The following is a 56,025-nucleotide window of genomic DNA, read 5'->3' as shown; positions in this document are numbered from 1 at the left end:
GCGGTAGTGCTCGAAGACCGACCGCTCGGCCGCCCGGTCGGTCTCGACGTTGACCTCGACGTGGTTCGGGTTGACCGGGATCCAGGGCTCGCCGGTCGTGAAGCCCGCCTGCGGCCCCGAGTCCCACTGCACCGGGGTGCGGGCGTTGTCGCGGCTCTGCGCCCGGAGACCGGCGAGCACCGCCTCCGGAGCCTCGCCGCGGTCCTCGACCGCCTCCGCGTAGTAGTTCAGCGACTCGACGTCGCGGAAGTCGTCGATCCCCGAGAACGGCACGTTGGTCATGCCGATCTCCTCGCCCTGGTAGATGTACGGCGTGCCGCGCTGCAGGTGCAGGAGCGTCGCCCAGAGCGTCGCCGACTCGTAGCGCCACTCGCCGTCGTCGCCGAAGCGCGACACGAGCCGGGGCTGGTCGTGGTTGTTCAGGTAGAGGCTGTTCCAGCCCTTCTCGGCGAGGCCGTCCTGCCAGCGCGCGAGGTTGGCCTTCAGCGCGACCAGGTCGAGCGGGACCGGGTGGAACTTGTCGACGCCGTGGTCGATGCCGACGTGCTCGAACTGGAAGACCATGTCGAGCTCGCGGCGCGCGGGATCGGTGACGAGCGCCGCCTCCTCGAGGGTGACGCCCGGCATCTCGCCGACGGTCAGGACGGCGCCCTCGCGGCCGGCGAACACCTCCCGGTGCATCTCCTGGAGGAACTCGTGCAGCCGGGGCCCGACCCCGCCGACGATCCCGGAGCCGCCGGCGTCGCCGTCGACCTGCTCGAGGTCCTTCGAGACGAGGTTGATGACGTCCATCCGGAAGCCGTCGACCCCGCGGTCGAGCCACCAGGTCATCATCGCGTGCACCGCGCGGCGCACCTCGGGGTTCTCCCAGTTGAGGTCGGGCTGCTGCACCGCGAAGAGGTGCAGGAAGTACTCGTCGGTCTCCGGGTCGAGGGTCCAGGCGGGGCCGGAGAAGTACGAGCGCCAGCCGTTGGGCTCCGCGACGTCGAGCCGGGCCTCGGCCGCGGCGTCGAGCTCGCGGCCCTCCTCGACGGCGACGCGCCCGCGCCGCCACCAGTACCAGTCGCGCTTCGCATCCTCCTGCGAGGAGCGCGACTCGACGAACCACGCGTGCTCGTCGCTCGTGTGGTTGACGACGAGGTCCATCATGATCCGGATGCCGCGCCCGTGCGCCTCGGCCAGCAGCAGGTCGAACTCGGCGAGCGAGCCGAACAGCGGATCGATGTCCTGGTAGTCGGAGATGTCGTAGCCGTTGTCGTGCTGCGGCGAGGGGTAGATCGGCGACAGCCAGACCACGTCCACGCCGAGATCGGCGAGGTGCCCGAGCCGCGCGCGGATGCCGCCGAGGTCGCCGATGCCGTCGCCGTTCGAGTCGGCGAACGAGCGGGGGTAGATCTGGTAGACGACGGCGCTGGTCCACCAGGGCGGGGTCGGGGTGAGGGGCTCCATGAGGGCGAATCTAGCCGTGACGACCGACACTGCGGGGGCCGCCGCTCCGACGTCGACGGACGAGGAGGCGAGCGTGTAACGATCGGGTTAATCGTCTCCGGCGACGCCGGGGCAGGACCGTCGCGCTCCACTACTCTCGATCGTGGCGGGCACCCGAGCTCCGCGGGAAGAGTGGTGTCGTGCCGAGGGTCAGGGCCGGCGCAGAGCGCACCGCGATCGACCGACCGGTCGTCGCGCACACCCACCGCCGCCCGCTCGGCGAGACCACCCAGGCCCTCTTCCCCCTCGTCCTCGACGCGGCCGCGGTCGGGCGCGCGAGCGTCGACGGCGGTGCCCCGGCCCTTCTCGAGCGCTACGCGGCCTGGGGCGGCAACGCCCTCGTGGCGACCGACGCCGCCGGCTCGACCGAGGGCGAGTCGGCCGTCGGAGCCTGGCTCTCCGGCCGCCGCGACCGCGACCGGCTCCTGCTGATCGGGCGCTTCGGCGCCCCCGCCGGCTCCGTCGCCTCGCCGCGCGCCCTGGTGAGCCGGGTCGAGGAGTCCCTCCGCCGCCTCCGCACCGACCGTCTCGACGTCCTCGCCGTGCGTCCGGACGGCGCCGGCAGACTCGACGAGCTGCTCGCCGCTTTAGAGGTCCTGCTGGCGCGCGGCATGGCGCGCTCGGTCATCGCCTCCGGCTTCGCCGCCGAGGAGCTCTTCGAGGCCCGCGTGCTGGCCGGTCACGGCCTGCCCCGCTTCGCCGCCGTCGAGGTCGGCTACAGCCTGCTCGAGCGCGACGAGGCGGAGGGCGACGTCGGCCTGGTCGCGGCCGGCCAGGGTCTGTCGCTCGTCTCGACCGCGCCGCTCGCGCACGGGTTCCTCCGCGGGGTCGCCCGTACCCGCCGGGAGCTCAGCCGGCTCCCCGACGGCCACCGCGCCGCGGCGCACGCCGGCCGTCGAGGCCGCCGCGTGCTGGCCACGCTCGACGCGATCGGCGTCGAGCTGTCCGCGGCACCGGCCGCCGTCGCCCTCGCCTGGCTCCTCGCGCGTCCCCGCCTCGTCGCGGCGACCGTCGATCCCCGGAGTGCCACCGAGGTGGACGCATTCGTCCGGGCGGTCTCGCTCGACCTCGACGACGGCCACCTCGCCGCCCTCGAGCGCGCGGGCCGCTGACGCGACCGCTTCTCCCGCGACACCGCCCGGCACCCTCCCGGCGTGGCCTACGCTGGGTCGGATGAGCAACGGCGTGGCACTCCCTCTCGAACAGCCGGAGACGACCATCGGAGCAGCCGGCGGCTCCCTGGTCCGCCGGTCGGTCCTCCCGAGCGGCGTCCGCATCCTCAGCGAGGCGATGCCCGGTGCCCGCAGCGCGACCGTCGGCTTCTGGGTGGCAGCGGGCTCCCGCGATGAGGCCCCCGCCCGGCCGGGCGTCGACGGCTCACCCGCCACGCCGTCGAACTTCGGCTCGACCCACTTCCTCGAGCACCTGCTTTTCAAGGGCACGAAGACGCGCACGGCGCTCGACATCGCCGTCGCGTTCGACTCCGTCGGCGGGGAGCACAACGCGCTCACAGCCAAGGAGTACACCTGCTACTACGCCAAGATCCAGGACCGCGACCTCCCGATGGCCGTCGAGGTCATCGCCGACATGGTGACGTCCAGCCTCCTCGATCCCGTCGAGTTCGAGACAGAGCGCGGCGTCATCCTCGAAGAGCTCGCCATGGCCGACGACGATCCCGCGGATGCGGCGAGCGAGCGCCTGTTCGAGGCCGTCTTCGGCGACCACCCGCTCGGTCGCCCGATCGGCGGCAGCGCCGAGACCATCGGCGGGGCGACCCGCGATGCGGTCTGGGCGCACTACCGCGCGGCCTACCGCCCGAACGACCTGGTCGTGACGGTCGCGGGAGCGGTCGACCACGACGTGCTCGTCGCGTTGCTGACCCGCGTGCTCGCCTCCGACGGCTGGGACCTCGAGACGCCCGCGTCCCCGGTCGCCCGCCGGGTCGGAGGGTCCGCCGCCTTCACGCGCGGCACGCCGCTCTCCCTCGTGCACCGGCCGACCGAGCAGGCGAACCTGCTGATCGGCTTCCCGGGCCTCGCCGCGGCCGACGAGCGCCGGATGACGATGGGGGTCCTCAACTCGATCCTCGGCGGCGGGATGTCGTCCCGCCTGTTCCAGGAGGTGCGCGAGAAGCGCGGGCTCGCCTACTCGGTCTACTCCTTCGCCCCGTCCTACTCCGACGCCGGGATCTTCGGCCTCTACGCGGCCTGCACGCCGGCGAAGGCCGGCACGGTCGCCGAGCTCCTGCTCACCGAGTTCTCGCGTCTGGCCGAGCACGGCGTCACCGCCGACGAGCTGCGCCGGGCGCGGGGCCAGCTCTCGGGAGCCGCCGCCCTCGCCCTCGAGGACTCGGACACGCGCATGTCCCGCCTCGGCCGCGCCGAGCTCACGTTCGGCGAGTTCGTCGACCTCGACGAGAGCCTGCGCCGCCTCGCCCTCGTCGGTGCGGACGACGTCCAGGCACTCGCGGCAGACTTGGCGAGGGGGCCGTCGTCGATCTCGGCCGTCGGCGCGGTCGACGACTCGACGTTCGCCGGCATCGCCGAGGTCGAGAGCGCTTCCGCGGTCTGACCGGATCGCACGACCGCTGACCGCGCACCGTCGCGCCGCATCAAGGAGGACCTCGTGTCCCACTACATCTACCTCGTCCGCCACGGTGAGCAGCAGGACGCCGAGCACGGGCTGCCCGACGGCCCCCTCTCGGCGAGGGGTGAGCGTCAGGCCCGGCTGATCGCCGAGCGCCTCGGCGGCGTGCCGTTCACCGGCGCCTGGCACTCGCCGCTGCGCCGGGCGGAGGAGACCGCCGCGCGCTTCCGTGCCGTCCTCCCCGGGCTCGCGATCGAGCCCTCGTCGCTCCTGTTCGACTGCATCCCGTCCGGCCCGACCCCCGACATGCCGCGCTCGTTCGAGCCGTTCTTCGGGAGCGTCACCGCGGCCGAGATCGAGGCGGGGCACGCGCAGATGCAGGACGCGGTGGCCGAGTTCCTCGCGCCGTCCCGCGAGGACCGCCACGACCTCCTGATCACGCACAACTTCGTCATCGGCTGGTTCGTCCGCCACGTCTTCGACGCTCCCGACTGGCGCTGGCTGGGCGTCAACCAGGCGAACTGCGGCCTGACGATCATCCGCGTCCGCTCGCGGAAGCCCCCGGTGCTCGTCGTGCACAACGACCTGGCGCACCTCCCCGTCGAGCTGCGCACCGGTCTGCCGGAGGCGCAGCCGTACTAGGGCCTGTCGAACACGAGACGCCGCAGATCGTGCGATCAGGCCGAGCGGAGCACGCGGGATCGTGTTCGACAGGCCCTAGCGTGGACCGATGACCACGCTGCTCCGCACCGGTGACGATCACGACGTCGATGCCTGCGTGCGCGTGTGGCTCGAGTCGCTCGAGGCCCGCGACGGAAGCGTCCCCGCCTCCGGGATCGAGCAGCGCGCCCGCGCGAAGCTCGCCGCCCCTCGGGTCTCGTTCGTCGTCGCCGAGGGCGAGGGCTCGGTCGACGGCTTCGTCCTGGTGTCGGTGCCCGGGAGCGGCTTCGCCGACGATCCGCCGCACGCCGCCTACCTCTCGCTGCTCGCGGTCCGGCCGTCGGCCCAGGGCAGAGGTCTCGCACGGAGGCTGCTCGCCGCGGCCGAGCGCGACGCGGCGGAGGTCGCGGACGAGGCCGTCCTCCACGTCCTCCTCGACAACACGGGCGCCCGCGCTCTCTACGCCTCGGCGGGCTGGAGCGAGGCGGGGGAGCCCTTCCCCCATCCGCTCTCCGGTGCCCCCGTGGTCTCGCTCCGCCGACTCCTCGACCGCTGATCGTTAGGCTGGAGGAGTGATGACCTCCGTCGCCGTGGTCGGCGCGTCCGGCAAGCTCGGCTCCCTCACCTGCTCCCTCATCGAGGCCTCCGACGAGTTCGAGCTCGTCGCGCGCCTGGGCTCCCGGAGCGACCCGCGCGAGATGCTCGCGGCCGATGTCGTCGTCGACATGACCGTGCCGGCCGTCAGCCAGGGCATCGTCGATCTCGCGGTGGCGAACGGCCGCAAGGTGCTCGTGGGGACCTCGGGCTGGACGGGCGACCGGATCGCGACCCTCCGCCGCACCGTCGAGGCGCAGCCGGACGCCGGGGTCGTCATCATCCCCAACTTCTCGCTCGGCTCGGTCGTCGCGACGGCGCTGGCGACCGTGGCCGCGCAGTTCTTCGACGCGACCGAGATCATCGAGACCCACGGCGCGCGCAAGGTCGACTCGCCCTCCGGCACGGCCGTGCGCACAGCCGAGCTCATCCTCCGGGCCCGTGGCGAGCGCGGCCCGGTCGAGGCGCCGCACACCGACCAGCGCGCCAGAGGGCAGCAGGTCGCGAGCATCCCGGTGCACAGCCTCCGCCTGCCCGGCGTCGAGGCGCGTCAGGAGGTCGTCTTCGGCGGCACGGGCGAGACTCTCACCATCCGTCACGACACCTCGTCGCAGGCGTCCTACGAGGCCGGGATCCTGCGTGCCCTCCACGCCACCGCGACCGCCTCCGGAGTCGTGGTGGGGCTCGACGCGCTGCTGGACCTCCGCGCGGCGTTCGATGCCGCGCCGCTGGCGGAGCGCGTTCCCGACGAGCCGCCGGTGGTCGACGACGTCCCGTCCGGCCAGGCCGCCGCCGTGACGAGCACCCCGTGAGGACCCGCATCGGCGTCGGCCTGATGGCCGTGCTGCTGGCGCTCTACCTCTTCGTCTGCCTGCAGTACTCGGTCGTCGCGTTCGCGGCCGGCACGGTGCCGGGCATCGTGATGGGCGTGGGTCTGCTGATCCTCGGCGGGATCGGGGTGTGGGGCCTCGTCCGCGAGCTGCTCTTCGGCATCCGCGCCGAGCGCCTCGCGCGGCGACTCGAGCAGGAGGACGCGCTGCCGAAGGAGGTCGTCGACTCCCGGGAGAGCGGGCGCCCGGTGCGCGAGGAGGCCGACGCGCTCTTCCCGCGCTACGCCCAGGAGGTCGACGCCGATCCCGAGAGCTGGCGCGCCTGGTACCGCCTCGGTCTCGCCTACGACGCGAGCGGCGACCGCAAGCGCGCTCGAGGCGCGATCCGCCGCTCGATCGCCCTCGAGCACGACGCACCCAACTGATCGAGGGTCAGTTCAGCACCCAGCCCAGCGCCTCGGCGACGGTCCGGTGGCGGAAGACGAAGCCGTCGTCGAGCAGTCGCTGGGGGACCAGCTGCTGGCTCGAGAGCAGCAGCTCGTGCCCGGCGTCGCGCAGGGCGAGCTCGATGATCTTCTCGGGCACCGCCAGCTTGAACGGGCGGTGCAGCTGCTCGGCGAGGGTGCGCATGACGTCGTTCGCCGTCGCCGGCGTCGGGCCCGCGAGGTTGACCGGGCCCGAGAGCGACGAGGTCAGGAGGTGGCGGATCGCCGCGGCCTCGTCGTACAGGCTGATCCACGGCCACGCCTGGTCGCCGCTGCCGAGCGGGCCGGCCAGACCGAAGCGGGTGAGCGGCAGGAGCGGCTTGAGCGCCCCTCCCATCCCGAGGACCAGACCCGTGCGGAAGGTGACCACGCGGGTGCTCTCCGGCGCGAGATGAGCCGCCTGCTCCCAGCGCTCGACGACATCGGCGAGGAATCCGTCGCCGCGGGACGACTCCTCGGTGAGCTGCTCGCCCGGCCGGTCGCCGTAGTAGCCGACCGCGGAGGCGTTGAGCAGGATCGTCGGGGGAGTGGTCGCCATCCGCATCGCGTCGGTGATGGTCTGCGTCGCCTGCACGCGCGAGTCGAGGATCTCGCGCTTGTACGACGAGGTCCACGGCAGCCGGCTGATCGAGGCGCCCGAGAGGTTGATCACCGCGTCGACCCGGTCGAGGACGCTGAAGTCGAGCATGTGCGAGGTGGGCGCCCAGTGGAACTCGTCCGGGCTCGTCGGCGCGTGCCGCACCAGACGGAAGATCTCGTGCCCGTCCGCGCGGAGCTGCCCGGTGAGCTCGGAGCCGATCATGCCGCTCGCCCCCGAGATCAGGACGCGGAGCCGGCGGGGAGGCGTCACGGGCTCGACGCGCGCCTCGGCGTCCGGCAGCACCGGGTGGCGCTGGTCGGTCGAGCGGGCGGACCGCCGAGCGGATCCGGCGGTCGCACCGGCTCCGTCGTGGTCGGAGTGCCGTGCGGATGAGTCGCTCATGATGCCTCCTGAGGCTCGTCGCGGGCGGCCCGCGAGGCGGGTCCAGCCTAGGACGTCACGCCCGGGAGCCGGCCGAGCGCCCGATCACTCGCGCGCGCACCAGGAGGAGGTACAGCTCGCAGCCGAGGCAGAGCCCGAACGCGGCGTTGAGGAACGCGGCGACGAAGGCGACGGCGGCCGCGATCGGCACGGCACCGGGCACTCCGGCGAGGTGCAGCACCACTCCGGCGCCCGTGACGAGCAGCCCGATGAGCTGAGCGAAGCGCGGCGGCCGGGCGTCCTCCCACTCCTCGGGAGGCGCGAGCCGAGGCCGCACGAGACGACGGAAGACGACGGCCCACGGTCCGGAGCCGACGCCCCGTGCCACCGACCAGGCGAACAGCGCGGCGAGCACGAGCAGCAGGAGGAAGCCCGGCTGCGCGAGTCGCGCTGCGATGTCGCCGGTGGCCGGGGCACCGAGGCCGAGCCCGACCGTCACGAGGAGCAGGAGAGCGGTGACGGAGGCGGCGAAGCGCGGGCCGCGCGGATCGACGTGGCCCCGAGGCGGGGTGCTGCTGCTCATCGTGCGGTCTCCAGTCGGTCGAGTTCGTCGAGGACGACGCCACGGGTGGGCGCGCCGCCGATGCGGGTGCGGGGGACTCCGTCGGCGTCGAGCACCAGGAGGGTGGGGGTCTGCCGCACGTGGAAGCGGTCGGCCAGGTCGGCGCGGTGCGTGAGGTCGACGTCGAGGTGCACGACCCCTGGTCGCTGCCTGCTGATGTCGGCGAGCATCCGGTGCACGGCGGGGCAGCGGGTGCAGAACTCGGTCGAGAACTGCACGACGGTCGCGACGCCTCCGAGCATCGCACCGTCGACGAGGCCGGAGGGATCGATCCGCTCGACGCCCGTCGTCGATCGGGCCCGCCCCGACGCGCGCCGATGGGCGAGGCCGAGGGCCGTCGCGAGGGCGACGAGCGCCGCGAGGGCAGCGGCGACGACGAGAGGATCCACGACTCGACGCTAGGCCGTGCCGCGGCCGCACACCCGTTCATGACGCCGCGAGACGTCGAGGGGTGCTCTAGGGTCGAAGCCGTGACCGAGCAGAACGCCCCCGACGGCGAGTTCACCTTCCGCTCCGATGTCGTCGTCGAGCTCATCAGATCGAGCGCGCACGACTCCGACGTCCTCTTCGCGGCCCGTGTCTCGACGCAGGGCGAGCAGACCCTCGCCGCCGCCCTCGACGACGAGGACGCCGACGCCGAGAAGCAGCGCAAGCGCGACCGCGGCCTCATCAACTACCTGATGCGCGACCGCCACGGCTCCCCGTTCGAGCACAACTCGATGACCTTCTACGTGCAGGCGCCGATCTTCGTGTTCCGCGAGTTCATGCGGCACCGCATCGCCTCCTACAACGAGGAGTCGGGCCGCTACCGCGAGCTCCGCCCCGTCTTCTACGTGCCCGGCCCCGAGCGCAACCTCGTCCAGGTCGGCAAGCCCGGCGCCTACTCCTTCGAGCCCGGCACCCCGGAGCAGACCGAGCTCGTCGTCGCCGAGGCGCGCCGTGCCAGCATCCAGGCCTTCGAGGCCTACCAGCGGATGCTCGACGCCGGCGTCGCCCGCGAGGTCGCCCGCATCGTGCTGCCGCTCAACATCTACTCGTCGATGTACGTGACGCTGAACGCCCGCTCGCTGATGAACTTCCTGTCGCTGCGCACCAAGCGCGAGGACTCGACCTTCCCCTCCTTCCCGCAGCGCGAGATCGAGATGGCCGCCGAGCAGATGGAGCGGCACTTCGAGGAGCTGATGCCCCTGACGGCCGCGGCCTTCACCGCGAACGGCCGCGTCGCCCCGTAGCCTCCGCCCCTCCACCGGATCGACTCCGGCCACGACCGCCCGACCCGATACCCTGATGCTCGTGTCAACTCCGGAGAATCCTTTCGGCCAGGTCCTGGTCGCCCTGGTCACCCCGTTCACCGCCGACGGCGAGGTCGACTGGCCCGGCGTCGAGAAGCACATCGACGACTGCATAAAGGCCGGCGCCGACGGCATCGTCGTCACCGGGACCACGGGCGAGACCAGCACGCTCACCGACCCCGAGAAGATCCGTCTCGTCGAGGTCGGCAAGGCGGTCGCGGGTGGTCGCGCGAAGATCATCACCGGAGGCGGCTCGAACGAGACCGCGCACGCCATGCAGCTCGCGCGCCAGAGCGAGAAGGCCGGCGCCGACGGCAACATGATCGTCACGCCGTACTACAACAAGCCCACGCAGGCCGGCATCCTCACGCACTTCCGGATGATCGCCGACGCGACCGACCTGCCCGTGATCCTCTACGACATCCCTGGTCGCACCGGTGTCCCGATCCGCTACGAGACGATCCTCCGTGCGGCGAAGCACCCCAACATCCTCGCCGTGAAGGATGCCAAGGGCGACCTCGCGGAGGTGAGCCGCGTCCTCAACCAGACCGACCTGATGTACTTCTGCGGAGACGACGCCAACGTCCTGCCCGAGCTCGCCATCGGCGCCACCGGGCTCATCGGCGTCACGGCGAACATCGCCGCCTCTCCGTACCGCACGATCGTCGACGCCGTGAACGCGGGCGACCTGCACGCCGCGACCCTCGCGCACCAGCAGCTCGAGCCGCTCGTGCGCGCCGTGATGACCCACGTCCCCGGAACGGTCGCGGCGAAGTACATCCTGCACGGCCTCGGCCGCATCTCCTCGCCCCGCGTCCGGCTCCCGCTCGTCGGCCCCGAGGAGTCGGAGGCGGCGCTCATCGAGGACGAGCTCGGCCTCGTCCGCGACATCCCCGGCGTCGACTTCCGCAACTTCCGGCCCGACCGGAACGCTGCGGCCGGCGGCGCCCTCCCGAAGGTCGCCGGCACCACGCGCTGACGCCGCTCGCGCGGCACCCCCGTCGAACAGGAGAAGCACGCATGCCCGGTCCCGTGATCATCCCCCCGGCGCTCGCGGCCGGCACCCTGCGCATCATCCCGCTCGGCGGTCTCGGCGAGATCGGCCGCAACATGACGGTCTTCGAGATCGACGGCAAGATCCTCGTGGTCGACTGCGGAGTGCTCTTCCCCGAGGAGAACCAGCCGGGGGTCGACCTGATCCTCCCCGACTTCGGCCCTATCGAGGACCGCCTCGACGACATCGTCGGAGTGGTGCTGACGCACGGGCACGAGGACCACATCGGAGCCGTCCCCTACCTCCTCCGGCTCAAGCGCGACATCCCGCTGATCGGCTCGACGCTGACCCTCGCCCTGGTCGAGGCGAAGCTCAAGGAGCACCGGATCACGCCGTACACGCTCACCGTGAAGGAGGGGGACATCGAGAACCTCGGGCCCTTCGAGCTCGAGTTCGTGGCCGTCAACCACTCCATCCCCGATGCGCTCGCCGTCGCGATCATCACCGACGCCGGCTCGGTGCTGCACACCGGCGACTTCAAGATGGACCAGCTCCCGCTGGACGGCCGGATCACCGACCTCCGCGCCTTCGCCCGCCTGGGCGAGGAGGGCATCGACCTCTTCATTGTCGACTCGACCAACGCCGACGTGCCCGGATTCACACCGAACGAGCGCGACATCGGCCCCGTCATCGAGGCGGTCATCGCCAAGGCGACGAGGCGCGTGATCGTCGCGAGCTTCTCGAGCCACGTGCACCGCGTGCAGCAGGTCCTCGACGCCGCCCACGCCAACGGCCGACGCGTCGCCCTCCTCGGGCGCTCGATGGTCCGCAACATGAGGATCGCGGCCGACCTGGGCTACCTGAAGGTGCCGCAGGGCGTGCTGATCGACGTCAAGAGGGCCGGCGACATCCCCGAGGACAGGATCGTCTACATGTCGACGGGGTCGCAGGGCGAGCCGATGGCGGTCCTCAGCCGGATGGCCAACCGCGACCACCAGATCGAGCCGGGGGAGGGCGACACCGTCATCCTCGCCTCGAGCCTCATCCCGGGCAACGAGAACGCCGTCTACCGCGTGATCAACGGCCTGACGAAGCTCGGCGCGACCGTCGTGCACAAGGGCAACGCGAAGGTGCACGTCTCGGGACACGCCGCCGCGGGCGAGCTGATCTACTGCTACAACATCCTCAAGCCCCGCCATGTGATGCCCGTGCACGGCGAGTACCGCCACCTCGTCGCGAACGCGAGGCTCGCGTGGGACACCGGCATCCCCGAGGAGAACACGATCATCGCCGAGGACGGCACCGTGATCGACCTGGTCGACGGGACGGTGCAGGTCGTCGGCCGGCTCGATCTGGGCTTCGTCTACGTCGACGGCTCCTCGGTCGGCGAGATCACCGACGCCGACCTCAAGGACCGCCGGATCCTCGGCGAGGAGGGCTTCATCTCGATCATCGTGGTGGTCGAGGCCGGCACCGGTCGCATCGTCGTCGGGCCCGAGATCCACGCGAAGGGTTTCGCCGAGGACGACCGGGTCTTCGACGAGGTCAAGCCGCGCATCGCGAAGGCCCTCGAGGAGGCGGTCCAGAGCGGCGTGAGCGACCCGCACGCCCTCTCGCAGAGCGTGCGCCGCGTCGTCGGCCGCTGGGTCAACACCAGCTATCGACGCCGGCCGATGATCGTCCCGCTGGTCATCGAAGCCTGACTCCGCCGCGCTCGTCTGGCCGATCGCGGCGCGACCGGGCACACTGAACGCGGGGGACCGTCGTCCGACCCCTGTCTCCGGAGGCCCGCGTGGACTACTCGATCCGGCCGGCCCGCCCGGACGACGCCCCGTTCCTCGCCGACATGCTCGTCGAGGCGGCGAACTGGACCGGCGGCTCCTCGCGCACCAGGGTCGACGTCCTGGCCGAGGAGGCGACCCGTCGCTACATCGCCGGCTGGCCCCGCGCGGGCGACCTCGGCTCCGTGGCGGCGACGGCCGACGGCGAGCGGATCGGCGCCTGCTGGACGCGGCTGTTCACCTCGGCGGTGCCGGGCAAGGGGTTCATCGCGGCGGGCGTGCCCGAGCTGACGCTGGGCGTCCGGCCGGTGTACCGGGCCCAGGGGATCGGTCGCGCACTCGTCCGAGCGGCGATGTCCGACGCCCGTGCCGCCGGATACGCGCGAATCTCGCTGAACGTCTCGCGGGACAACTTCGCCCGCCGCCTCTACATCAGCGAGGGCTTCACCGTGGTCGCCGATCGCGGCGACGCCGAGACCATGGTCGCCCTGCTCCGCTGACGCGGGCCACGGCGCGGGTCCGCGGCGTTGTCGGGGCCGACGGGTACGGTGGCCTCATGGCGACGAGCACCAAGACGACCTCCCGTGGGCGGGGGAGTGCGCCCGCGCGCTCCGGCGCTCCGCGTTCCGGCCGGGGCTCGGGACGGGGTGCCGCCGAGAAGGCCACCGTCGCGTTCGACACGGCGCCGCGCACCAACATCCTCGTCCGCCTCTGGATGACCCTGGCGCACGTGGTCGGCGGCGCCGCCCGCGCCCTCGGCCCCGAGCGGCTCGCGAAGGAGGAGCGCCGTGACGGCGTCCCCTTCCTGCTCGTCCTGCTCGCCCTCGCGGGCGCGGTCGTCGAGTGGTTCCTGGCCACCGATCCCGTGGCCACGATCCTCGACGCCTGGACCTTCGGCGCCCTCTTCGGCCGGGTGGCCTACGTCCTCCCCGTCGTGCTGCTGCTCTTCGCCCTCTGGCTCTTCCGGCACCCCAGCTCCGTCGACGACAACGGCCGCATCGGAGTGGGGCTCACGTTCCTCCTCGTCGCCTCGGCCGGAATCTGCCACGCGCACCTCGGCGCTCCCGCCCCGGGCGTCGGCATCGAGCAGATGGCCGCCGCCGGCGGCGTGCTCGGCTGGCTGGTCGGCGCGCCGCTCGTCGCCATCGCGACGGTGACCGGAGCGACGATCCTGCTCTCCGCCGTGATCCTGCTCTCGCTGTTCATCATCACCAAGACCCCGCCGAACCGCGTCGGAGCCCGCTTCCGCGAGCTCTACTCCTACCTCTTCGGCACGCCCGTCCTCGACGACGAGGAGCGCGCCCGGCTGAAGGCCGAGAAGGCCGAGGCGAAGGCGAAGGCCAAGGCCGAGGCGGAGGAGTCCGACGAGCAGGAGGACGGCGGTGAGCTGCCCTGGTGGCGTCGCACCGACTCCGGTCGCGAGGACGAGCCGACGGTGCAGACCGAGCTGCCGATCGACTCCCTCACCGAGGTCATCGACACGCCGAAGGGCCCCCGGGGTCGCGCCAAGGGCTTCGACACCGCGCTCGAGGAGCGCGACGAGCCGGCCGACCCGCCGACGCGCTCCTACGCGACCGAGGTCCTCTCCGAGGCGGAGAGCGCCGAGGCCGCGCTCGCCCGGTTCGAGAAGGACGGCGGAACCCGGCCCCTGTCCGGAGTCGTCGACGACGACGCGACGAGCGTCATAGACCTCGACGGCCTCGACGTCGCCCCGGCCGTTCCCGTGCCGCCCGTCATCGAGACCGGGCCGATCGCCCCGCTGCCGGCCGACGCCGACCCCACCGCCGAGTTCGACTCCTCCTTCGAGGACGACGCGCCCTACCGCCTGCCGTCCGCGGCGGCGCTGTCCACCGGCACGCCCTCGAAGGCGCGTTCCGCTGCCAACGACGAGATGGTCCGCGCGATCACCGAGGTCCTCCAGCAGTTCAACGTCGACGCGACCGTCACCGGCTTCTCCCGGGGGCCGACGGTCACGCGCTACGAGATCGAGCTCGGCCCGGGCGTGAAGGTCGAGCGGGTCACCGCGCTCAGCAAGAACCTCTCCTACGCGGTCGCGAGCAACGAGGTCCGCATCCTCTCGCCCATCCCGGGCAAGAGCGCGATCGGCGTCGAGATACCCAACACCGATCGCGAGATCGTCTCGCTCGGCGACGTGCTGCGCTCCGCCGCGTCGACGTCGTCCACGCACCCGATGACGATCGGCGTCGGCAAGGACGTCGAGGGCGGCTACGTCGTCGCGAACCTCGCCAAGATGCCGCACCTCCTCGTCGCCGGCTCCACGGGCTCGGGCAAGTCGAGCTTCGTGAACTCGATGATCACGAGCCTGCTGATGCGGGCGCGGCCGCAGGACGTCCGGATGGTCCTGATCGACCCCAAGCGGGTCGAGCTGACGATCTACGCCGGCGTCCCGCACCTGATCACGCCCATCATCACGAACCCCAAGAAGGCGGCCGAGGCGCTGCAGTGGGTCGTGAAGGAGATGGACATGCGCTACGACGACCTCGCGTCGTTCGGCTTCCGTCACATCGACGACTTCAACGCCGCCGTCCGCGGCGGAGACCTGAAGCTCCCCGCGGGCAGCAGCCGCGTACTGAAGCCCTACCCCTACCTCCTGGTCGTGGTCGACGAGCTGGCCGACCTGATGATGGTCGCCCCGCGCGACGTCGAGGACTCGATCGTCCGCATCACGCAGCTGGCGCGCGCCTCGGGGATCCACCTCGTCCTCGCGACCCAGCGCCCGAGCGTCGACGTCGTCACCGGACTGATCAAGGCGAACGTGCCGAGCCGTCTCGCGTTCGCCGTCACGAGCGTCACCGACTCGCGGGTCATCCTCGACCAGCCGGGAGCCGACAAGCTCATCGGCCAGGGCGACGGCCTCTTCCTCCCCATGGGCACGAACAAGCCGATGCGCGTGCAGGGGGCGTGGGTCCGCGAGGACGAGATCGCGAAGGTGGTCGAGCACGTCACCCGCCAGGCGCAACCCGAGTACCGCCAGGACATCACCGTGCAGGCGCAGCGCAAGGAGGTCGACTCCGACATCGGCGACGACCTCGAGCTGCTCATCGCCGCAGCCGAGCTGGTCGTGAGCACGCAGTTCGGCTCGACCTCGATGCTGCAGCGGAAGCTCCGTGTCGGCTTCGCCAAGGCCGGGCGCCTGATGGACCTGCTCGAGTCGCGCGAGGTCGTCGGTCCCTCCGAGGGCTCGAAGGCGCGCGACGTCCTGGTCTCCGCCGAGCAGCTTCCCGGCGTCCTCGAGCGGATGCGCGGCGGCGACGGAGTCGACGCCACCCCCGCCCCCTCCGCGGTCGCCCCCGACCCCTACGAGGATCCGCTGGCCGAGCCGGTCGGTCCGGTCGCGACCGACTACCACGACGACGACGAGGGCTCCAGCGACGACGCCTGGGCCCTGACCGGTCGCGACTGAGACATGACCCGACACGACGACAGTCCCCTCCCCCCGAGCGACGGAGCACGATGAGCACCCCCTCGGCCGGCGCCCCCGCGCGCTCCGGCAACTGGAACCTTCCGAACGCGATCACCGTCGTCCGGATCCTCCTGGCTCCGCTCTTCTTCTGGCTGCTGCTGGCCGACGGGGGAGAGGACGGGGGGCTGCGCATCGCGGCGGCACTGCTCTTCATCGTCGCCATTGCGACCGACGGGATCGACGGGCACATCGCGCGCAGCCGCGGACTCGTCACCGACCTGGGCAAGCTCCTCGACCCGATAGCAGACAAGGTGCTCACCGGGGCGGCTCTCGTCGGGCTGTCCCTGCTCGGCGAGCTGCCCTGGTGGGTCACGATCGTCATCCTCGTGCGCGAGATCGGCATCACCGTCTTCCGGATGGCCGTGCTGTCCGACCGGGTGATCCCCGCGTCCCGGGGTGGCAAGCTCAAGACGATCGTGCAGTCGGTGGCGATCTCCCTCGCTCTGCTGCCGCTCTGGCTCGTCCTCGGCGAGTGGGTGCACTGGCTGAACGGCATCACGATGACGGCGGCACTCGCGCTCACCGTCCTGACGGGGATCGACTACCTCGCCGATGCCGCGCGTCAGGGCCGCGCCGCCCGCAAGCACCCGTGATCGCCGAACCGCTGGTCAGAGCGCTCGAGGAGCGCGGGCTCGGCCTCGCGATCGCCGAGTCGCTGACCGGAGGTGCGCTGAGCTCCGCCGTCGTCGAGGTGCCCGGCGCCTCCGCGGTCTACCGCGGCGCGGTCGTGAGCTACGCGACCGATCTCAAGCACCGTCTCCTCGGTGTCGACGACACCCTGCTGGCCGAGCACGGACCGGTGCATCCGGAGGTCGCTCTGCAGATGGCGCGCGGAGTCGCGTCGAGGTTGGGCGCCGAGGGCGTGCGGACGGTCGGGGTGGCCACGACCGGTGTCGCGGGACCCGACCCGCAGGGCGGCGCAGCGGTCGGAACGGTCTTCGTCGCGGCGGTCCTGGGCGACGACGAGCGCGTCCTCGAACTGCGGCTCAACGGCGGCCGAGCCGAGATCAGAGCGGCCTCGGTGGAGGCGGCGCTCGAGGCTGCTCGAGAGCTCGTGACGACCGCCCAGCTGTGAATTCGTCCCCTTTCCCGATACGTGCCGGATCGCGGAATGCCCAGCGTTTCGACCCGGTTACATCTGCTGTCGCTCACACGCAAAGTCCAGTCATCCGGTATTAGAGTCGACACACACGAACCGGGTAGTGAACAGCTATCCGGTTCCTTCGTACTCAGCCCCTCCGATCAGAATGCTCCCTCGTGGTGCGTTCTCGTCGCTCGGGCCGGACGAGGTCGCGGTTGACGTGGAGAAGGAGGGTCCAGTGGTTCTAGTTCGTCAGGAGATCGGCGATGTCCTCAGGGACTTTCGCCTGCAGAAAGGTCGCACGCTCCGTCAGGTGGCGAGCAAGGCGAGCGTTGCGCTCGGCTACCTGAGCGAGGTCGAACGCGGTCAGAAGGAGGCCTCGTCAGAGATCCTCGCTTCGGTCGCCGACGCCCTCGACACCCCCATCTCGGTGATCATGCGCGAGGTCGGCGATCGTCTCGCCGTCATCGAGGGCATCGACACCATCCCCGACACCATCCCGGCCGACATGGTCGCCGGGTTCGACGCGGACCTCATCGCCCAGTAGGCGGTGCCGCACCTCCCGTCCCTCCCACCGCACCCCGTTCCACCCAGGGCGTCCGAGTCTCGACTCGGGCGCCCTGCGGCGTTCCCGGACGATCCGGCGTTAGCGTGGTCGCATGCGATTGAGCGAGTTCCGTCAGCTGGTCGACGACGAGTTCGGCGCGGCCTACGCCCGCGTCCTCGTCTCGGATCTCGTGCTCACCGAGCTCGACGGGCGGACGGCCGAGCGGGCGCTGGCGGACGGCACCGAGGCCCGCGAGGTCTGGCAGGCGCTCTGCCGCGCCAACGACGTGCCCGAGGCGCCCTGGCACGGGATCGACCCGAAGAAGCGTCGCGGCTGAGCGGACCGGCGAACGCCCCGGTCGCCCTGGCGGCGAAGTCGTGTTCGACACGCCGCGAGACGTTCCTCGAACCCGTGTTCGATCGGGTCTAGGCTCCTCAACAGAAGCAGAAGCCGCTCACTCTCCACCGAGGGGCTCTCGCTCGGCCCCGATGTCGGAGGTCGGGCGTACCGTCGAGAACAAGTCAACGGACCTGCTTCACCGCCTTGTCGCATCCGGCCGGCGCACCGCTCGGAGTCACCGATCGGCCAGCACCGGCACGACGCGACAGCCTGTAGGCGATACCACCACGAGCACGAGAGCGAGACGGCCATGCCCAGTTCTTCAGACCGCGAGAAGTCCCTCGAGACAGCACTCGCCCAGATCGACCGCCAGTTCGGCAAGGGCGCCGTCATGCGCCTCGGCAGCGACGACCGCGCCCCGGTCGAGGTGATCCAGACCGGTTCGATCGCGCTCGATGTCGCGCTCGGCATCGGCGGGCTCCCGCGCGGGCGCATCGTCGAGATCTACGGCCCGGAGTCCTCCGGCAAGACCACGCTGACGCTGCACGCGATCGCGAACGCGCAGCGCAACGGAGGCATCGCGGCGTTCATCGACGCCGAGCACGCCCTCGACCCCGAGTACGCCAAGAAGCTCGGCGTCGACATCGACTCCCTCCTCGTCTCGCAGCCCGACACCGGAGAGCAGGCGCTCGAGATCGCCGACATGCTGGTCCGCTCCGGCTCGATCGACCTGATCGTGATCGACTCGGTCGCAGCCCTCGTGCCCCGCGCCGAGATCGAGGGCGAGATGGGCGACTCCCACGTCGGCCTCCAGGCCCGCCTCATGTCGCAGGCCCTCCGCAAGCTCACCGGTGGCCTCAACACCACCAACACCACGATGATCTTCATCAACCAGCTCCGCGAGAAGATCGGCGTCTTCTTCGGAAGCCCCGAGACCACCGCGGGCGGCAAGGCGCTCAAGTTCTACGCGTCCGTGCGCCTCGACATCCGGCGCATCGAGACCCTGAAGGACGGCACCGACGCGGTTGGAAACCGCACCCGCGTCAAGGTCGTCAAGAACAAGATGGCGCCGCCCTTCAAGCAGGCCGAGTTCGACATCCTCTACGGCATCGGCATCTCGCGAGAGGGCAGCCTCATCGACTTCGGCGTCGAGCACGAGATCGTCCGCAAGTCGGGCGCCTGGTACACCTACGACGGTGACCAGCTCGGACAGGGCAAGGAGAAGGCGCGCCAGTTCCTCATCGACAACTCCGACATCGCGGCCGAGATCGAGAAGCGCATCCTGATCAAGCTCGGCGTGATCGTCGATCCGAACGCGAAGGTCGAGGCGGCCCCGGTCGCGATCGAGACCAAGCAGCCCGTGCGCAAGGGCGCGTAGATCGTGCGCGAGAAGGCCACGGAGGGGCCAGGAGGCCGCCCCGTGGCCTTCCTGCCCTGGGTGAAGGACGACACCGCCGAGCAGGACGGTCCGAAGGAGCAGTCCTCCTCGGCGGGGCTCCCGGAGGCACCGGTCGGTGCCCCCGGCGTCGAGCGCATCGCCGAGCTCTCAGCGCACGTCGCGCGCCGTTCGGGGTTCGAAGTCGACGCCTCGGTCGAGGGCGACGACCTCGAGGTCGACGCTCCCGAGGAGCCCGATCCCGAGCAGATCGCCGATCGCATCGTCCGCGGACTGTCGCGGAAGAGCCTCTCGGTCGCCGAGGTCGAGGCCCGCCTGTACACCGAGGGCGTCGCCGAGAAGGACGCGCTCGAGATCATCGAGCGGTTCACGCGCTTCGGCTACCTCGACGACTACAGGATGGCGGAGCAGCTCGTGCTCTCCCTCCGCGAGCGCAAGATGCTCGGCCGGTCCTCGATCCAGCAGGAGCTGCGGGCGCGCAAGCTCGATCCCGACGCCATCGCATCGGCTCTCGACGAGTTCGACGGCGATGACGAGTACCGCACGGCACTCGAGCTCGCTCGCAAGCGCCTGCCCAGCCTCCGCTCGCTGTCCGATGAGGTCGCCGAGCGGCGCCTGACCGGGTTCCTCGCCCGGCGGGGCTACGGGGGAGCGATTGTCCAGCGCGTGGTGCGCGAGACCGTGCGCCGTCCGGGCTCGAGCGTCCGCTTCCGCTGAGGCGGGCGAGCGGATCCCGACGCGTAGAATCGCCACCCATGAGCACGCTCGGCCTGATTCCCGCCCCCGAGGTCCGACCGCGGACCTACGAGGTCCGCACGTTCGGCTGTCAGATGAACGTGCACGACTCGGAGCGGCTGAGCGGCTCGCTCGAGGCGGCGGGCTACGTGCCCGCCGACGGCGCCGAGGCCGACGTGGTCGTCATCAACACCTGCGCCGTCCGCGAGAACGCCGACAACAAGCTCTACGGCAACCTCGGGCACCTGGCCTCGGTCAAGCGCCGCCACGAGGGGATGCAGATCGCCGTCGGCGGCTGCCTCGCGCAGAAGGACAAGAACGTCATCCTCGACCGCGCTCCCTGGGTCGACGTCGTCTTCGGGACGCACAACATGGGCTCCCTGCCGAGCCTGCTCGAGCGGGCTCGGCACAACGACGAGGCGCAGCTCGAGATCCTCGAGTCGCTCGACGTCTTCCCCTCGACGCTGCCGACGAAGCGCGACTCCACCTACAGCGGCTGGGTCTCCATCTCGGTCGGCTGCAACAACACGTGCACGTTCTGCATCGTCCCCTCGCTCCGCGGCAAGGAGAAGGACCGCCGCCCGGGCGAGATCCTCGCCGAGATCCAGGCCCTCGTCGACGACGGGGCGATCGAGGTCACGCTGCTCGGCCAGAACGTGAACTCCTACGGCGTCGAGTTCGGCGACCGCCAGGCGTTCTCGAAGCTGCTGCGGGCCGCGGGTGCCATCGACGGCCTCGAGCGGATCCGCTTCACGAGCCCGCACCCCGCCGCCTTCACCGACGACGTCATCGACGCGATGGCCGAGACTCCGACCGTCATGCCGCAGCTGCACATGCCGCTGCAGTCCGGGTCGGACCGGATCCTCAAGGCGATGCGACGCTCCTACCGGTCGGATCGCTTCCTCGGCATCCTCGATCGGGTCCGCGCGCGCATCCCGCACGCGGCGATCAGCACCGACATCATCGTCGGCTTCCCCGGCGAGACCGAAGCGGACTTCGCCGAGACCCTGCGCGTGGTCGAGGAGGCGCGCTTCGCCTCCGCCTTCACCTTCCAGTACTCGATCCGCCCGGGCACTCCCGCCGCGACCCTCCCCGACCAGGTGCCGAAGGCGATCGTGCAGGAGCGCTACGAGCGCCTGACCGCTCTGCAGGACGCGATCAGCGAGCGCGAGAACCGCACGGTCGTGGGCCGCGACGTCGAGGTGCTCGTCGCCACCGGCGAGGGTCGGCGCGACAACGAGACTCACCGATTGAGCGGTCGCGCGGAAGACAGTCGGCTCGTGCACTTCGACGTCCCCGAGGGCTCGGAGCTGCCGCGCCCGGGCGACGTGGTCTCCGTGCGCGTGACCCGCGCGGCTCCGTTCTACCTGCTGGCCGACTCCGTCGACGGTGCACCGCTCCGCGTCCGGCGCACCCGTGCCGGCGACGCGTGGGACCGCGCCCAGACCGAGTCCTGCGGCGTCCCCACAGCGCCCGCTGCCGCCGGTGCCGCCCCGCGGGTGTCGCTCGGTCTTCCGACGCTCCGCGCTCGCACCGCGACGCTCACCACGCCGATCTACGACACCGCCGATGGCGAGCGCTGAGGCGGTCGGTCCCGACCTCCTCGTCGTCGTCGGCGCGACCGGCACCGGCAAGTCCGAGCTCTCCCTCGACCTCGCGGACGCGATCCGCGGCTCCGGGGGAGCGGCCGAGATCGTCAACGCCGATGCGATGCAGCTCTACCGCGGAATGGACATCGGCACCGCCAAGCTCGCACCCGCCGACCGTCGCGGCGTGCGGCACCACCTCCTCGACGTCCTGGACGTGACGGAGGAGGCCTCGGTCGCCCGCTACCAGCAGGAGGCCCGCCGAGCGATCGACGACGTGCTCACGCAAGGGGCGACGCCGATCCTCGTCGGCGGCTCAGGACTCTACGTCTCGAGCGTGATCTTCGAGTTCACCTTCGCCGGCACCGACCCGGAGGTGCGCCGCGGGCTCGAGGAGGAGGCGGAGCGGGAGGGCGCGGCCGCTCTGTTCGCCCGCCTGCGCGCCGTCGATGCCGAGGTCGCCGACCGGATCGGGCCCTTCAACGTCCGCAGGATCGTCCGCGCGCTCGAGATCACCGAGCTGACCGGGTCTCCGCACAGCGCGCTGATGTCGGACGAGCCGGTGTCGTGGCGCCCGGCGTCGATCCTGATGCTCGAAGCGCCGCGGGAGGAGCTCGTCGAGCGCCTCGATCGCCGCGTCGAGCGGATGTGGGCCGCCGGGATGCTCGAGGAGGTCGAGCGTCTGATCCCGGCCGGTCTGGAGCGCGGCGTCACCGCCAGCCGTGCCATCGGCTACGCCCAGGCCCTCGCGCAGCGGTCGGGCGCGATGAGCGAGGAGGACGCGATCGCCTCCACGCAGTCGCTCACCCGGCGGTACGCCCGTCGGCAGAACAGCTGGTTCCGGCGCTACGGGCAGGCGCACCGGCTGCCGTTCGACGCACCCGATCTGCTGCCGCTCGCGCTCCGCGCCGCTCAGCTCGCCCCACCCGCCCCTCGCTAGGCTGTCGGCCATGACGATCGAGCTGCACTTCACCAAGGGCCAGGGCACCGGGAACGACTTCGTGCTCTTCAGCGACCCTGACGGTGAGGTGGACCTCTCGCCCGCGCAGATCGCGATGATCTGCGACCGCCACTTCGGAGTCGGCGCCGACGGCGTGATCCGCGCCGTCCGCTCCCGAGCGCTCCCCGTGGGCGGCGCCGCCCTCGCGCAGGAGCCCGAGGCCGAGTGGTTCATGGACTACCGCAACGCCGACGGGTCGATCGCCGAGATGTGCGGCAACGGGATCCGCGTCTACGCGGCCTTCCTCCTCGCGGCCGGCCTCGCCGAGCTCGAACCGGGCGACACCCTCCCCATCGGCACCCGTGCGGGCGTCCGCGACGTCACCCGCAGCGGTGCCGGTTTCCAGGTCGACCTCGGGCGCTGGGAACTCGCCGGCGGGGAGCCGCTGGTGCGCGCCAAGGAGCTGAAGGTCGCGCGACCCGGTCTCGGGATCGACCTCGGCAACCCGCACGTCGTCGTGGCCCTCAGCAACGACGACGAGCTCGACTCCGCCGACCTCAGCTACATCCCGCAGCTCGAGCCGGAGCCAGCCGACGGTGCCAATGTCGAGTTCGTCGTGCCGGGCGAACCGCTGATCCACGACGGCATCGGCCGGATCCGGATGCGCGTGCACGAGCGCGGCAGCGGCGAGACCTTGAGCTGCGGCACCGGTGCCGCAGCGGCCGCGCTCGCGGTGCGCTACTGGGCGGGCCCGCGCGCCCCTCAGTCGTGGCGGGTCGACGTCCCCGGAGGGACCCTCGGGGTGACGATGTTCGCCACCGAGGAGGGCGAGCACGTCGGCCTGTCCGGCCCCGCCGACCTCGTCTTCACCGGGACGATCCGGATCGACTGAGCGCGGCGGGTCAGAGCCGCGTCGTCCGGAGGATTCGGAAGCCCTTCGCGGAGGAGACCCGCTCGACCTCCAGGCGGCCGTCGAACGCCTCCGTCATCCACGACTGCAGCGAGTCGGAGCCGAGGTTGCGCTGCACGACGAGCCAGGCGTCGGCGTCGTCCTCGAGTCGCGGGAGCCAGCGCTCGAGCAGCGCGTGCAGCTCGTCCTTGCCGACCCGGATGGGCGGGTTCGACCAGATGGTCCGGAATCGCACGTCTTCGGGAACATCGTCGGGAAGAACGGCGTTGATGTTGGTGAGGCCGAGTTCTGCGCTGTTGCGCCGGACGAGCTCGAGAGCCCGCTGGTTGACGTCGACCGCCCACACCCGGGCGGCGGGCGACTCGAGGGCGAGCGTGAGCGCGACGGGCCCCCAGCCGCAGCCGAGATCGAGCAGATCGCCCTCGGCGGGGACGTCGGGCACGGCGTTCAGCAGGACGCGGGTGCCCAGGTCGATGTGACCCGGGCTGAAGACGCCGCCGGCGGTGGTGACCTCGAGGTCGCGACCGGCCAGACGGACCGCTATCCGGCGGGGCCGGAGATCGCCGTCGGGAGTACTCGTGAAGTAGTGCTCGGCGGCCATGAGAAGAGAACTTATCAACACCTTAGGAGTTAGTGTTATCCGGATGATCGAAGACCTGAACGAGACCGACACGACCGAAGGCGTGGATGTCGTCTCGCGGGTACTGGCGAACGCGCAGTCGCGTTCGGCGGGATACTCGCGCTTCGTCTCGGGCGGCGCCCAGGCGCTGCAGACGAGCGGCCACGGAGGCGAGAACTCCGACGGCGACCAGTTCGACCGCGAGGACCGGCAGGCGCTCCGCCGGGTCGCGGGTCTGTCCACCGAGCTCGAGGACGTCTCCGAGGTCGAGTACCGGCAGCTGCGCCTCGAGAACGTCGTCCTCATCGGCGTGTACTCGCAGAACTCGCTCGAGGACGCCGAGAACTCCCTGCACGAGCTCGCCGCGCTGGCCGAGACCGCTGGCGCGACCGTCCTCGACGGGCTGCTCCAGCGCCGCCCGCACCCCGACCCGAGCACGTACCTGGGCAAGGGCAAGGCCGAGGAGCTCGCCTCTCTCGTCGCAGCCCTCGGCGCCGACACCGTCGTGGCCGACACCGAGCTCGCACCCAGCCAGCGGCGCTCACTCGAGGACGTCGTCAAGGTGAAGGTGATCGACCGGACCGCGGTCATCCTCGACATCTTCAGCCAGCACGCCACCAGCCGGGAGGGCAAGGCGCAGGTCGAGCTGGCCCAGCTCGAGTACCTGCTGCCCCGCCTCCGCGGCTGGGGCGAGTCGATGTCCCGCCAGGCCGGTGGCCAGGTGGGCTCCGGCGCCGGCATGGGCTCGCGCGGACCGGGTGAGACCAAGATCGAGCTCGATCGACGCCGCATCCACACGCGGATGGCGCGGCTGCGCAAGCAGATCACCGCGATGAAGCCGGCGCGCGAGGCGAAGCGGGCCAATCGCAAGCGCAACGCGGTGCCGTCGGTCGCGATCGCGGGCTACACGAACGCCGGCAAGTCGAGCCTCCTGAACCGGATGACGCACGCGGGCGTGCTCGTCGAGAACTCGCTCTTCGCGACGCTCGACGCGACGATCCGCAAGTCTCAGACGACCGACGGCCGCCTCTACACCTTGGCCGACACCGTCGGCTTCGTCCGGGCGCTCCCGCACCAGCTGGTCGAGGCGTTCCGCTCCACCCTCGAGGAGGTCGCGGACTCCGACATCATCGTGCACGTCGTCGACGCCTCGCACCCCGACCCGGCCGGTCAGATCGCGACCGTCAGGGACGTCATCGGCGAGGTCGGCGCGCGCGGGATCCCCGAGATCATCGCGTTCAACAAGTCCGACCTGGTCGACGACGGGGCGCGCCTCGTGCTGCGCGGGCTCGCTCCCGACGCCGTCTTCGTCTCGGCGCGCAGCGGCGAGGGGATCGACGAGCTGCAGGCGAGGATCGCCGAGATCCTGCCGGAGCCCGAGATCGAGATCGACCTGCTCGTCCCGTACGACCGCGGGGACGTTGTCTCGCAGCTGCACCGCAGCGGACGCATCCTGACGACGCAGTACGTCGAGGGCGGCACGCACGTGCGCGCGCTCGTGCACGCCGAGCTGGCGGGCTCGCTCGGCGAGTTCGCTGCTCCGCCGGCGGTCCTCGAGGCCTAGGGGCCCAGCACCGGAGCGCCCGCACCCGGAGATCCGGGCGCGGGCGCTTCCTCGTTCCCGGGCCCTCCGACACACTCCGTCACGCTCGTTCACACCGCGTCACGCGAGTCGACGCGGTCCTCGGGCGTTCCTACTGTGGACCGCGTGGCGCCGCTCGGCGCTCGGAGCCGGGTCCCAGTGGTCCGCTCCCGCGAGGAGGAACGGAGGGCCGCATCGTGTCGACGAGTCGTGCGGAGTCGCCTCCGGAGCCCCACTGTCCGGCGAGCGTCCCCTTCTCCTTCGAGATCTACCCGCCGCGCACCGAGGCCGGCACCACCGCGCTCCTGCGGACGGTCGACCGCCTGGCCGAGGCCCGGCCCTCCTTCATCTCGGTGACCTACGGCGCGGGCGGCTCCTCGCGCCGCGCCTCGCTCGAGATCCTGCGCTACCTCCGGCGGAGCACCTCCGTCGAGGCGCTGGCGCACCTGACCTGCGTCGGCTCGACGCACGCCGAGGCGAGCCGGCTCGTCCACGAGTTCCTCGAGGCCGGGGTGACCCGCTTCCTCGCGCTGCGCGGCGATCCTCCCGTCGGCACTCCGGAGGGGGCCGACGTCCTCGGCGACCTCGGCAGCGCCGCCGAGCTCGTGCAGCTGATCCACCGCGTGCAGGCCGAGCGCGAGCCGTACGGAGCCGTCGCCGTCCCCGGCCTGCCGAACGCGCAGCGGGTCGACGTCGCGGGGCGCCCCCGGGCGCAGGTCGCGGTCGCGGCGTTCCCGAACGGACACCCCCGCTCGCGCTCGCGCGCGCAGGACATCGACGCGCTGCTGGCGAAGGAGGCGGCGGGAGCGTCGTTCGCGATCACGCAGCTGTTCTTCCACCCGGCCGACTACGTCCGCTTCGTCGAGCGCGCTCGCGCCGCCGGCGTGCGGATGCCGATCATCCCCGGGGTCATGCCGGTCACCAGCCCCGCGCGCCTGCGCCGGATGCTCGAGCTGAGCGGCGAGGACCTCCCCGCCGAGCTCGCGATCGCCCTCGACGTCGAGCCCGACGACGACGCCCGCCGCCGCATCGGCGTCGCGCACGCCGCCTCGATGGTCAGGACCCTCGTCGAGGCCGGCGCGCCCGCGATCCACCTCTACGCCTTCAACCGCCATGAGGAGGCCCTCGCCGTCCTCGCCGAGAGCGGCCTGCTGCCCCGGGAGCCCGCGCCCGCGGGCGGCCCCCACCCGTCACCATCCCTCACCACGGAGAGAGCATCATGAGCACGACCGCAGCCGTCTTCCCCACCGGAACCGTCCTGGGCTATCCCCGCATCGGACGGCGCCGCGAGCTCAAGAAGGCGATCGAGTCCTTCTGGGCCGGATCGATCGACGCGGCGGCGCTGGAGGAGTCGGCGGCCGCCCTCCGCACCGCGACGCGCGAGCGTCTGGTCGCCCTCGGCCTCGGCCGCAGTGACTCCTCGATCCCCGAGGCGCACTCGTTCTACGACCAGGTGCTCGACATCACGGTCGCGGTCGGCGCGATCCCCGAGCGCTTCGCCGACCTCGTCGTCGACGGGTCGCTCGACCTCGCGGGGTACTTCACCCTCGCCCGCGGAGACGGCGATCGTGCGCCGCTCGAGATGACGAAGTGGTTCGACTCCAACTACCACTACCTCGTCCCCGAGATCGGTCCCGAGACCGTGTTCTCCGCCGCCGATTCCCGCCGGGTGCGCGAGGTGGCGGAGGCGCGCGCCGCCGGATTCACGACGCGTCCCGTCCTCGTCGGACCCGTGACGTACCTCCTGCTCGCCAAGGCGTCCGACTCGGCGCCCGAGGGATTCGAGCCGCTCTCTCGCCTCGCCGACCTGCTGCCCGTGTACGCGCAGCTCCTCTCGGAGCTCCGCGAGGCGGGGGCCGAGTGGGTGCAGCTCGACGAGCCCGCGCTGGTCTCCGAGTCGATCGAGGTCGACCGCGCGCGGGTCCTCGAGGCGACGGCCGAGGCGTACCGCGTTCTCGGCGGCTCGGTGGAGCGTCCGGCGCTCTTCGTCGCCGCTCCGTACGGCGATCTCGGCGACGCCCTCCCGGTGCTCGCGGCCTCGCCGGTGGAGGCGGTCGGCATCGATCTCGTGAAGGGGTCCGCACCCTCCGAGGTGCTCGAGGACACGGTGCTGGTCGCCGGAGTGGTGGACGGCCACAACGTCTGGCGGGGCGACCTCGCGGGTGCCCTCGAGACGGCGGAGGCGCTCCGCCCCTTCGCGGCCCGGGTAGCGGTCTCGACGTCGACGTCGCTCTTCCACGTGCCGCACGATGTGACCGACGAGCCCGATCTCGACCCGCGCCTCGCCTCCTGGCTCGCCTTCGCCGACCAGAAGGTGCAGCAGGTCGCGGTGCTCGCCCGCGGGCTCACGGAGGGTCGCGACGCGGTCTCGACCGAGCTCGCCGAGGCCGCCGCGGCGCTCGAGGACCGTCGCGAGGCTCCGGGCGTGCGCGACGGCGCCGTGCGCGCCCGCGCGGCCGCGCTCCGGCCCGACGACTACCGGCGCGCCCCCTACGACGAGCGCCTCGCGGCCCAGGAGGCGGCGCTCGCCCTGCCGCCGCTGCCCACCACGACCATCGGCTCGTTCCCGCAGACCCGCGACATCCGCACCGCCCGTGCCGCGCTCGGTCGCGGCGACCTCACCGAGGCGCAGTACGTCGAGCGCATGCGCGACGAGATCGAGCGGGTCGTGCGCCTGCAGGAGGAGATCGGGCTCGACGTCCTCGTGCACGGCGAGCCCGAGCGCAACGACATGGTGCAGTACTTCGCCGAGCACCTGGACGGCTTCGCCGTGACCCGGAACGGCTGGGTGCAGTCCTACGGCAGCCGCTGCACGCGGCCCTCGCTGCTCTGGGGAGACGTCTCACGGCCCGCCCCGATCACGGTCGACTGGTCGCGCTTCACCCAGTCGCTCACGGACCGGCCGGTCAAGGGGATGCTGACCGGGCCCGTGACGATCCTCGCGTGGTCGTTCGTCCGGGACGACCAGCCGCTGAAGGAGACGGCCGAGCAGGTCGCCCTGAGCCTGCGCGACGAGATCACCGACCTCGAGGCGGCGGGCATCCGCATCGTCCAGGTCGACGAGCCGGCGCTGCGCGAGCTGCTGCCGCTCGAGAGGGCGAAGCAGCCCGCCTACCTCGAGTGGTCGGTCGGCTCGTTCCGGCTCGCGACGGCGGGCGCGGCGATCGCGACGCAGATCCACACGCACCTCTGCTACTCCGAGTTCGGAGTCGTCATCGACGCGATCGACCGGCTCGACGCCGATGTGACCAGCATCGAGGCGGCCCGGTCGCGGATGGAGGTCGTGGGCGACATCGAGCGCTCGGGCTTCGCGAGGGGGATCGGCCCGGGCGTCTACGACATCCACTCGCCGCGCGTGCCAGGCGAGCCGGAGCTCGCGGAGCTGGTCGGGACGGCACTGTCCTCGATCCCGGCGCGCCAGCTCTGGATCAACCCGGACTGCGGGCTGAAGACCCGCGGCTACGACGAGACCGTCTCGTCGCTGCGTGCGATGGTGACGGCGGCGTCGGCCGCGCGACAGGAGCTCGTGGAGGGCGCCGGAGTCTAAGAGCCCGGGAACGACGAGGGGCGGACGGCATCTGCGCCGTCCGCCCCTCGCCGTGCACTCCGCGTCAGACGGAGCGCAGGACCGCGACGATCTTGCCGAGCACCTCGGCCTCGTCGCCCAGGATCGGCTCGAAGTTGGAGTTGCGGGGGAGCAGCCAGGTGTGGCCGTCGCGCTGGCGGAGCACCTTGACGGTCGCCTCGCCGTCGAGCATCGCCGCGACGATCTCGCCGTTCTCGGCGGTGCGCTGCGACCGCACGACGACCCAGTCGCCGTCGCAGATGGCGGCGTCGATCATCGACTCGCCGACGACCTTCAGCATGAACAGCTCGCCCTTGCCCACCAGCTGGCGGGGGAGCGGGAACACCTCGTCGATCTGCTGATCGGCCGTGATCGGCACGCCCGCCGCGATCCGGCCGACCAGCGGCACCATCGCCGCGTCGCCGACGGTCACGGTCGACTCGAACGAGCCGTCGTCCTCGGTCGAGCTCGGGACGTCGATGAGGATCTCGAGCGCGCGGGGGCGGTTGGGGTCGCGACGGAGGTAGCCGCTCAGCTCGAGCTGGTTGAGCTGGTGCGTCACGCTCGAGAGCGAGGCGAGGCCGACGGCGTCGCCGATCTCGCGCATGCTCGGCGGGTAGCCGCGGCTCGAGACCGAGCGCTGGATCGCATCGAGGATCGCGAGCTGCTTGGCGCTCAGGTTCTTTCGGCGGCGACCCGCGCTCTGCTTGGTCTTCGGCGTCTGCGCGTCGCTCACGGTGCTCCCTCTCTCGGCGCGCACCCCGCGTGCGCGCCCTCCCGGCTGCGATCCGACGACGAATGTCGGTGGTCGCTGCTGTACTACCTCCGGGCTCTCGAAACTGTATCCGCCGTGAGTCCTCGTTCGAAACATTCGTTCGAGTGTGTCGCGAGGCGATGCCCCGACGACCGCGAGACGGATACGACGCGACAGGCACTTGCCCATCGCGAAGTTCGAAGATATATTCGGAACAGAGATTCGGGGCGGCCTCCCGGCCGAGGTCCGCCCCGAGTCCCTGCTGAAAGGAGCGATCCCATGACCGCACAGAACTCTCTTGAGACCGAGCAGGAGTCGATGGCTCAGCGCCCGCACTCCGCGCGCTCGCTGAAGGTCGTCTCGTCTCCGACCACCCACCTGCGCATCACGCGTCGCGGGCGGGCGGTGCTCGCCACTCTCGGAGCGCTGCCGATCGTCGCGGGTGCCTTCGTGTTCGGGCTGAACGGCGGCGGAGCCGTCGCCTCGGCGGATCAGTCCGGTGTCGAGTTCCAGTACGTCACCGTCCGCGCGGGCGAGTCCCTGTGGTCGCTCGCCGAGGAGCTCGCTCCCGAGTCCGATCCCCGCGACGTGGTCGACGACATCCTGTCGCTCAACCAGCTCCCCAGCGCCGGCATCGAGCCCGGCCAGCGCCTCGCGGTGCCGTCCCAGTACGACGTCGTCCGCTGAGCCGCTCCAGGTCTGAGCCACTCAGGTCTGAGCCGCTCAGGTCCGAGCCGCTCAGGTCCGGCGAGGCCGCCGCTAGCATCTTCTGGTGACGACTCTCGATGACCTGCCCCTGCGCGACGATCTCCGTGGCAAGCACCCGTACGGTGCTCCCCAGGCCGTCGTGCCCGTCGCACTGAACGTCAACGAGAACACCCACCCCGTCCCCGACGACGTCGTCGCCGACATCATCGAACGGGTCGGCATCGCCCTTCGGACTGTGAACCGCTACCCGGACCGCGAGTTCCGGGAGCTCCGCGACTCCCTCGCCGGCTACCTGGGGCACGGTCTCACCGCCGAGAACGTCTGGGCCGCGAACGGCTCGAACGAGGTCCTCCAGCACGTGCTGCAGGCGTTCGGCGGGCCGGGGCGCTCGCTCCTCGGCTTCGCACCCACCTACTCGATGTACTCCATCCTCGCCTCCGGCAGCGGCATGGAGTGGATCCCCGCCCCGCGCGAGAGCGATTTCCGCGTCGGCGCCGCGCACGCCGCCGAGCAGGTGCGTCTGGCGCGGCCCGACATCGTCTTCCTCTGCGCGCCGAACAACCCCACCGGTACTCCGCTCGATCTGGACACCGTCGCCGCTGTCTACGACGCGACCGACGGAATCGTCGTGGTCGACGAGGCCTACGCCGAGTTCGGCGGTGCCGGCGGCCCCACCGCGCTGAGCCTGCTGCCCGGCCGCCCCCGCCTGCTCGTCTCCCGCACCATGAGCAAGGCGTTCGCCTTCGCGGGCGTCCGACTCGGCTACCTCGCCGCCGATCCCGCCGTCATCGACGCGCTGCGTCTCGTCCGGCTGCCCTACCACCTCTCCGCGCTCACCCAGGCGGCGGCGACCGCCGCGCTGGCCCACTCCGACGAGATGCTCGCGATGGTCGGCGACATCATCGTGCAGCGCGATCGCATGGTCGAGGGACTCCGCGCCCTCGGCTTCCGCGTGCACGAGACGGGCAGCAACTTCGTCCTGTTCGGCGGAGTGCGCGATCCGCGCGCGACGTTCGAGGCGCTCCTCGCACGCGGTGTCCTGATCCGCGACGTCGGCATCCCGAACCACCTGCGGGTGAGCGCGGGCACGGCCGCCGAGACGACGGCGTTCCTCGACGCGATGGCCGAGGTGGTCGCGTCCGACGCTCCCGGCGACGAGTGACCGACGGCTCCTGAGGGTCGTCCGCCTCCCGGCCGGCCCGTCGGCGGGCGCGAATAGACTGGTGTCATGACCTCTCCGAGCGCTGCACCGCGGCGCACCGCCTCCCTCAGCCGCGCCACCAGCGAGTCGAGCATCGAGCTGTCGATCGACCTCGACGGCACCGGCGTCGCCGACCTCGAGACCGGCGTCCCCTTCTTCGACCACCTGCTGACGGCGTTCGCGAAGCACTCGCTCACCGACCTGACCGTTCGGGCCACCGGCGACATCGAGATCGACATCCACCACACGGCCGAGGACATCGGCATCGTGCTCGGAACCGCGATCAGGCAGGCGCTGGGCGACAAGGCGGGCATCTCGCGCTTCGGCGACGCTCTCGTGCCCCTCGACGAGGCGCTCGTCCAGGCTGTCGTCGACATCTCCGGTCGGCCCTACCTCGTGCACACCGGCGAGCCGGAGGGCTTCGCCCTGCACCTGATCGGCGGGCACTTCACCGGCTCGATGGTGCGGCACGTCTTCGAAGCGATCGCCTTCCACGCCGGACTGACCGTGCACGTCACCGTCCTCGGCGGGCGCGACCCGCACCACATCGCCGAGGCCGAGTTCAAGGCGTTCGCGCGCGCCTTCCGCCAGGCGAAGGCCTTCGACCCCCTGGTCGCGGGAGTCCCGTCGACCAAGGGCGCGCTGTGACCGGCGAGCGCCCCTCCGTCGTCGTCTACGACTACGGCTCGGGCAACGTGCACTCGGCGGTCAAGGCCCTCGAGCTCGCAGGCGCCGATGTCGAGCTGACCTCCGATCGGCAGCGCGCCCTCGAGGCCGACGGCCTGCTCGTCCCCGGAGTGGGCGCTTTCAGCGCGGTCATGGACGCGCTCACGAAGGCACGCGGCGGCGAGATCATCGACAAGCGACTCTCCGGCGGTCGCCCTGTCCTCGGGATCTGCGTGGGCATGCAGGTGCTCTTCGAGCGCGGTGTCGAGCGCGGCGTCGAGAGCGAGGGTCTCGGTGAGTGGCCGGGCACCGTCGATCTGCTCCCCGCCGAGGTCGTCCCGCACATGGGCTGGAACACCGTCTCTGCGCCGACCGGCTCGGTGCTGTTCGACGGCATCGAGGACGAGCGCTTCTACTTCGTGCACTCCTACGGCGCGCGGGAGTGGTCGCTCGACGTCATCCCGCCGTTCCCCCGCCCGCACGTGACGTGGGCCGAGCACGGCGGGCCCTTCATCGCGGCCGTCGAGAACGGGCCGCTGTCGGCGACGCAGTTCCACCCCGAGAAGTCGGGAGCCGCGGGGCTCCGACTGCTCTCGAATTGGCTGGGCAGCCTCCGCACGAACTAGGATCGGCCGGTGGTCGGCCGCCCCTGGCGGAGGACCGCAATGAGGCTCCGAGACTGAGGATGACGATGAGCGAGTTCACCAAGGCCCCGGGCCTGGTCCTTCTCCCCGCGATCGACGTGGCCGGCGGCAAGGCCGTCCGCCTGACGCAGGGCGAGGCGGGCACCGAGACCAACTACGGCGACCCCATCGACGCCGCGCGCGACTGGGCCGACCAGGGCGCCGAGTGGATCCACCTGGTCGACCTGGACGCGGCCTTCGGTCGCGGTGACAACCACGGGATCATGAAGAAGGTCATCCGCCAGGTCAAGGGCGTCAACGTCGAGCTCTCCGGCGGCATCCGCGACGACAGGAGCCTCGAGTCGGCCCTGAGCGCCGGAGCGAAGCGCATCAACCTCGGCACGGCGGCGCTCGAGAACCCCGAGTGGGCGGCGAGCGTCATCGGCCAGTACGGCGACCAGATCGCGGTCGGTCTCGACGTGCGCGGCACGACGCTCGCGGCGCGCGGCTGGACCAAGGAGGGCGGCGACCTCTGGCACGTGCTCGACCGCCTCGAGGAGGCGGGCTGCACCCGCTACGTGGTCACCGACGTCACGAAGGACGGGACCCTGCAGGGGCCGAACCTCGAGCTGCTCGAGCAGGTCATGGCGCGCACCCGGCGGCCGGTGATCGCCTCCGGAGGCATCTCGAACCTCGACGACATCGCCGCCCTGCGCGATCTCGTCCCCCAGGGCCTCGAGGGCGCCATCGTCGGCAAGGCGCTGTACGCGGGCGCGTTCACGCTCGCGGAGGCGCTGGATGTCGCTTCCGAGTGACTCACGCGCGCTCCCCGCGCACCTGACCGACTCGGCCGGGACTCCCTGGGCGGGGCGGCACTTCGAGTCGGCCCCCGCGAGCGACGACGACGGCAGCGCGCCCGAGCTCCTCGCGCGGGCCCTGGCGGGCTTCTCCTCCGGCGCCGTCGGCCCTGAGACCGTGGTCGACGCGCTCCGCGAGTCGCGCCTGCTCATCCCCCTGGTCGCCCACCTGGGCGAGGAGGCCGAGGGGGTGGCCGGGCTCCGCGCCGACAAGACGCAGGAGCTCTCGATCGTCACGGTCGCGGGTCCCGACGGTCGCAGCGTGCTGCCGGTCTTCAGCAGTGTCGACGCCATGCGCCGCTGGGATCCCTCGGCGAGGCCCGTGCCGGTCGACGGCCGCCGGGCGGCCCTCGCCGCCGTCGCCGAGAAGACCGAGCTGATGGTCCTCGACCCCGTCTCCGAGTACGAGTTCGCGGTGCGACGACCGGCCGTGTGGGCCATCGCCGAGGGCGCCCCGTGGCATCCCAGCTTCGGTGATCCCCGTGTCCTGGCCGCCCTGCGGACGGGCGCGGCATCGGAGGAGGCCGTCGCCTCGCTCGAGACACTGGCGGGGGATCCGCGTCAGCGGCTCGCCGGCCCCGAGTTGATCGTCGTGCTCGGCGTCCGCCCCGGACTCGACCGCCCCTCGCTCGACGGCCTGGTCGAGCGGCTCGGAGCGCGCTGGGCCGAGGACGAGACCGTCGCGGCCCGCGTCGACTCGATGTCGCTCCGGCTCGCGGCGTCGGACGCCCAGGAGCGCCCCGCCGTCAGGTGACCGGGCCGGTCCACTTCTCGCCCGGCCCCTTGCCGATCGGGTCCTGGATGGGCGAGGCCTCGCGGAACGCGAGCTGCAGGGTGCGGAGTCCGTCGCGCAGGCTGCGGGCGTGCATGTCGCTGATGTCGGGCGCGCCGGCGGTCACCAGGCCGGCGAGGGCGTTGATGAGCTTGCGCGCCTCGTCGAGGTCGATCTCGGCGCCGGGCTCGTCGGCGAGCCCGCACTTGACCGCCGCGGCGCTCATCAGGTGCACCGCGGCCGTGGTGATGATCTCGACGGCCGGGACCTCGGCGATGTCCCTCGCGGCCTCGAGATCGGCGGAGTCGTCTCCGTCGCCGAAGCGGCGTGCGTAGTCGTCGTCGTGCTGAGCCATGGGTCCTTCGTTCGGTGGGGTGCGCATGCCGCATCCGGGGAGCGCCGGGGTGGCGGCGTGAAGCGCTCTGTCGGTCGGGCCGCGAGTCTGCTATGGTGATGCGGGCTCCGGGGCATGTCCCCGGTTCGAAAGTGGAGATTCTCCCACCCGCGCTTGACCGCTTCACTAGGTTACCGGGTCTGAAGCACTCCGCCTCCGGCAACGGGGGCAGGGCTGCGGCGCTCGAGGTCCGCCTCGAGTCCGCGCCGAAGGGTGCGAGCGATGTGCGTCTACAGCACCTCGCGCAAGGGAATCACCTCTCTCGGGATGCGCCGGATCACTCCGGCCGCAGAGCAGCAACTCACCGAGATCAGAGGAGAAACGCAATCAGCGATCCCCGTACCAACGACCGTATCCGCGTCCCCGAGGTCCGCCTCGTCGGTCCCGCCGGAGAACAGGTCGGCGTCGTGAAAATCGAGGTCGCCCTGCGACTCGCGCAGGATGCAGACCTGGATCTGGTCGAGGTTGCTCCCAACTCCAAGCCTCCCGTCGCCAAGATCATGGACTACGGGAAGTTCAAGTACGAGCAGGCTCAGAAGCTCAAGGAAGCCCGTCGCAACCAGGCGAACACGATCCTCAAGGAGGTCCGGTTCCGCCTGAAGATCGACAAGCACGACTACGAGACCAAGCGCAAGCGCGCCGAGGGCTTCCTCAAGGCCGGCGACAAGGTCAAGGCGATGATCCTCTTCCGAGGCCGCGAGCAGTCCCGCCCCGAGATGGGCGTCCGACTCCTGCAGCGCTTCGCGGAGGACGTGGCCGAGTTCGGCCAGGTCGAGTCCACACCGACCATCGACGGTCGCAACATGGTGATGGTCATCGGCCCCCTGAAGAACAAGTCCGAGGCGAAGGCCGAGGCGAACGCCGTCCGCGCCGCTCGTCGCGAGGCCAACACCCCCGAGGAATCGGCCGAGGCCGAGACCGAGACGGTCTAGCACTGCCCACTACTTCACCGCCCCGGCCTCGGGGCCGGTGCACGTCCCCGCTCGCGGGGCCCATGCTTCGCCCCGCCGTGTGCGGGTGTGACGTCGACAAGGAGAGAACATGCCCAAGATGAAGACCCACTCGGGTGCCAAGAAGCGCTTCAAGGTGACCGGCTCCGGCAAGCTCATGAAGCAGCAGGCCGGCATGCGCCACAACCTGGAGTCCAAGTCCAGCGTCCGCACCCGCCGCCTCAACCAGGACCAGGTCCTCGCCCCGCAGGACGCGAAGGTCGCCAAGAAGCTGCTCGGCCTGTAGTCCGCTACACCGCCGCACAGAACTTCACCGACCAGGATCGATAGGAAGAAAAAGAAATGGCAAGAGTCAAGAGGGCGGTCAACGCCCACAAGAAGCGTCGCGTCATCCTCGAGCGCGCGAAGGGCTACCGCGGCCAGCGTTCGCGTCTGTACCGCAAGGCGAAGGAGCAGGTCACCCACTCCCTCGTCTACTCGTACCGCGACCGTCGTGCGCGCAAGGGCGAGTTCCGCCGCCTCTGGATCCAGCGCATCAACGCCGCCTCCCGTGCGAACGGCCTGACCTACAACCGCTTCATCCAGGGCCTCGCCCTGGCCGGAGTGCAGGTCGACCGCCGCATCCTCGCCGACCTCGCGATCACCGAGCCCGCGACCTTCGCCGCCCTCGTGGCGACCGCGAAGAACGCGCTGCCGGCCGACACCTCCGCTCCCCGCGCCGCGTAGTCAGCACTGCTTCCCGAAGGGGGTCACGACCGAGGTCGTGGCCCCCTTCGTCGTCTCCGCGACGTGTCGACCGGGGCGGTGGGACGCGCGCCGATAGGCTCGCCGCATGCTCGACAACCCTCGTTCTCCCCGCGTCCGCTCCGTCGCCAAGCTCACTCGGCGCCCGGCGCGGCAGGAGACGGGGCTGTTCCTCCTCGAGGGCCCGCAGGCCATCACCGAGGCGCTGCAGTACCGTCCCGAGCTCCTCGTCGAGTCGTTCGCGACTCCGACGGCGCTCGAACGCCACCCCGAGATCGTAGCGGCCGCCGAGGAGGCGGACGTCGAGATCGAGTACGTCACCGAGGACGTCCTCGACTCGATGGCCGACACGGTGACTCCGCAGGGCTTCGTCAGCGTCTGCCGCCAGTTCCCGACCTCGCTGAAGGACATCGTCGCCTCCGGCCCGCGCCTGGTCGCGGTGCTCGAGGAGGTCCGCGACCCGGGCAATCTCGGCACCATCATCCGGGCGGCCGACGCCGCGGGCGCCGACGCCGTCGTCCTCACGGGTCGCTCCGTCGATCTCTACAATCCCAAGGTGGTGCGGTCGACGACCGGATCGCTCTTCCACCTGCCCGTCGCGGTCGACGCCGAGCTCTCCGACGTGCTGCAGCGGCTGCGCGGGGCGGGGCTGCGCGCCGTGGCCGCCGATGTGAAGGGCGAGGACCTGCTCGGGATCCGCGACCGCGGCGACCTCGCGCAGCCGACGGTGTGGGTCTTCGGCAACGAGGCCCGCGGCCTCGAGGCCGAGTCGCTCGAACTGGTGGACGCCGTCGTCGCGGTGCCGATCTACGGAGCCGCCGAGTCGCTGAATCTGGCGACCGCCGCCTCCGTCTGCCTGTACGAGAGCGCGTTCGCCCTCCGTTCCTGAGTGAAACGGCGCCCTGCCTGAGTTCCGCCTGGGGGAAAAGCGGCGTTGTTACTCTCTGATTAAGAAAACGCTCATGATTTGACCCGCCCATTCGCGTGTGATTCTCTGGCCGAATGGAAGCAGCTCCCCAGCGCACGCCCGCTCCCGCCGGTGAACCCCTGGTCGTTCTCGACGGTGTGCAGAAGCACTACGGCGAGTTCCAGGCACTGAAGGACATCGATCTCACCGTGCACCGCGGGGAGGTCGTCGTGGTCCTCGGACCGTCGGGCTCCGGCAAGTCGACGCTCTGCCGCACGATCAACCGCCTCGAGACCATCTCGGGCGGCACGATCTCGATCGACGGTCAGAAGCTGCCGGAGGAGGGCAAGGGCCTCGCCGCCCTCCGTGCCGACGTGGGCATGGTCTTCCAGTCCTTCAACCTCTTCGCGCACAAGACGATCCTCGAGAACGTCACGCTCGGGCCGATCAGGGTCCGCAAGCTCGCCCGCAAGGCGGCCGAGGCCGAAGCGCAGGCGCTGCTCGACCGCGTCGGCGTCGGGCACCAGGCGGCGAAGAGCCCCGCCCAGCTCTCGGGTGGCCAGCAGCAGCGCGTCGCGATCGCCCGGGCGCTCGCGATGAAGCCGAAGGTGATGCTCTTCGACGAGCCGACCTCGGCGCTCGACCCCGAGATGATCAACGAGGTCCTCGACGTCATGGTCGGCCTCGCGAAGGACGGCATGACGATGATCGTCGTCACCCACGAGATGGGCTTCGCCCGCAAGGCCGCCGACCGCGTCGTCTTCATGGCCGACGGCGAGATCCTCGAGGACACCGATCCCGAGACGTTCTTCACGGCCCCGCGCACCGACCGCGCCAAGGACTTCCTCTCGAAGCTGATCACGCACTAGCGGATCAGCTCACGCGCCCGAACATCCGACACGTCGGCCCCTGGAACCCTCGGGGCCGGCAGGACATCGCCCGCTCCGGCGGGCCGAACCCCAGGAAGGACGATCATGCGCACCAAGCTCATGTTCATGACCGCAGGACTCGCTGCCGCGGCCCTCACCCTCGCAGGCTGCGCCGGCGACTCCGGAGGCACCGGAGCAGGCTCCGAGTCCGGCGAGGCCGCGACCTACGAGGTCGCCTCCGACGTGACCCTCGAGGGCAGCCCCACCTTCGACACGATGACCGACGCCGGGGGAGTGACCATCGGCGTCAAGGAGGACCAGCCGGGTCTCGGCTACCTCGACGCCGCGACCGGTGAGCGCTCCGGCTTCGACATCGAGATCGCGAAGTGGATCGCCGCGTCGCTCGGCTTCTCGGAGGACGAGATCACCTTCGAGGCGATCCCGTCGGCCAACCGCGAGGCGTCGATCGTGAACGGCGACATCGACTACTACGTCGGCACCTACTCGATCACCGACAAGCGCAAGGAGCAGGTCGGCTTCGCAGGACCCTACTTCGAGACCGGCCAGCAGCTCCTGGTCGCGGCCGACAACGACACCATCGAGGGTCCGGACGACCTCACGGCCGACACCACCGTGTGCTCGGCGACCGGATCGACCCCGATCCAGAACATCCGCACGAACTACCCCGACGTGCCCACCGAGGAGTTCGACACCTACTCGCAGTGCGTCGACGCCCTGAACGACGGCCAGGTCGACGCGGTCACCACCGACGGCGCGATCCTGATCGGCTACGCCGCGCAGAGCCCCGACGAGCTCAAGGTCGTCGGCGAGCCCTTCAGCACCGAGCTCTACGGAGTCGGCCTCGCGAAGGACGACGACGCCCTCCGCGGCTTCATCAACGACATGCTCACCGAGGGTGGCGACACCTGGAGCGCCATCTACGACGAGACGCTCGGCGAGTCCGGCACCGAAGTCGAGCAGCCCGCGGTCGACGCCTACTAGGAGGTCCCCGGGCGGCGCGCACCGCCGCCCGGGACCCTCTCCCTCCCACCTCCCGATGAAAGGGCTCGCCGCATGGATGTTCTGCTGAACAACCTCGACGTGTACGTTCCCGCCTTCGGCAACACGCTCGTGCTGTTCGCCGTCTCGCTCGTCTTCGCCCTGCTCATCGGGACGGTCGTGGGAGCGATGCGCGTCTCGCCCGTGCCGATCGCTCGGGCCGTCGGGACGGTCTACGTCAACACCATCCGGAACACGCCCCTCACGCTCCTGATGTTCTTCTTCGCGTTCGGCTACCCCAAGCTGGGTCTGCCCGACGTCGACTACACCAACCTGGCGATCTGCGCCCTCAGCCTCTACACCGCGACCTACGTCGCCGAGGTGCTCCGCTCGGGCATCAACACCGTGCCGATCGGCCAGGCGGAGGCCGCCCGCGCGATCGGCCTCGACTTCGGCCTGACGATGACCCAGGTGGTCCTGCCCCAGGCGTTCCGCTCCGTGATCCCGCCGCTGATGAGCGTCCTGATCGCGCTGCTGAAGAACACCACGGTCGCGGCGGGCTTCTCGGTCGCCGAGTCGGGCACCATCGTCCGCGAGCTGAACGAGCGCGGCGAGAACAGCCTCATCGTCCTGCTCTGGGTCGCCCTCGTCTTCGTCCTGCTGGTCTCCGTGCTCTCGGTCGTCCAGCGTCAGCTCGAGAAGAAGTGGAGGGTCGCCCGATGAGCTCCGTCCTCTTCGACAACCCCGGTCCTCGCGCGATCGTCCGCAACCGCATCATCGGCGCCGCCGTGATCGTGCTGGTCGCCGCGATCTTCGCCTTCATCCTCTGGCGTTTCGCCGAGTCGGGGCAGTTCTCGGCCGAGAAGTGGCGGGCGTTCCAGTACCCGCTGGTGTGGCAGAGCATCGGAGCCGCGCTGGGGCAGACCCTCGGCGCGTTCGCCGCGGCCGGTGTCGCGAGCCTCGTCCTCGGCCTGGTCCTCGCGGTCGGCCGGCTCTCGGACCGACGCTGGATCAGTGTCCCCGTCACGCTCTTCATCGAGCTGTTCCGGGCGATCCCGGTCCTCATCCTGATGATGCTGATGTACTACGGGCTCCCGTTCGTCGGCCTCAAGCTCACCCCGTACCTCGCGGTCGTCATCGCGCTGACGCTCTACAACGGCTCCGTCTTCTCCGAGATCTTCCGAGCGGGCATCGAGGCCCTCCCGCGCGGTCAGAAGGAGGCGGGCTACGCCATCGGGCTGCGGAAGGCCGGCGTCATGCGCCTGATCCTGTTCCCGCAGGCGATCCGGACGATGCTGCCCGTGATCATCGCGCAGCTCGTCGTCGCCCTCAAGGACACGGCGCTCGGCTCGATCATCACCTACAACGAGCTCCTCTACTACGCGAAGTACCTCGGCAGCCAGTCGAGCCTCGACAGCCCGATCATCCCCGCCGCGATCGTCATCGGCGCGATCTACATCGGCATCTGCCTGATCCTCTCGGGCATCGCGAAGTGGGTCGAGGTCAAGACCAAGAGCAGCGGCCGCGGTGGCACGGGCCACCCGGCGGCGCGCGCCACCACGAACACCGCCCTCATCGCCGCCCAGGACTGAACTCGTTCGTCGGGATCGCCCGAGGGCGATCCCGACCGCGGTCGGCTCTCCGAGGTGATGTGTTCCACAGAGCGGCGAGCGTTCGGCTGGATCGAATCGCTGACACGCGATCCGGTCGTTCGCCTCGCGCAGGTCGGCGATCTGCTGGCACGCGGCCCCTTCGGTGACCACCGGAAAGTCGCACGGGCCATCACCCGTGCCCACGGCGCATCTGCACATCGACTGGCAGTTCAAGGCGAACGGGCGGATCGCGTGCCAGCGATCCGGTCTAGCCGGTCGCGACCCGCTCTTCGCGACGCACCACCCCGGGAGCCGACTGCGGTCGCCGTCGCCCTCGGGCGATGGAGACGATCTAGACTCATTCATCGTGTCTGACAGCAACCCGATCACCGACGAGGCCGTCTCGGCCGCGGTCGCCGAGGCGCTCACCGCGATCAGCGCGGCCGGCGACTCCGCAGCCCTGAAGACGGCCCGCGCCGCTCACCTCGGTGAGGGCTCCGCTCTCGCCCGGCTGAACGCGCAGATGCGCTCGGTCCCGCCCGAGTCCAAGGCCGCCTCCGGCAAGCTCGTCGGGGGTGCCCGCAAGCAGGTCGGCGACGCCTACTCCGCCCGCGAGCTCGAGCTCGTCGCCGCCGAGGAGGCCGCCGCCCTCGACGCCGAGCGCGTCGACGTCACCGCCGGGGCGTCGTTCGTCCGCCAGGGGGCGCGCCACCCGCTCTCGCTCCTCCAGGAGTCGATCGCCGATGTCTTCGTCGGCATGGGCTGGGAGATCGCCGAGGGGCCCGAGCTCGAGAACGAGTGGTTCAACTTCGACGCCCTGAACTTCGACGAGGACCACCCGGCCCGCGCGATGCAGGACACCTTCTTCGTCGACCCCGTCGACTCGCATCTCGTGCTGCGCACGCACACGAGCCCGGTGCAGATCCGCTCGATGCTCGAGCGCACGCCTCCGGTCTACGTGATCGCGCCCGGACGCGTCTACCGCACCGACGAGCTCGACGCCACGCACACCCCCGTCTTCACGCAGTTCGAGGGGCTCGCCGTCGACCGCGGCCTCACGATGGCGCACCTGCGCGGAACCCTCGAGCACGTCGCGAGGATCATGTTCGGCGACGAGGCGAGGATCCGGCTCCGCCCCAACTACTTCCCCTTCACCGAGCCGAGCGCCGAGCTCGACATCTGGCACCCCACCTTCGTCGGCGGCGCGCGCTGGATCGAGTGGGGCGGCTGCGGCATGGTCAACCCCAACGTGCTCCGCGCGGCCGGCATCGACCCGGAGGAGTTCTCCGGCTTCGCCTTCGGCATGGGGATCGAGCGGACCCTGATGTTCCGCAACGACGTGAAGGACATGCGCGACATGGTCGAGGGCGATGTCCGCTTCAGCAAGCAGTACGGAATGGTGATCTGATGCGCATCCCGCTGAGCTGGCTGGGCGAGTACGTCGACCTCGAGCAGGGAGTCACGACCGAGGCCGTCCACGCGGCGCTCGTGTCGGTCGGTCTCGAGGAGGAGGACGTCCACCGCTTCGAGGTGACCGGCCCCGTGGTGGTCGGCGAGGTCCTCGATCTCGTCCCCGAGCCGCAGAAGAACGGCAAGACGATCAACTGGTGCACCGTGCGCGTGGCTCCGGAGGGAGCTCTCGCGGCCGACGGCGGCGGCGACGTCCGCGGCATCGTCTGCGGCGCGCACAACTTCACGGCCGGGGACAAGGTCGTCGTGTCGCTGCCCGGTGCGGTCCTCCCCGGTCCGTTCCCGATCTCGGCGCGGAAGACCTACGGTCACGTCTCCGACGGCATGATCGCGTCGAGCCGCGAGCTGGGTCTCGGCGACGACCACGACGGCATCCTCCGTCTGGCGAGCCTCGGCATCGACCCGGAGGTGGGCACCGACGCCATCGCGCTCCTCGGGCTCGACGACGAGGCGGTCGAGGTCAACGTGACCCCCGACCGCGGCTACGCCTTCTCGATCCGCGGCATCGCCCGCGAGTACGCCCACGCGACCGGCGCCTCCTTCCGCGATCCCGCGCTGGCGATCACCGCGCCCGAGCGCTCCGAGTCGGCGCCGGTGTTCCCGGTCGCCCTCGAGGACGACGCGCCGATCCGCGGTCGTGACGGCGCCTCCGTCTTCGTGACCCGCGTCGTCCGAGGGGTCGACGCGAGCCGCCCGACGCCGCCCTGGATGGTCGCGCGCCTGCGCCTCGCCGGCGTCCGCTCGATCTCGCTGATCGTCGACATCACCAACTACGTCATGTTCGAGCTCGGCCAGCCGCTGCACGGCTACGACCTCGACGCCCTCCAGGGCGGCATCGTCGTGCGCCGTGCCGAGCCGGGGGAGACCCTCGAGACGCTCGACGGGCAGATCCGGCGCCTTCACGCCGAAGACCTCGTCATCGCGGACGCGGGCGGAGCCGTCGGGCTCGCCGGCGTAATGGGCGGCGCGCGCACCGAGATCGGCTCTGCGACGACCGACGTCCTCCTCGAGGCCGCCAACTTCGACCCGGTGTCGATCGCGCGGACCGCCCGCCGGCACAAGCTGCCGAGCGAGGCGTCCAAGCGCTTCGAGCGCGGAGTCGATCCGCTGGTCGCCGCCGTCGCCGCGGCACGCGCGGTCCAGCTGCTGGTCGAGCTGGCGGGCGGCACCGCCGACGAGCTCGGCTCGACGATCGTCGATCCTCGCGACGCGGCCGTCATCGAGCTGCCCGACGGCTACGTCTCCCGCCTCGTCGGCGTCGAGTACACGCCGGAGGAGATCCGCGGCTCGCTGGTCGAGATCGGCGCCTCCGTCGACGTCGGCGGCTCGGGCCTGCTCGTCACTCCGCCGAGCTGGCGCCCCGACCTCACCGACAAGTCGACTCTGGCCGAGGAGGTCGCCCGGATCACCGGGTACGACCGCATCCCCTCGGTGCTGCCGGTCGCGCCGCCAGGACGCGGTCTCACTACGGGTCAGCGCCTGCGGCGGACGGTCGCCCAGACCCTGGCCGCGAGCGGACTCACCGAGGTGCTCTCGTACCCGTTCCTCTCGCGCGCGGTCAACGACCGCCTCGGGTCGGTCGACGGCGAGCCCCGCGAGCAGATCACCCTGGCCAACCCGCTCGACGCGACCGCCGCGCAGCTGCGTCTCACGCTGCTGCCCGGGCTCGTGCAGATCGCGGCTCGCAACCGCTCGCGCGGACTGACCGACCTCGCGCTCTACGAGCTCGGCTCCGTCTTCGTCCCCGAGGCCGGCCGCCCGTTCGGCTCGGGCGCGCTGCCCCGGGGCGCCGTGCGACCCTCGGCCGAGGTGGAGGCCGAGCTGAACGCCGGCATCCCCGCCCAGCCCCTGCACGTCGCGGCACTGCTCACCGGCGCCGCCGTCGAGCGCCAGCCCGGTGTGGCCGCCCGCGACTTCGATTGGCGTGACGCCCTCGACGTCGTCCGCGAGGTGTCGACGGCCAGTGGCGTCGACCTCGTCGTGCGGCAGGGCGCGCACGCCGCGCTGCACCCCGGCCGCACCGCCGAGATCGTGCTCGACGGCGCGGTGATCGGTCACGCCGGCGAGCTCCTGCCCTCGCTCGCCGAAGAGCTCGACCTGCCCCGGCGGGTGGCCGTCGTCGAGCTCGACCTCGACCCCGTCATCGCCCGCGCCGGCGGTGTCGTCGTCGCTCGACCGGTCGGCGCGCTCCCGGCGGCCACGCAGGACCTGTCGCTGGTCGTGCCGTCGGAGGTGCCCGCCGCGTCGCTCGCCGAGGCCGTCGCGGAGGGGGCCGGGGAGCTGCTCGAGGCGATCCGCCTCGTCGACGACTACCGCGGTGCCGGCGTCCCGGCCGGCTCCAAGTCGCTCACCTTCGCGCTGCGCTTCCGTGCCGCCGACCGCACGCTGACCGCGACGGAGGCGACGGCGGCTAAGCAGGGCGGAGTCGCGGTGGCCGCCGACCGGTTCGGCGCGCAGCTGAGGGAGTGATGCCCGGCGAAGCCGTTCCCCCGCACGGACTAGGCTCTCGGGCATGACTTTTTCCGTGGCGGTGGCCGGAGCGAGCGGGTACGCGGGCGGCGAGCTGCTGCGCCTGCTCGCCGACCATCCCGAGTTCGAGGTGCGCACGGTGACGGCGCACTCCAACGCCGGGCAGCCCCTGGTCGCGGTGCAGCCGCACCTGCGCTCGCTCCGCGATCTCGTCCTCGTCGACACCACGACCGAGAACCTCGCCGGGCACGACGTCGTCTTCCTCGCGCTGCCGCACGGCGCATCCGGAGCCATCACCGCGACGCTGCCCGACGACGTCCTCGTCGTCGACTGCGGTGCCGACCACCGGCTGACCGACGAGCAGGACTGGGCCGACTACTACGGCGGCGAGTTCGCCGGCGCGTGGCCGTACGGGCTCCCCGAGCTCCTCCTGGCCGGGGGCGGACGCAAGCAGCGCGACGCCCTGGCCGGCGCGCGGCGCATCGCCGTGCCCGGCTGCAACGTCACCGCGATCACGCTCGGCCTCGCGCCGGGCCTCCACGCCGGGGTCATCGAGCCCGGCGATCTCGTCTCGGTGCTGGCCGTCGGGCCGTCGGGTGCGGGCAAGAGCCTGCGCACCGACCTCCTCGCGAGCGAGCTGCTCGGCTCCGCGCACGCCTACGGAGTGGGGGGCGGTCACCGCCACAACCCCGAGATCCGGCAGAACCTCGCGCTCGCCGGCGCCGGCCCGGTCTCGATCTCGTTCACCCCGGTCCTCGTGCCGATGTCGCGGGGGATCCTCGCGACCTCGGCCGCTCGCCTCGCGCCCGGGGTCTCCGCGGCCGATGTGCGGGCGGCCTGGGAGGCGGCCTACGGCGACGAGACCTTCGTCCAACTGCTCCCGGCGGGGTCCTTCCCGCGGACGGCGGACGTCGTCGGCGCGAACACGGCCCTGATCGGACTGGCCGTCGACGAGCGCGCCCGCCGAGTCGTCGTCGTGACCGCGATCGACAACCTCGTCAAGGGCACCGCGGGTGCCGCGATCCAGTCGACCAACATCGCCCTGGGCCTCCCCGAGTCCCTCGGCCTCAGTGTGAACGGAGTCGCGCCGTGAGCGTCACTGCAGCAGCAGGATTCGAGGCCGCGGGCGTCGTCGCGGGCCTCAAGTCGACGGGCGCGCGCGACCTGGCGCTCGTCCGCAACCTCGGTCCGCTCCAGAGTGCGGCCGCGGTGTTCACCAGCAACCGCTGCAAGGCCAACCCGGTGCTGTGGAGCGAGCAGGTCATGCGCGACGGCATCGTCTCCGCGATCGTCCTCAACTCCGGAGGCGCCAACTGCTACACGGGCGCCCAGGGCTTCCAGGTCACCCACGGCACGGCCGAGGCCGTCGGCGGAGCGCTCGGCGTCTCCGCGGTCGACGTCCTGGTCTGCTCGACGGGCCTCATCGGCGATCAGCTCGACCTCGGCAAGCTCACGGGCGGAGTGACGGAGGCGGCCGCATCGCTCGCGGGCGCCACCGGCATCGACGACGGCGAGGCCGCCGCGCGCGCGATCATGACCACCGACACGGTCCCCAAGCAGGCGACCGTCCGCTCCGAGCAGGGCTGGAGCATCGGCGGCATGGCCAAGGGCGCCGGAATGCTCGCGCCGGGCCTCGCGACGATGCTGGTCGTCATCACGACCGATGCCGCACTCGAGCCCGCCGAGCTCGATGCCGCCCTCCGCGCCTCGACGCGCGTGACCTTCGACCGCCTCGACTCCGACGGCTGCATGTCGACGAACGACACCGTCGCCCTCCTCGCGAGCGGCGCGAGCGGAGTGACGCCCGACGCCGACGCCTTCACCGCCGCCCTGACCGAGGTCTGCCGCGACCTCACCCTGCAGCTGCAGGCCGACGCCGAGGGTGCCGCTCACGACGTCGCGATCCGCGTCGTGAACGCGGCCTCCGAGGACGAGGCCGTCGTGGTCGCGCGGGCCGTCTCGCGGAGCAACCTCTTCAAGGCCGCCATCTTCGGCAACGACCCCAACTGGGGTCGGGTGCTGGCGGCGGTCGGCACCACCGACGCCGAGTTCGACCCGTACGGGATCGACGTCGCGATGAACGGCGTCCAGGTCTGCCGGGCCGGCGAGCCCTTCGAGAGCCGCGACCTCGTCGACCTGTCTCCGCGGAAGGTGGCGGTCGACATCGACCTGCACGCCGGCGACGCCACCGCGACGATCTGGACCAACGACCTCACGCACGACTACGTGCACGAGAACTCGGCCTACTCGAGCTGAGGATCCGATGACCGACGAGAATCTCACAGAGGCCGAGGGCCTGGCGCTCCGCGAGGCCGCCGCCGTCAAGGCCGGGACGCTGATCGAGGCCCTGCCGTGGCTGCAGCGATTCCACGGCCGCACCATGGTCATCAAGTTCGGCGGCAACGCGATGGTCTCCGAGGAGCTCCAGCGCGCCTTCGCGCAGGACATCGTCTATCTGCGCTACGCCGGGATCCGACCCGTCGTCGTGCACGGCGGTGGTCCGCAGATCTCGACGATGCTCGACCGGCTCGGGATCGCCAGCGAGTTCCGCGGCGGCTACCGCGTGACGAGCCCCGAGGCCATGGAGGTCGTGCGGATGGTGCTGACGGGCAGCATCAGCCGCGACATCGTCCGCAGGATCAACGAGCACGGCCCGCTCTCCGCCGGGATCTCGGGAGAGGACGCGGGTCTCTTCGTCGGCCGCCGGCGCGGTGTCGTCCTCGACGGGGTCGAGCACGACCTGGGGCTGGTGGGCGATGTCGTCGCGGTCGATCCGGCCGCGGTCCTCGCACAGCTCGAGGCGGGCCGGATCCCGGTGGTCTCGTCGATCGCGCCCGACGCCGACGACCCGACGCAGTCGCTGAACGTCAACGCGGATGCCGCCGCCGCGGCACTCGCCGTCGCCCTCGGCGCCGAGAAGCTCGTCATCCTCACCGATGTCGCCGGTCTCTACTCCGACTGGCCGAACCGCGACTCCCTCGTCTCGCACCTGTCGTCGGACGAGCTGACGGCCCTGCTGCCCTCGCTCGAGTCGGGGATGATCCCCAAGATGACCGCGTGCCTCGACGCGGTGCTCGGCGGAGTGCCCAAGGCCGCCATCATCGACGGCCGCGTGCCGCACTCGATCCTCCTCGAGGTCTTCACCTCCGAGGGGATCGGCACCGAGGTCGTCGCGAGCCCGAACCGGGAGCGAATGTCGGGCCGCTGATCCGCAGCGGCCCCGGCTCCGAGCGCCCACCCGACACCGGGCGGCGCACCGACGGCCCACGAGGCCGGACCGCTCCGATCGAAAGGCTCGACAGATGACCACCGACACCGACCCCGCCACCACCGACGCGAATCGGACCGACGCCGCGCGCGGGCGCTACGCCTCCGCGATGATGCAGACCTTCGCGCCCCCGCTCGCCGTCCTCGACCACGGCGTGGGCTGCCGCGTCTGGGACGTCGACGGGCGTGAGTACCTCGACTTCCTCGGCGGGATCGCCGTCAACTCCCTCGGTCACGCGCACCCGGTCTTCGTCGAGGCGGTCAGCCGCCAGGCCGGAGCCCTCGCGCATGTCTCGAACTACTTCGCGACCGCGCCGCAGATCGAGCTCGCCGAGACCCTGCGGAGGCTGACCGGCGCCGGCGAGACCGGTCGCGTCTACTTCGCCAACTCGGGCACCGAGGCCAACGAGGCCGCGTTCAAGCTCGCCCGCCTGAACTCCGGCGGCGGACGGCACCGCGTGCTCGCGCTGCACAACGCCTTCCACGGGCGGACGATGGGCGCGCTCGCACTCACGGGCAAGGCTGCGATGCGGGCGCCCTTCGAGCCGATGCCCGGCGGGGTCGAGCACATCGACGCGACGCTCGAGGCGCTCGAGGCGGCGGTGGACGACTCGGTCGCCGCGCTGGTGGTCGAGCCGATCCAGGGGGAGGCGGGGGTCGTCCCGCTGCCCGACGGATTCCTCGAGCGGGCCCGCGAGCTCACCCGCGAGCACGGCGTGCTCCTGATCGTCGACGAGATCCAGACCGGCGTCGGCCGCACCGGCAGCTGGTTCGCCTATCAGCGCTCCGGCATCGTCCCCGACGCCGTGACCCTGGCCAAGGGGCTCGGCGGAGGATTCCCGATCGGCGCGCTGGTGACCTTCGGCGCCGCGTCCGCGCTGTTCCAGAAGGGCCAGCACGGCAGCACCTTCGGCGGGAATCCGCTGGCGACCGCGGTCGCCGGAGCGGTGCTCGGCGAGATCGAGCGGGCGGACCTGGTGCGGAACGCCCGTGAGCGCGGTGAGCAGATCGTGCGCGCCGTCCTCGAGATCGGCTCGCCGCTCGTCGACTCCGTCCGCGGCGCCGGGCTCCTGCTCGGCATCGCCCTCGCCGAGCCCGTCGCCGGCGCCCTCGCCGCGGCCGCGCTCGAGGAGGGCCTCATCGTGAACGCGGCGAACGACTCGAGCATCCGCCTCGCGCCGCCGCTGATCGTCTCGGAAGCCGAGGTCGACGAGTTCGCCGCCCGCCTCGCCCGCGCGCTCCGCACGCTGAGCCTCTGACCCGACCGACCACCCCGAATCGAAAGCGACCAGCACCCGTGACCCGCCACTTCCTCCGCGACGACGACATCAGCCCCGCCGAGCAGGCCGAGATCCTCGATCTCGCACTCGAGCTCAAGCGCGACCGCTTCGCGCGCACGCCGCTCGCCGGTCCCCAGACCGTCGCGGTGATCTTCGACAAGTCCTCCACCCGCACCCGCGTGTCCTTCGCGGTCGGCATCGCCGACCTCGGCGGCAGCCCCTTGATCATCTCGACGGCGAGCAGCCAGCTCGGGGGCAAGGAGACCGCCTCCGACACGGCGCGCGTCCTCGAGCGCCAGGTCGCGGCGATCGTCTGGCGCACCTACGCGCAGTCGGGTCTCGAGCAGATGGCGGAGGGGACCCGCGTCCCGGTCGTCAACGCGCTCTCGGACGAGTTCCACCCCTGCCAGCTGCTCGCCGACCTCCTGACCATCCGCGAGCACCGCGGTCGGCTGGCCGGTCTGACGCTGACCTTCTTCGGCGACGGCGCGAGCAACATGGCGCACTCCTACCTGCTGGCGGGAGCGACGGCGGGCATGCACGTCCGCATCGTCTCGCCCGACTCCTACGCCCCCGATCCGGCCGTGCTGGCCGACGCCCAGCGCATCGCCGCGACCACCGGCGGCTCTGCGACGACGACGACCGACCCCGCCGCGGGCGCCGCCGGCTCCGACATCGTGATCACCGACACCTGGGTGTCGATGGGCAAGGAGGAGGAGAAGGCCGCGCGCGTCGCGACCTTCGGCGACTACCGGGTCGATGCGGCCACGATGGCGGCGGCCGAGCCGGACGCGCTCTTCCTGCACTGCCTGCCGGCCGATCGCGGCTACGAGGTGACCGCCGACGTGATCGACGGCCCGCAGAGCGTGATCTGGGACGAGGCCGAGAACCGCCTGCACGCGCAGAAGGCCCTGCTGGTCTGGCTCCTGGAGCGGGCCGGCAGCACCGAGGCCGCTCACTAGACTCGACAGCCGATCACGAGGCACCGCGCCCTCTCACCGGGCGGGACTCGAGGCTGCAGACCCGCGTCCTCGCGCACCGAGGCCGCAGACACCGAGGAGAACCATGACGGAACGACCCTCCGCCCGCTCGGGCGAGGCCGGCGCGCTCTGGGGCGGCCGGTTCGCCGGCGGCCCGTCGCCCGAGCTCGCGGCACTCTCGAAGTCGACCCACTTCGACTGGCAGCTCGCCGAGTACGACATCGCGGGATCGAGGGCTCACGCCCGTGCGCTCTCGGCCGCGGGCTACCTCGACTCGGCCGAGCTGACCGGCATGCTCGACGCGCTCGAGCGCCTCCGCACCGCGGTCGTCGACGGGAGCTTCCGCGCCGAGGAGTCGGACGAGGACGTGCACGGCGCGCTCGAGCGCGGGCTGATGCTCGAGGCCGGCCCCGAGCTCGGCGGCAAGCTGCGCGCCGGTCGCTCGCGCAACGACCAGATCGCCACGTTCGTGCGGATGTACCTCCGCGACCACGCCGCGGTGATCTCGGAGCTGGTGGTGCAGCTGATCGACGCCGTCGCCGCTCAGGCGTCGGCGCACCCGGCGGCGATCATGCCGGGCCGCACGCACCTCCAGCACGCGCAGCCCGTGCTGCTCGCGCACCACCTCCTCGCCCATGCATGGGCGCTGCTGCGCGACCTCGAGCGCCTCCGCGACTGGGCGGTGCGGGCCGACGTGTCGCCCTACGGGTCGGGCGCGCTCGCGGGCTCGACGCTGGGTCTCGACGCCGAGGCGGTCGCGCGCGAGCTCGGCTTCGCCTCCAGCGTGCCCAACTCGATCGACGGGACCGCGAGCCGCGATCTGGTCGCGGAGTTCGCCTTCGTCACCGCGATGATCGGCATCGACGTCTCCCGCATCGCCGAGGAGATCATCCTGTGGAACACGCGCGAGTTCGGCTTCGTCACGCTGGACGACGGCTACTCGACCGGTTCCTCGATCATGCCGCAGAAGAAGAACCCCGACATCGCCGAGCTCGCGCGCGGCAAGGCCGGGCGGCTCGTCGGCAACCTGACCGGTCTGCTCGCGACGCTGAAGGCGCTCCCGCTCGCGTACAACCGCGATCTGCAGGAGGACAAGGAGCCCGTCTTCGACTCCGTCACGACGCTCGAGGTACTGCTGCCCGCGTTCAGCGGCATGATCGCGACCCTGACCTTCCACACCGAGCGGATGGCGGAGCTCGCGCCCGAGGGCTTCTCGCTCGCCACCGACGTGGCGGAGTGGCTCGTGAAGAAGCACGTGCCCTTCCGCGACGCCCACGAGATCACGGGCGAGCTGGTCAAGGCGGCCGAGTCGCGCGATCTGGGGCTCGACAAGCTCGACGACGAGGCGCTCGCCGCCGTATCGCCGCTGCTGACCCCCGACGTCCGCTCCGTGCTGAGCATCGAGGGCTCCGTGGCCAGTCGCGACGGGGTCGGCGGGACCGCACCGGCGCGCGTGGCGGAGCAGCTCGCGCAGCTCACCGAGCGCGTCCGCCTGGTCCGGTCCGCACTCCGGGGGGACGGCGCATGACGCTCCGCAGGGACGACGACCAGGACGACGGCCGTCCGCCGCTCCGGCCCTGGCAGCAGCGCACGCTGGTCCTCGTGGCCGCGGTCGTCATCCTCGCCGTGATCATCGTCACGGTCGTCTCCGGGCAGAGCTTCTTCTAGCGTGCGGTCCGCGTCGTCGTGACCTCGTCGAAGGCAGCGCTGCCGGATCTGTCGCTGTCGGCGCTGGAGGTCGCGCCCGATCTGCTGGGCTGCACGCTGCTCCATCGGACGGCGGACGGAGTGGTCGGCGTGCGCCTCACCGAGGTCGAGGCCTACCTCGGCCCGGGCGTCGACCCGGGGTCGCACAGCTTCCGCGGACCGACGAAGCGCACCCTGCCGATGTTCGGGCCGCCCGGCACGGTGTACGCCTACTTCACCTACGGGATGCACACCTGCCTCAACCTCGTCTGCGCTCCGGAGGGCGCCGCCTCGGCGGTGCTGCTGCGCGCGGGCGAGATCGTCGTGGGCGAGGAGCTCGCTCGCGAGCGCCGTGGAGCCGTTCCCGCGCGGGATCTGGCCCGGGGCCCCGCGCGACTCGCGAAGGCGCTCGGCGTCCTGCTCGCCGAGTCGGGGGATCCGATGGAGCGGTCCTTCGAGCTGCTGCCTCCCGATCGCCTCGGCACCGTGGTCTCCACGGTCCGGACAGGGGTGTCCGGCGCGGGCGGCGGTGCCGAGTACCCGTGGCGGTTCCACCTGGAGGGGGAGCCGACGGTGTCGCCGTACCGGCGCGCGGTGCCCCGCTGCGCCGCCGGAGATCAGCCGGCGAGATAGATCCGGGCGAGCGTCCCGAGCGCGGCCGACCAGGCGAGGCTCGCGAGCGTCCCGATGATGAACCGCTCGCGCGCCTCGGGTGACGCGAGCTCGCTGAAGCGGCCGACGCCCTTCACCGCCACGACGACCGCCACGCCCTCGGGCAGTCCGCTCATGAGAGCACCGGCCGTCGCGATCCGCTCGAGCAGGCCGATGGTGGTCCCGCCCCGCAGCACCTCGATGGGCTGGCCGATCGCGCTCGGCGACCCCGCGGCGGAGGAGGCGCGCGAGGGCGGTCCCGCGATGATGATCCCGCCGTGGGTGCCGCTCCGGGAGTCCGTCGTGGCGAGGTCGAGCGTCATCAGCACGACCGGGCCGCCCCCGATCACGGCGATCGCGAAGGCGAGCGCGGCGACGGCGAGCACCAGCGGCACCGGAGCCGAGGAGCCGGCGAGGCCGGTGAGGAGGAAGGCGGCCGTTGTCGCTCCGACGCTGATCCAGGCGAGAGGGGGGCGGCGCAGTCGGACGGCGAGCACCGCGCCGACGAGCCCGGCGACGAGGGCGAGCACCACGCCCGTCCAGGAGACGGACTGCACCGTGGCCGCCACTGTGCTGGTCAGGGAAGCGGGGAGCACCGTCATCGCTCGTTCCTCTCGTCGATGGGGTCGAGCGTACGGTCGACCACCGTCAGCAGGCGGGCGAGTGCCTCCGCGGTGGGTCCGTCGAGCCGGGCGTCGGCCGCGCGCACCCGCAGGCTCACGGCCTGGGGGCTGATGGCGAGGTGCTCGGCGGCCTCCTTCTGCGTGCGGCCGGAGTCGAGGAGGTCGACGATCTGCCAGCCGGCGGCTGTGCGCGAGTCGCGCAGGTGGAGCAGCGGGTCCAGCAGCGCCTGGGCGTCGGCGATCGAGGGGAAGGGGGCGGCCGGGGCGTCGGGGTCGAGCGAGAACCTGCTCTGCCGGTTCTTCGCGGCCTCGACGGCCCGGCGCGCCGCGAAGTACGCCTCGCCGCGGGCGGCGCGGGTCGTCGCGGGGAGGGGGCGCTCGATCCGCCCGACGCCCAGGCCGATGCTCCAGTGCGCCTCCCGGTGCAGGGCCAGCACCACCTCGACGGCGGCGTCGGCCCGATCGAGGACGAACTGGAACTCGTCGCCCGCCGTCCGCTCGGGGGGCAGGACGAAGGCGTCGCGCTGCGTCTCGAGCAGACCGGTGATCACGCGATCGACCCGGTCGTCGTCGTGGCGGCTGTCGCGCTGGTCGGCAGTGATGACGAACATGGAGCACCTCCGCATCAAGTATCGAGACTTGATCTGCCGCAATCAAGCCTGTGGACTTCACTCTCGCGGGGGAGTCGGCGCACTCCGCGGTACCCTCGGAGAGTGACCGACGAGACGCCCCGAGGATCCTCGACGCCCCCCGCGCTGGACGCGTCCTTCGAGACCGTCTGGGACGAGCTGCTGTGGCGCGGTTCCGTCCACGTCTCCACCGATCGCGCGGCACTCCGCGACCTGCTCGCAGGCGAGCCGATCACCTACTACTGCGGATTCGACCCGACGGCGCCCAGCCTCCACCTCGGCAATCTCGTCCAGCTGATCCTGATGCGCCGGCTGCAGCTCGCCGGCCACCGACCGCTGGGCCTCGTCGGCGGATCGACCGGACTGATCGGCGATCCCCGGCCCACCGCGGAGCGCACTCTGACCCCGCGCGAGACGGTGCTCGACTGGGTGGCCCGGCTGCAGGCGCAGGTCTCGCGGTTCCTGGCGGTCGACGGCGACAATCCGATGCGCCTGGTGAACAACCTCGACTGGACGGCGCCGCTCTCGGCGATCGACTTCCTGCGCGAGATCGGCAAGCACTTCCGGGTCGGCACGATGCTCAAGAAGGACGCGGTCAGCGCGCGCCTGAATTCGGACGCCGGCATCAGCTACACGGAGTTCAGCTACCAGATCCTGCAGGGGCTCGACTACCTCGAGCTCTACCGCCAGTACGGCTGCGTCCTGCAGACGGGTGGCAGCGACCAGTGGGGCAACCTCACCAGCGGGACGGATCTGATCCACCGCACCGAGGGGGTGTCGGTGCACGCCATCGGCACGCCCCTGGTGATGAACAGCGACGGGACCAAGTTCGGCAAGAGCGAGGGCAACGCCGTCTGGCTCGATCCCGAGCTGACGAGCCCGTACGCGTTCTACCAGTTCTGGCTCAACACCGACGACCGCGATGCGATCGACCGCCTCAAGGTCTTCACCTTCCTGCCCCGCGTCGAGATCGAGCGGCTCGAGCAGGCCGGCCTCGATGCGCCCTTCAAGCGGGAGGCCCAGCGTGCCCTCGCCTGGGAGGTGACGTCTCTCGTGCACGGGGACGAGGTGACGCAGGCGGTGGTCGACGCGTCGGCCGCGCTCTTCGGACGCGGCTCGCTGGTCGGCATCGATCCGGTCATCCTCCGCGGTGCGCTCGAGGCGGTTGCGACCGTCGAGGTCGACCCCGCGGCACCCGTGCTGCAGGCCTTCCTCGAGACGCGACTCGTCGCGAGCCTGGGGGAGGCCCGCCGCGCCCTCGCGCAGGGAGGGCTCTCGGTGAACAACGTCGTGGTCTCGGAGGACTCGCTCGTCCTCGGCGATCTCCCGCTGATCGACGGCATCGCCGTGCTTCGCCGGGGCAAGAAGAGCTTCGCGGGAGCCTTCGTCCGCTAGGCGCCCCCGGGCGACACGCCCGGGCCGCGAGCGATTTGCAGACCCGCGAAACATCGACGTAATGTAACTCCTCGTCACCCCAAAGGAGCGGCGAGCGAGAGTCGGACGCAGAGCGTCGAGACCCGCTGGCCCACCTCAAGCGGGGACCATCCCCTCACTCCACACCTTGTTAGAGGTTCGCCTCTTGATGGGAACGGATCGTGAGCGTACGATGTAAAGCCTCCGCTGGACCACTGGTCCGGGCTTCGGTGCGGCAGACGGTGCTTCAAGGCACTGCATGGCGCACGATGTGGCGCTTCGACCTCCGGGTCGTGACGCTGAGCATCACGGAGTCGCCGATTTGACACGGCGAGCGGATGTGCTAAGTTATACAAGTTGCCACGGCGGCGCGCAGAGCTTCGGTTCTGACAAGCGTAACCCGAATGGCAGCCACAATCAAATCGAGAGCTTCGGCTCCGATGG

General features: G+C 71.4%; 57 protein-coding genes (1 of these 57 only partly in view). 48 read left to right on the top strand and 9 right to left on the bottom strand.

Going from position 1 to position 56,025, the window contains the following annotated elements; all coding sequences use genetic code 11:
- Positions 1–1,449 carry the 5' portion of a glycoside hydrolase family 13 protein gene (locus GRS92_RS15580; RefSeq protein ID WP_159858060.1) on the bottom strand. The gene continues 258 nt to the left of window position 1, outside the view, so the window shows 1,449 of its 1,707 coding nt (coding positions 1–1,449); its start codon is at positions 1,447–1,449; its stop codon lies beyond the left edge, outside the window.
- A 179-nt stretch (positions 1,450–1,628) separates the two neighbouring features.
- Between GRS92_RS15580 and GRS92_RS15575 the strand changes: the two genes are divergently transcribed.
- The 6 genes from GRS92_RS15575 (at position 1,629) to GRS92_RS15550 (ending at position 6,583) form a co-directional block, all read left to right on the top strand.
- On the top strand, positions 1,629–2,600 hold the full coding sequence (locus GRS92_RS15575; RefSeq protein ID WP_159858058.1) for an aldo/keto reductase: 972 nt from the start codon (positions 1,629–1,631) through the stop codon (positions 2,598–2,600).
- A 61-nt stretch (positions 2,601–2,661) separates the two neighbouring features.
- Positions 2,662–4,059: a M16 family metallopeptidase gene (locus GRS92_RS15570; protein WP_159858057.1), complete on the top strand. Its 1,398-nt coding sequence runs from the start codon at positions 2,662–2,664 to the stop codon at positions 4,057–4,059.
- 54 nt (positions 4,060–4,113) lie between these two features.
- Entirely contained in the window at positions 4,114–4,716 is a 603-nt protein-coding gene (locus GRS92_RS15565) for a histidine phosphatase family protein (RefSeq protein ID WP_159858055.1), read from the top strand.
- An 88-nt stretch (positions 4,717–4,804) separates the two neighbouring features.
- Positions 4,805–5,290, top strand: coding sequence for a GNAT family N-acetyltransferase (locus GRS92_RS15560; RefSeq protein ID WP_159858053.1), 486 nt, complete (start codon positions 4,805–4,807; stop codon positions 5,288–5,290).
- A gap of 16 nt (positions 5,291–5,306) precedes the next feature.
- Positions 5,307–6,140: a 4-hydroxy-tetrahydrodipicolinate reductase gene (gene dapB / locus GRS92_RS15555; protein WP_159858051.1), complete on the top strand. Its 834-nt coding sequence runs from the start codon at positions 5,307–5,309 to the stop codon at positions 6,138–6,140.
- Positions 6,137–6,583, top strand: a complete 447-nt coding sequence (locus tag GRS92_RS15550; RefSeq protein ID WP_159858049.1) for a hypothetical protein — start codon at positions 6,137–6,139, stop codon at positions 6,581–6,583. The genes dapB and GRS92_RS15550 overlap by 4 nt, the downstream gene beginning before the upstream one ends.
- 7 nt (positions 6,584–6,590) lie before the next feature.
- Here the strand turns inward: GRS92_RS15550 and GRS92_RS15545 are convergent, their stop codons facing one another.
- From GRS92_RS15545 to GRS92_RS15535, 3 genes are read right to left on the bottom strand one after another with little or no spacing between them, the layout of a single operon-like run.
- The gene (locus tag GRS92_RS15545; protein WP_159858047.1) at positions 6,591–7,625 is read right to left on the bottom strand and encodes a TIGR01777 family oxidoreductase; all 1,035 of its coding nucleotides are present in this window, start codon (positions 7,623–7,625) and stop codon (positions 6,591–6,593) included.
- A gap of 55 nt (positions 7,626–7,680) precedes the next feature.
- Entirely contained in the window at positions 7,681–8,187 is a 507-nt protein-coding gene (locus GRS92_RS15540) for a DUF4395 domain-containing protein (protein ID WP_159858045.1), read from the bottom strand.
- Positions 8,184–8,615, bottom strand: coding sequence for a thioredoxin family protein (locus GRS92_RS15535; RefSeq protein ID WP_204162410.1), 432 nt, complete (start codon positions 8,613–8,615; stop codon positions 8,184–8,186). The genes GRS92_RS15540 and GRS92_RS15535 overlap by 4 nt, the downstream gene beginning before the upstream one ends.
- 81 nt (positions 8,616–8,696) lie before the next feature.
- Between GRS92_RS15535 and thyX the strand changes: the two genes are divergently transcribed.
- From thyX to dapF, 14 genes are all read left to right on the top strand, one after another.
- Complete coding sequence (gene thyX / locus GRS92_RS15530) at positions 8,697–9,458, top strand: FAD-dependent thymidylate synthase (protein ID WP_235022062.1); 762 nt, start codon at positions 8,697–8,699, stop codon at positions 9,456–9,458.
- 55 nt (positions 9,459–9,513) lie between these two features.
- Positions 9,514–10,497 carry a 4-hydroxy-tetrahydrodipicolinate synthase gene (gene dapA / locus GRS92_RS15525; RefSeq protein ID WP_442966243.1) on the top strand — a complete coding sequence of 328 codons (984 nt, stop codon included), beginning with the start codon at positions 9,514–9,516 and terminating at the stop codon, positions 10,495–10,497.
- A 41-nt stretch (positions 10,498–10,538) separates the two neighbouring features.
- Positions 10,539–12,215, top strand: a complete 1,677-nt coding sequence (locus GRS92_RS15520) for a ribonuclease J (RefSeq protein ID WP_159858039.1) — start codon at positions 10,539–10,541, stop codon at positions 12,213–12,215.
- A gap of 89 nt (positions 12,216–12,304) precedes the next feature.
- Positions 12,305–12,793 carry a GNAT family N-acetyltransferase gene (locus GRS92_RS15515; protein WP_235022061.1) on the top strand — a complete coding sequence of 163 codons (489 nt, stop codon included), beginning with the start codon at positions 12,305–12,307 and terminating at the stop codon, positions 12,791–12,793.
- Positions 12,794–12,849: 56 nt separating this feature from the next.
- On the top strand, positions 12,850–15,717 hold the full coding sequence (locus GRS92_RS15510; protein WP_159858037.1) for an FtsK/SpoIIIE family DNA translocase: 2,868 nt from the start codon (positions 12,850–12,852) through the stop codon (positions 15,715–15,717).
- Between the two features lie 50 nt (positions 15,718–15,767).
- Positions 15,768–16,370, top strand: coding sequence for a CDP-diacylglycerol--glycerol-3-phosphate 3-phosphatidyltransferase (gene pgsA, locus GRS92_RS15505; protein ID WP_159858027.1), 603 nt, complete (start codon positions 15,768–15,770; stop codon positions 16,368–16,370).
- Positions 16,367–16,852: a CinA family protein gene (locus GRS92_RS15500; RefSeq protein ID WP_235022060.1), complete on the top strand. Its 486-nt coding sequence runs from the start codon at positions 16,367–16,369 to the stop codon at positions 16,850–16,852. Before pgsA ends, GRS92_RS15500 begins: the two co-directional genes overlap by 4 nt.
- A 244-nt stretch (positions 16,853–17,096) precedes the next feature.
- Entirely contained in the window at positions 17,097–17,405 is a 309-nt protein-coding gene (locus tag GRS92_RS15495; protein ID WP_056042334.1) for a helix-turn-helix domain-containing protein, read from the top strand.
- 112 nt (positions 17,406–17,517) lie between these two features.
- Positions 17,518–17,742, top strand: coding sequence for a DUF3046 domain-containing protein (locus tag GRS92_RS15490; protein ID WP_159858025.1), 225 nt, complete (start codon positions 17,518–17,520; stop codon positions 17,740–17,742).
- Between the two features lie 312 nt (positions 17,743–18,054).
- Positions 18,055–19,122 carry a recombinase RecA gene (gene recA / locus GRS92_RS15485; protein WP_159858023.1) on the top strand — a complete coding sequence of 356 codons (1,068 nt, stop codon included), beginning with the start codon at positions 18,055–18,057 and terminating at the stop codon, positions 19,120–19,122.
- Positions 19,123–19,164: 42 nt separating this feature from the next.
- Complete coding sequence (locus GRS92_RS15480; protein WP_159858021.1) at positions 19,165–19,857, top strand: regulatory protein RecX; 693 nt, start codon at positions 19,165–19,167, stop codon at positions 19,855–19,857.
- Positions 19,858–19,895: 38 nt separating this feature from the next.
- On the top strand, positions 19,896–21,458 hold the full coding sequence (gene miaB, locus GRS92_RS15475) for a tRNA (N6-isopentenyl adenosine(37)-C2)-methylthiotransferase MiaB (RefSeq protein ID WP_159858019.1): 1,563 nt from the start codon (positions 19,896–19,898) through the stop codon (positions 21,456–21,458).
- Positions 21,445–22,401 carry a tRNA (adenosine(37)-N6)-dimethylallyltransferase MiaA gene (gene miaA, locus GRS92_RS15470; RefSeq protein ID WP_159858017.1) on the top strand — a complete coding sequence of 319 codons (957 nt, stop codon included), beginning with the start codon at positions 21,445–21,447 and terminating at the stop codon, positions 22,399–22,401. Before miaB ends, miaA begins: the two co-directional genes overlap by 14 nt.
- Positions 22,402–22,411: 10 nt before the next feature.
- On the top strand, positions 22,412–23,293 hold the full coding sequence (gene dapF, locus GRS92_RS15465) for a diaminopimelate epimerase (protein ID WP_159858015.1): 882 nt from the start codon (positions 22,412–22,414) through the stop codon (positions 23,291–23,293).
- Between the two features lie 10 nt (positions 23,294–23,303).
- On the opposite strand, the gene GRS92_RS15460 is transcribed toward dapF, so the two are convergent.
- Complete coding sequence (locus GRS92_RS15460; protein WP_159858013.1) at positions 23,304–23,912, bottom strand: class I SAM-dependent methyltransferase; 609 nt, start codon at positions 23,910–23,912, stop codon at positions 23,304–23,306.
- Positions 23,913–23,955: 43 nt separating this feature from the next.
- Between GRS92_RS15460 and hflX the strand changes: the two genes are divergently transcribed.
- From hflX to metE, 3 genes are all read left to right on the top strand, one after another.
- Positions 23,956–25,494 (top strand): GTPase HflX, encoded by a 1,539-nt coding sequence (gene hflX, locus GRS92_RS15455; protein ID WP_159858011.1) that lies wholly within the window; start codon positions 23,956–23,958, stop codon positions 25,492–25,494.
- Positions 25,495–25,709: 215 nt separating this feature from the next.
- Positions 25,710–26,735 (top strand): methylenetetrahydrofolate reductase, encoded by a 1,026-nt coding sequence (locus tag GRS92_RS15450; RefSeq protein WP_159858009.1) that lies wholly within the window; start codon positions 25,710–25,712, stop codon positions 26,733–26,735.
- Positions 26,732–29,059, top strand: a complete 2,328-nt coding sequence (metE, locus tag GRS92_RS15445) for a 5-methyltetrahydropteroyltriglutamate--homocysteine S-methyltransferase (protein WP_159858007.1) — start codon at positions 26,732–26,734, stop codon at positions 29,057–29,059. Before GRS92_RS15450 ends, metE begins: the two co-directional genes overlap by 4 nt.
- 64 nt (positions 29,060–29,123) lie before the next feature.
- Here metE and lexA read toward each other — a convergent pair whose 3' ends face one another.
- Positions 29,124–29,813 (bottom strand): transcriptional repressor LexA, encoded by a 690-nt coding sequence (gene lexA, locus GRS92_RS15440; RefSeq protein ID WP_235022059.1) that lies wholly within the window; start codon positions 29,811–29,813, stop codon positions 29,124–29,126.
- A 297-nt stretch (positions 29,814–30,110) separates the two neighbouring features.
- On the opposite strand from lexA, the gene GRS92_RS15435 reads away from it, so the two are divergent.
- From GRS92_RS15435 to GRS92_RS15410, 6 genes are all read left to right on the top strand, one after another.
- Complete coding sequence (locus tag GRS92_RS15435) at positions 30,111–30,518, top strand: LysM peptidoglycan-binding domain-containing protein (RefSeq protein WP_235022058.1); 408 nt, start codon at positions 30,111–30,113, stop codon at positions 30,516–30,518.
- Positions 30,519–30,603: 85 nt separating this feature from the next.
- Positions 30,604–31,701 carry a histidinol-phosphate transaminase gene (locus GRS92_RS15430; protein WP_204162066.1) on the top strand — a complete coding sequence of 366 codons (1,098 nt, stop codon included), beginning with the start codon at positions 30,604–30,606 and terminating at the stop codon, positions 31,699–31,701.
- Between the two features lie 66 nt (positions 31,702–31,767).
- Positions 31,768–32,388, top strand: coding sequence for an imidazoleglycerol-phosphate dehydratase HisB (gene hisB / locus GRS92_RS15425; RefSeq protein WP_159858003.1), 621 nt, complete (start codon positions 31,768–31,770; stop codon positions 32,386–32,388).
- Positions 32,385–33,032, top strand: a complete 648-nt coding sequence (gene hisH / locus GRS92_RS15420; protein ID WP_159858001.1) for an imidazole glycerol phosphate synthase subunit HisH — start codon at positions 32,385–32,387, stop codon at positions 33,030–33,032. The genes hisB and hisH overlap by 4 nt, the downstream gene beginning before the upstream one ends.
- Positions 33,033–33,097: 65 nt before the next feature.
- Positions 33,098–33,844, top strand: a complete 747-nt coding sequence (gene priA, locus GRS92_RS15415) for a bifunctional 1-(5-phosphoribosyl)-5-((5-phosphoribosylamino)methylideneamino)imidazole-4-carboxamide isomerase/phosphoribosylanthranilate isomerase PriA (protein ID WP_159857999.1) — start codon at positions 33,098–33,100, stop codon at positions 33,842–33,844.
- Positions 33,828–34,640, top strand: a complete 813-nt coding sequence (locus GRS92_RS15410; RefSeq protein WP_159857997.1) for an SseB family protein — start codon at positions 33,828–33,830, stop codon at positions 34,638–34,640. Before priA ends, GRS92_RS15410 begins: the two co-directional genes overlap by 17 nt.
- On the opposite strand, the gene GRS92_RS15405 is transcribed toward GRS92_RS15410, so the two are convergent.
- Positions 34,633–35,013 carry a DUF1844 domain-containing protein gene (locus tag GRS92_RS15405; protein WP_159857995.1) on the bottom strand — a complete coding sequence of 127 codons (381 nt, stop codon included), beginning with the start codon at positions 35,011–35,013 and terminating at the stop codon, positions 34,633–34,635. The genes GRS92_RS15410 and GRS92_RS15405 overlap by 8 nt on opposite strands.
- Before the next feature lie 365 nt (positions 35,014–35,378).
- Here GRS92_RS15405 and infC point away from each other — a divergent pair, with 365 nt between their 5' ends.
- The 18 genes from infC (at position 35,379) to GRS92_RS15315 (ending at position 52,898) form a co-directional block, all read left to right on the top strand.
- Positions 35,379–35,984 carry a translation initiation factor IF-3 gene (gene infC / locus GRS92_RS15400; RefSeq protein WP_159858151.1) on the top strand — a complete coding sequence of 202 codons (606 nt, stop codon included), beginning with the start codon at positions 35,379–35,381 and terminating at the stop codon, positions 35,982–35,984.
- Positions 35,985–36,093: 109 nt separating this feature from the next.
- The gene (gene rpmI / locus GRS92_RS15395) at positions 36,094–36,288 is read left to right on the top strand and encodes a 50S ribosomal protein L35 (protein ID WP_056042364.1); all 195 of its coding nucleotides are present in this window, start codon (positions 36,094–36,096) and stop codon (positions 36,286–36,288) included.
- A 56-nt stretch (positions 36,289–36,344) separates the two neighbouring features.
- Positions 36,345–36,728: a 50S ribosomal protein L20 gene (gene rplT / locus GRS92_RS15390; protein WP_159857993.1), complete on the top strand. Its 384-nt coding sequence runs from the start codon at positions 36,345–36,347 to the stop codon at positions 36,726–36,728.
- Between the two features lie 106 nt (positions 36,729–36,834).
- On the top strand, positions 36,835–37,635 hold the full coding sequence (locus tag GRS92_RS15385; protein ID WP_159857991.1) for a TrmH family RNA methyltransferase: 801 nt from the start codon (positions 36,835–36,837) through the stop codon (positions 37,633–37,635).
- A 113-nt stretch (positions 37,636–37,748) separates the two neighbouring features.
- On the top strand, positions 37,749–38,522 hold the full coding sequence (locus tag GRS92_RS15380) for an amino acid ABC transporter ATP-binding protein (RefSeq protein ID WP_159857989.1): 774 nt from the start codon (positions 37,749–37,751) through the stop codon (positions 38,520–38,522).
- Positions 38,523–38,627: 105 nt separating this feature from the next.
- The gene (locus GRS92_RS15375) at positions 38,628–39,524 is read left to right on the top strand and encodes a glutamate ABC transporter substrate-binding protein (protein ID WP_159857986.1); all 897 of its coding nucleotides are present in this window, start codon (positions 38,628–38,630) and stop codon (positions 39,522–39,524) included.
- A 72-nt stretch (positions 39,525–39,596) separates the two neighbouring features.
- Entirely contained in the window at positions 39,597–40,244 is a 648-nt protein-coding gene (locus GRS92_RS15370) for an amino acid ABC transporter permease (protein WP_159857984.1), read from the top strand.
- Complete coding sequence (locus GRS92_RS15365; RefSeq protein WP_159857982.1) at positions 40,241–41,113, top strand: amino acid ABC transporter permease; 873 nt, start codon at positions 40,241–40,243, stop codon at positions 41,111–41,113. Before GRS92_RS15370 ends, GRS92_RS15365 begins: the two co-directional genes overlap by 4 nt.
- Before the next feature lie 367 nt (positions 41,114–41,480).
- A complete protein-coding gene (gene pheS / locus GRS92_RS15360; protein ID WP_159857980.1) occupies positions 41,481–42,521 on the top strand; it encodes a phenylalanine--tRNA ligase subunit alpha in 1,041 nt (346 codons plus the stop codon).
- Positions 42,521–45,052, top strand: coding sequence for a phenylalanine--tRNA ligase subunit beta (pheT, locus tag GRS92_RS15355; RefSeq protein WP_159857978.1), 2,532 nt, complete (start codon positions 42,521–42,523; stop codon positions 45,050–45,052). Before pheS ends, pheT begins: the two co-directional genes overlap by 1 nt.
- A 43-nt stretch (positions 45,053–45,095) precedes the next feature.
- Positions 45,096–46,145, top strand: coding sequence for an N-acetyl-gamma-glutamyl-phosphate reductase (argC, locus tag GRS92_RS15350; RefSeq protein ID WP_159857976.1), 1,050 nt, complete (start codon positions 45,096–45,098; stop codon positions 46,143–46,145).
- A complete protein-coding gene (gene argJ / locus GRS92_RS15345) occupies positions 46,142–47,308 on the top strand; it encodes a bifunctional glutamate N-acetyltransferase/amino-acid acetyltransferase ArgJ (protein ID WP_159857974.1) in 1,167 nt (388 codons plus the stop codon). Before argC ends, argJ begins: the two co-directional genes overlap by 4 nt.
- Positions 47,309–47,315: 7 nt before the next feature.
- Positions 47,316–48,260, top strand: a complete 945-nt coding sequence (gene argB / locus GRS92_RS15340) for an acetylglutamate kinase (protein WP_159857972.1) — start codon at positions 47,316–47,318, stop codon at positions 48,258–48,260.
- A gap of 94 nt (positions 48,261–48,354) precedes the next feature.
- On the top strand, positions 48,355–49,578 hold the full coding sequence (locus GRS92_RS15335; RefSeq protein ID WP_159857970.1) for an acetylornithine transaminase: 1,224 nt from the start codon (positions 48,355–48,357) through the stop codon (positions 49,576–49,578).
- A 38-nt stretch (positions 49,579–49,616) separates the two neighbouring features.
- Positions 49,617–50,561 (top strand): ornithine carbamoyltransferase, encoded by a 945-nt coding sequence (argF, locus tag GRS92_RS15330; protein WP_159857968.1) that lies wholly within the window; start codon positions 49,617–49,619, stop codon positions 50,559–50,561.
- A 103-nt stretch (positions 50,562–50,664) separates the two neighbouring features.
- Positions 50,665–52,107, top strand: a complete 1,443-nt coding sequence (gene argH, locus GRS92_RS15325; protein ID WP_159857966.1) for an argininosuccinate lyase — start codon at positions 50,665–50,667, stop codon at positions 52,105–52,107.
- A complete protein-coding gene (locus tag GRS92_RS15320; RefSeq protein WP_159857964.1) occupies positions 52,104–52,247 on the top strand; it encodes a hypothetical protein in 144 nt (47 codons plus the stop codon). Before argH ends, GRS92_RS15320 begins: the two co-directional genes overlap by 4 nt.
- An 18-nt stretch (positions 52,248–52,265) precedes the next feature.
- The gene (locus tag GRS92_RS15315) at positions 52,266–52,898 is read left to right on the top strand and encodes a DNA-3-methyladenine glycosylase (RefSeq protein WP_204162409.1); all 633 of its coding nucleotides are present in this window, start codon (positions 52,266–52,268) and stop codon (positions 52,896–52,898) included.
- Here the strand turns inward: GRS92_RS15315 and GRS92_RS15310 are convergent.
- Both GRS92_RS15310 and GRS92_RS15305 read right to left on the bottom strand, forming a co-directional pair.
- Positions 52,883–53,518 (bottom strand): hypothetical protein, encoded by a 636-nt coding sequence (locus GRS92_RS15310; protein WP_235022057.1) that lies wholly within the window; start codon positions 53,516–53,518, stop codon positions 52,883–52,885. The two genes, GRS92_RS15315 and GRS92_RS15310, sit on opposite strands and share 16 nt — an antisense overlap.
- On the bottom strand, positions 53,515–54,150 hold the full coding sequence (locus tag GRS92_RS15305; RefSeq protein WP_159857962.1) for a DNA-binding protein: 636 nt from the start codon (positions 54,148–54,150) through the stop codon (positions 53,515–53,517). The genes GRS92_RS15310 and GRS92_RS15305 overlap by 4 nt, the downstream gene beginning before the upstream one ends.
- Positions 54,151–54,252: 102 nt before the next feature.
- Here GRS92_RS15305 and tyrS point away from each other — a divergent pair, with 102 nt between their 5' ends.
- Complete coding sequence (tyrS, locus tag GRS92_RS15300) at positions 54,253–55,563, top strand: tyrosine--tRNA ligase (protein ID WP_159857960.1); 1,311 nt, start codon at positions 54,253–54,255, stop codon at positions 55,561–55,563.
- Positions 55,564–56,025: the final 462 nt, after the last annotated feature.

Source organism: Rathayibacter sp. VKM Ac-2754 (assembly GCF_009807095.1).
Lineage (GTDB): Bacteria > Actinomycetota > Actinomycetes > Actinomycetales > Microbacteriaceae > Rathayibacter.
The sequence above is the reverse complement of the archived record's forward strand: the minus strand, read 5'-3'. Positions and strand labels throughout refer to the sequence as shown.

Excerpts from the sequence above, each read along its gene's own strand:
- GRS92_RS15510 (WP_159858037.1), top strand. The coding sequence starts at position 12,850 with ATGGCGACGAGCACCAAGACGACCTCCCGTGGGCGGGGGAGTGCGCCC.
- GRS92_RS15385 (WP_159857991.1), top strand. The coding sequence starts at position 36,835 with ATGCTCGACAACCCTCGTTCTCCCCGCGTCCGCTCCGTCGCCAAGCTC.
- GRS92_RS15310 (WP_235022057.1), bottom strand. The coding sequence starts at position 53,518 with ATGACGGTGCTCCCCGCTTCCCTGACCAGCACAGTGGCGGCCACGGTG.
- hflX (WP_159858011.1), top strand. The coding sequence starts at position 23,956 with ATGATCGAAGACCTGAACGAGACCGACACGACCGAAGGCGTGGATGTC.
- GRS92_RS15405 (WP_159857995.1), bottom strand. The coding sequence starts at position 35,013 with ATGGCTCAGCACGACGACGACTACGCACGCCGCTTCGGCGACGGAGAC.
- argH (WP_159857966.1), top strand. The coding sequence starts at position 50,665 with ATGACGGAACGACCCTCCGCCCGCTCGGGCGAGGCCGGCGCGCTCTGG.
- pheT (WP_159857978.1), top strand. The coding sequence starts at position 42,521 with ATGCGCATCCCGCTGAGCTGGCTGGGCGAGTACGTCGACCTCGAGCAG.
- GRS92_RS15460 (WP_159858013.1), bottom strand. The coding sequence starts at position 23,912 with ATGGCCGCCGAGCACTACTTCACGAGTACTCCCGACGGCGATCTCCGG.
- GRS92_RS15375 (WP_159857986.1), top strand. The coding sequence starts at position 38,628 with ATGCGCACCAAGCTCATGTTCATGACCGCAGGACTCGCTGCCGCGGCC.
- GRS92_RS15520 (WP_159858039.1), top strand. The coding sequence starts at position 10,539 with ATGCCCGGTCCCGTGATCATCCCCCCGGCGCTCGCGGCCGGCACCCTG.
- rplT (WP_159857993.1), top strand. The coding sequence starts at position 36,345 with ATGGCAAGAGTCAAGAGGGCGGTCAACGCCCACAAGAAGCGTCGCGTC.
- GRS92_RS15335 (WP_159857970.1), top strand. The coding sequence starts at position 48,355 with ATGACCACCGACACCGACCCCGCCACCACCGACGCGAATCGGACCGAC.
- rpmI (WP_056042364.1), top strand. The coding sequence starts at position 36,094 with ATGCCCAAGATGAAGACCCACTCGGGTGCCAAGAAGCGCTTCAAGGTG.
- GRS92_RS15320 (WP_159857964.1), top strand. The coding sequence starts at position 52,104 with ATGACGCTCCGCAGGGACGACGACCAGGACGACGGCCGTCCGCCGCTC.
- GRS92_RS15365 (WP_159857982.1), top strand. The coding sequence starts at position 40,241 with ATGAGCTCCGTCCTCTTCGACAACCCCGGTCCTCGCGCGATCGTCCGC.
- miaB (WP_159858019.1), top strand. The coding sequence starts at position 19,896 with ATGAGCACGCTCGGCCTGATTCCCGCCCCCGAGGTCCGACCGCGGACC.
- GRS92_RS15380 (WP_159857989.1), top strand. The coding sequence starts at position 37,749 with ATGGAAGCAGCTCCCCAGCGCACGCCCGCTCCCGCCGGTGAACCCCTG.
- metE (WP_159858007.1), top strand. The coding sequence starts at position 26,732 with ATGAGCACGACCGCAGCCGTCTTCCCCACCGGAACCGTCCTGGGCTAT.
- recA (WP_159858023.1), top strand. The coding sequence starts at position 18,055 with ATGCCCAGTTCTTCAGACCGCGAGAAGTCCCTCGAGACAGCACTCGCC.
- argC (WP_159857976.1), top strand. The coding sequence starts at position 45,096 with ATGACTTTTTCCGTGGCGGTGGCCGGAGCGAGCGGGTACGCGGGCGGC.
- GRS92_RS15435 (WP_235022058.1), top strand. The coding sequence starts at position 30,111 with ATGACCGCACAGAACTCTCTTGAGACCGAGCAGGAGTCGATGGCTCAG.
- argB (WP_159857972.1), top strand. The coding sequence starts at position 47,316 with ATGACCGACGAGAATCTCACAGAGGCCGAGGGCCTGGCGCTCCGCGAG.
- GRS92_RS15545 (WP_159858047.1), bottom strand. The coding sequence starts at position 7,625 with ATGAGCGACTCATCCGCACGGCACTCCGACCACGACGGAGCCGGTGCG.
- GRS92_RS15570 (WP_159858057.1), top strand. The coding sequence starts at position 2,662 with ATGAGCAACGGCGTGGCACTCCCTCTCGAACAGCCGGAGACGACCATC.
- GRS92_RS15305 (WP_159857962.1), bottom strand. The coding sequence starts at position 54,150 with ATGTTCGTCATCACTGCCGACCAGCGCGACAGCCGCCACGACGACGAC.
- GRS92_RS15540 (WP_159858045.1), bottom strand. The coding sequence starts at position 8,187 with ATGAGCAGCAGCACCCCGCCTCGGGGCCACGTCGATCCGCGCGGCCCG.
- GRS92_RS15490 (WP_159858025.1), top strand. The coding sequence starts at position 17,518 with ATGCGATTGAGCGAGTTCCGTCAGCTGGTCGACGACGAGTTCGGCGCG.
- miaA (WP_159858017.1), top strand. The coding sequence starts at position 21,445 with ATGGCGAGCGCTGAGGCGGTCGGTCCCGACCTCCTCGTCGTCGTCGGC.
- dapA (WP_442966243.1), top strand. The coding sequence starts at position 9,514 with ATGCTCGTGTCAACTCCGGAGAATCCTTTCGGCCAGGTCCTGGTCGCC.
- dapF (WP_159858015.1), top strand. The coding sequence starts at position 22,412 with ATGACGATCGAGCTGCACTTCACCAAGGGCCAGGGCACCGGGAACGAC.
- GRS92_RS15410 (WP_159857997.1), top strand. The coding sequence starts at position 33,828 with ATGTCGCTTCCGAGTGACTCACGCGCGCTCCCCGCGCACCTGACCGAC.
- priA (WP_159857999.1), top strand. The coding sequence starts at position 33,098 with ATGAGCGAGTTCACCAAGGCCCCGGGCCTGGTCCTTCTCCCCGCGATC.
- GRS92_RS15370 (WP_159857984.1), top strand. The coding sequence starts at position 39,597 with ATGGATGTTCTGCTGAACAACCTCGACGTGTACGTTCCCGCCTTCGGC.
- GRS92_RS15560 (WP_159858053.1), top strand. The coding sequence starts at position 4,805 with ATGACCACGCTGCTCCGCACCGGTGACGATCACGACGTCGATGCCTGC.
- hisB (WP_159858003.1), top strand. The coding sequence starts at position 31,768 with ATGACCTCTCCGAGCGCTGCACCGCGGCGCACCGCCTCCCTCAGCCGC.
- pgsA (WP_159858027.1), top strand. The coding sequence starts at position 15,768 with ATGAGCACCCCCTCGGCCGGCGCCCCCGCGCGCTCCGGCAACTGGAAC.